Source organism: Paraburkholderia lycopersici, assembly GCF_900096975.1.
In the GTDB taxonomy this organism is placed as follows: Bacteria; Pseudomonadota; Gammaproteobacteria; order Burkholderiales; family Burkholderiaceae; genus Paraburkholderia; species Paraburkholderia lycopersici.
In genome coordinates this window covers 1-57,671 of sequence record NZ_FMYQ01000036.1, presented here as the reverse complement: position 1 = coordinate 57,671, position 57,671 = coordinate 1, and the positions used below count along the sequence as shown (strand labels likewise).

Genomic DNA, 57,671 nt, shown 5'->3' with positions numbered 1-57,671 from the left:
CGCACCAACCTCGCGCGCCGCTTCCCCGCGAAGCAGCAGCAGGCGATTCTCGATGTCTCGCTAGACGAAGCGCGGCTTTGCGCCCTGCCCGTCAACGAGTACGTCGACTTGTACGTAATCTGAGCAATCAGGCAAGCAGCAAACGTGCAGTAAAGCGTTATTTCCGCGATTAAACGAAGGAAAACACCATGGCCCACAATCTCCACAAAACGCTAAAGGAATTCGACAGCGGTTCCGGCAAAGGCAAGTTCTACTCGCTGCCGCAACTCGGCAAGCAGCTCGGCGTGAAGATCAATCGCCTGCCGGTCTCGATCCGTATCGTGCTCGAGTCCGTGCTGCGTAACTATGACGGCAAGAAGATCGCGGAAGAGCACATCGAGCAACTCGCGAACTGGAAGCCGACCGCCGCGCGCGTCGACGAAATTCCGTTCGTCGTTTCGCGCGTCGTGCTGCAGGACTTCACGGGCGTGCCGCTGCTCGCCGACATCGCCGCGATGCGCGGCGTCGCCCAGCACGTCGGCAAGGACCCGAAGGTCATCGAGCCGCTCGTGCCGGTGGATCTCGTCGTCGACCACTCGGTCCAGATCGACTACTTCCGCCAGAAGGACGCGCTCGACCTGAACATGAAGCTGGAGTTCCAGCGCAACAACGAGCGCTACCAGTTCATGAAGTGGGGGATGCAGGCGTTCGACACGTTCAAGGTCGTGCCGCCGGGCATCGGCATCGTCCACCAGGTCAACCTCGAATATCTCGCGCGCGGCGTGCACAAGAAGGCTGAAGGCGGCGACACCGTCTACTATCCGGACACGCTCGTCGGCACGGATTCGCACACGACGATGATCAACGGCATCGGCGTGGTGGGCTGGGGCGTGGGCGGCATCGAAGCGGAAGCGGGCATGCTCGGCCAGCCGGTGTACTTCCTCACGCCGGACGTCGTCGGCGTCGAGCTAAAGGGCAAGCTGCGCGAAGGCTGCACGGCCACCGACCTCGTGCTGACAATCACCGAAATGCTGCGCAAGGAGAAGGTCGTCGGCAAGTTCGTCGAGTTCTTCGGCGAAGGCACGGCCTCGCTGTCGCTGCCGGACCGCGCGACGATCGGCAACATGGCGCCGGAATACGGCGCGACCATGGGCTTCTTCCCCGTCGACGAAAAGACGATCGGCTACTTCAAGGGCACGGGCCGCACGGAAGCCGAAATCGCCGCGTTCGAGAACTACTTCAAGGCGCAGGAGCTGTTCGGCATTCCGAAGGCCGGCGACATCGACTACACGAAGACGCTGACGCTCGACCTCGGCACGGTCACGCCGTCGCTGGCCGGCCCGAAGCGCCCGCAGGACCGCATCGAAATCGGCAACGTGAAGTCGACCTTCACCGACCTGTTCTCGAAGCCGGTCGGCGAAAACGGCTTCAACAAGAAGGCCGACGACCTCGCGGCCGAGTACAAGACGACCGACGGCGTCAAGCTGCACAACGGCGACGTGCTGATCGCCGCGATCACGTCGTGCACGAACACGTCGAACCCGAGCGTGCTGCTGGCCGCCGGCCTGCTGGCGAAAAAGGCCGTGGAAGCGGGCCTCACGGTCGCGCCGCACATCAAGACCTCGCTCGCCCCGGGGTCGCGCATCGTCACGGAATACCTGACGAAGACGGGCCTCCTGCCGTATCTCTCGAAGCTCGGCTTCGAACTCGCGGCCTACGGCTGCACGACCTGCATCGGCAATGCCGGCGACCTCACGCCGGAACTGAACGAAGCCATCACGAAGAACGACGTCGTCGCGGCCGCCGTGCTGTCGGGCAACCGCAACTTCGAAGCGCGCATCCACCCGAACATCCGCGCGAACTTCCTGGCCTCGCCGCCGCTCGTCGTCGCCTACGCGATCGCGGGCAACATCACGCGCGACCTGATGACGGAACCGGTCGGCCAGGGCAAGGGCGGCAAGGACATCTACCTCGGCGACATCTGGCCGACGAGCGAGGAAGTCAACGCGCTGCTCAAGTTTGCGCTCGATGCTGACGTTTACCAGAAGAACTACAGCCAGCTCACGAAGAAGGGCGACCTGTGGAGCAAGATCGAGGGCGAGGAAGGGCAGGTCTACGACTGGCCGAAGTCGACGTACATCGCCGAGCCGCCGTTCTTCGGCAAGGAATTCTCGATGACGCCGTCGTCGGAAGTTGCCGAGATCAAGGGCGCGCGCGCACTGGGCATCTTCGGCGACTCGGTCACGACCGACCACATCAGCCCGGCGGGCTCGATCAAGGAAGATTCGCCCGCAGGCAAGTGGCTGAAGGCGAACGGCGTGCAGAAGGCCGACTTCAACAGCTACGGCTCGCGCCGCGGCAACCACGACGTGATGATGCGCGGCACCTTCGCGAACGTCCGGATCAAGAACCTGATGATCCCGGCGAAGGCCGACGGCACGCGCGTGGAAGGCGGCCTGACGATCCACCAGCCGAGCGGCGAACAGATGTCGATTTACGACGCCGCCATGAAGTACATCGACGCCGGCACGCCGACCATGGTGTTCGCCGGCGAAGAGTACGGCACGGGTTCGTCGCGCGACTGGGCAGCCAAGGGCACGCAGTTGCTGGGCGTGAAGGCCGTGGTCGCACGCAGCTTCGAGCGCATTCACCGCTCGAACCTGGTCGGCATGGGCGTTCTGCCGCTGCAGTTCAAGGGTTCGGACAGCGTTCAGTCGCTCGGCCTGACCGGCGAAGAAACGTACGACATCGAAGGCCTGACGGACGACTTCAAGCCACAACAGGACCTGACGCTCGTCATCCGCCGCAAGGATGGCAAGGAGCAGCGTATTCAGGTGCTGCTGCGCATCGACACGCCGATCGAAGTCGACTACTACAAGCACGGCGGTATTCTGCCGTTCGTGCTGCGCTCGCTGCTGGCTGCTTAAGCCTCGCGACGCAAGCCGTTTTTGCAGGTGCCGCGCCCGGCAACGGGTGCGGTCACACTTGAAGCCCGACGCAAGTCGGGCTTTTTTTTCGGCTGTATTTTTGGCGGGTCATTCGATCAGCTTGTTGAGCGACGCGAACTCGATCAGCGCGGCGAGCGACGACACGCCGAGCTTGTCGAGCACCCGCGTCTTGTAGGTGCTCACAGTCTTGTCAGACAGACCAAGACGCGCCGCAATACCCTTGTTGCTCATACCGCGCGCGAGATATTGCAGCACCTCGACTTCGCGCGGCGAAAGCCCGTTGAGCGCCACGTCGCGGCCGCCGCCGCAACTGGCCGCCGGGAAGCAGTTGTAGCCGAGCAGCACCGCCTTGACGACGCCGCACAACTCCTCGACACCGCGATTCTTGTTGACGTAGGCGCTCGCACCCGCAACGCGCGTGTGATTGGCCATGACGAGCTCGGGCTTGGCCGAGAGCACGAGAATGCGCGCTTCGGGCTGCTTCGCGCGAATTCCCCGGATGACGGAAAGGCCGTCGAGCCCGGGCAACTCGAGGTCGAGGATCACCAGGTCCGGCTGTAGTTCCTGTACGAGGCGCAGACCCTCTTCGCCGTCGCCGCACTCGCCCACCAGCTCGTACTCCGAATGCAGCACGTTGGCGAGCATCTTGAGCACGATCGGGTGATCGTCGATTACCACGATGCGTTTCATTTTTTGTTCCATGGCGGAGTGAGTATGGAGGTCCCTTCAGCGGGAATCTCACAGACTGAACGACACGCCATCCTTTTTGTATAGGAAAGGTCTGAAACGCCTTTCATCCTCCGATACTCGATCAAGGGTTAACCCGCATCGGACGATGTTTGAATTTAACTAACGCGTGAATTAAAGTAGAGCGATGGCAACCCGTTCCCGCCCCTCTTCTTCCACGCCCCGCCAGCGCGGCCGGCGCCGCGCCGACGCCGACCTCGACATGCGCGAGCGGCTGCTCGCCAGCGCCACGCAATTGTTCGGCGAGCAAGGCATCGCGGCCACCACGATGGCGCAGATTGCCGAGGCCGCCGGCGTGACATCGGCGATGGTGCATTACTACTTCACGAACCGCGAAAAGCTGCTCGACGCGGTGGTCGAGGAGCGCATCGCGCGCTCGATCGCGTTCGTATGGGAAAGCGTGGAGAGCGACGTCGCGCAAGACGCGCACGCGCTCGTCGAAGAACTGATCGCGCGGCTTTTCGACGTCACGTCGCGCATGCCCTGGCTGCCGCCGCTCTGGCTGCGCGAAATCGTCAACGAAGGCGGCTTGCTGCGCGAGCGCATGCTCAAACGGCTGCCCGTCGAGCAGTTGCAGCGCTTTGCCGCACGCGTCGGCGAGGCGCAGCGCAACGGCGCCGTCAATGCCGAACTCGAAGCGCCGCTGCTCTTCATCTCGATCCTCGCGCTCGTCATGCTGCCGCTTGCGACTTCGAAGCTCTGGCAAAGCACGCGCGGCTTTCCAAAGATCGAGCGCGAGGCGCTGCAGCGTCATGTGAGCGCGCTGCTGCGCGCCGCACTGCGGCCCGCGCCGCAGGAAAAGCGCGCAGCGAGCAGCAAGGGCGACGCGTCATGAAGCGCACGACCGCCTGCATGTGCGCCGCCGCGTTCGTTCTCGCCGCGTGTTCGAAGCACGGGCCGCCAGGATGGCAGGGTTATGCCGAAGGCGAATATGTCTATCTCGCGTCATCGCAGGCGGGCACGCTCACGCGCCTCGACGTCCAGCGCGGGCAAACCGTGGCCGCGAATGCGCCCGCCTTCGCGCTCGATTCCGTCGAAGAAACCGCCGCACGCGACGAGGCGCAGCATCGGCTCGCCGCGGCGCAACAGCAGCTTGCCGACCTGCAAACGGGCAAGCGTCCGCCCGAGGTTCGCGTAACCGAAGCGCAGCTCGCGCAGGCCGAGGCGAACGCGCACAAGGCCGCGCTCCAGCTCACGCGCGACGAAGCGCAATTGCGCGCGGGCGGCATCGCGCAGGCGCAGCTCGACGACTCGCGCGCGCAGGCCGCCTCCACCGCCGCACAGGTGCGCGAACTGCAAAATCAGGTGCGCGTGGCGAACCTGCCGGGCCGCGCTGCGCAAATCGCCGCACAGGCCGCCGAAGTCGAAGCCTCGCGCGCCTCGCTCGCGCAAGCGCAGTGGCGGCTCGACCAGAAGCGCGTGAACGTGCCGGGCGCGGGCCTCGTCTACGACACGCTCTTTCGCGTCGGCGAATGGGTGCAGGCGGGCAGTCCCGTCGTGCAGATGCTGCCGCCGCAGAACGTGAAAGTGCGCTTCTTCGTGCCCGAAACGATAGTCGGCTCGCTCGCGCCCGGCCGCAAGGTGAACGTGCGCTGCGACGGCTGTGCCGCGCAGGTCCCGGCCACCATCACGTGGATCTCGAATGCCGCCGAATACACGCCGCCCGTCATCTACAGCAACGAGAACCGCGCGAAGCTCGTCTTCATGATCGAGGCGCGGCCTTCCGCGCAAGACGCCGTGAAGCTTCATCCGGGCCAGCCGGTCGAGGTGACGCTGCAATGAGCACGGCTTCCGAGCGCAGCGGCGACTACGCCATCGACGTGCGCAATCTCAACAAGCATTTCGGCAGCAAGCACGTCGTGAACGACGTTTCGCTACGCGTGGCGCGCGGCGAGATCTTCGGCTTTCTCGGGCCGAACGGCAGCGGCAAGACCACGTCGATCCGGCTCATGTGCGGCCTGCTCACACCCGATTCCGGCTCGGGCACCTGCCTCGGCTTCGACATCCTGCGCGAGAGCGCGCAGATCAAGCGTCACGTGGGCTACATGACGCAGCGCTTCTCGTACTGGGAAGACCTGACGATCCGCGAAAATCTCGACTTCGTCGCGCGTATTTACCAGATGCCGAATCGCCGCGAAGCCGTTGACCACGCGCTCGAATCGCTCGGCCTCGCGAGCCGCGCAAACCAGCTCACGGGCGCACTCTCGGGCGGCTGGAAGCAGCGCCTCGCGCTCGCGGCCTGCATGCTGCACGAGCCCGAGCTGCTGCTGCTCGACGAGCCGACCGCGGGCGTCGACCCCACCGCCCGCCGCGACTTCTGGGAGGAGTTGCACCGGCTCGCCGCGCGCGGCATCTCGGTGCTCGTGAGCACGCACTACATGGACGAAGCGGAGCGCTGTCACAAGCTCGCTTATATCGCCTATGGCAAGCTGCTCACGCAGGGCACGGCCAGCGAGGTGATCGCCGAACAGAACCTCGAAACGTGGGCCATTCACGGCGAGCGGCTCTCCGCGCTCGCCGCGCAACTGCGCAGCGCCCCCGGCGTCGAGCAGACCGTGGTGTTCGGCTCCGCGCTGCATGCAAGCGGCCGCGACCACGCGGCGCTCGCCGCCGCCGTCGCGCGCGCCGTGGAAGGCCAGCCATTGCGTGCCGAACGCATCGACACCGGCCTCGAAGATGTCTTCATCTACCTGATGAGCTATGTTAAGGATAACTACGGTAATGCCGACGGGGTGAAGCCGTGAGCGCGGCGTTTCCGTTTTCCATGGCGCGCTGGTGGAGCATCGTGCTCAAGGAGTTCCTGCAGCTCAAGCGCGACCGCATCACGTTTGCGATGATCGTCGGCCTGCCGATCATCCAGCTTACGCTTTTCGGCTATGCGATCAATACCGACCCGAAGCACTTGCCCACGGCCATCGTCGTGCGCGAGGACAGCGTGTTCGCGCGCAGCTTCGTCGCCGGCATGCGCAATTCGGCCTACTTCGACGTGATCGAGACGATGCCCGACGAAGCCTCGGCGCGCCACGCACTCGCTCGCGGCACGGTGCAGTTCGTGTTGAGCATTCCTGTCGATTTTTCTCGCCGCCTGCTACGTGGCGAAAGACCGTCACTGCTCCTCGAAGCCGACGCGAGCGACCCCACCGCCATTACCACCGCGCTCGCGGCGCTGCCGGGACTCGTCGCGCCCGTGGCGGCAAAGGATCTCACCGGCCCGCTCGCGCACCTGAACGGCACGCCCGCCGCGTTCGACGTGCAGGTGCACAGGCTCTACAACCCGGAGGGCATCACGCAGTACAACGTCGTGCCGGGCCTGATGGGCGTGATTCTCACGATGACGATGGTGATGATGACGGGCCTCGCCATCACGCGCGAGCGCGAACGCGGCACGATGGAGAACCTGCTGGCGACGCCCGTGCTGCCCATCGAGGTAATGACCGGCAAGATCGTCCCCTATGTGGCGATCGGGCTGATCCAGGCAACCATCATCGTGCTCGCCGCGCGCTACGTGTTCCATGTGCCGTTCGCAGGCGGGCTCGTTGCGCTTTATCTGTCGGCGCTGCTTTTCATCGCCGCGAACCTTACGGTGGGCATCACGCTCTCGTCGCTCGCGCAGAACCAGTTGCAGGCCATGCAACTGACGATGTTCTACTTCCTGCCAAGCCTCCTGCTCTCGGGCTTCATGTTCCCGTTCGGCGGCATGCCGCGCTGGGCGCAATGGATCGGCAACGTGCTGCCGCTCACGTACTTCAACCGGCTCGTGCGCGGCATCCTGCTCAAGGGCAACGGCTGGACCGACCTGTGGCCCGCCGTGTGGCCGCTCGCGGCGTTCACCGTCGCGGTCATGGCGATCGCCGTGCGCTTCTACCGGCGCACGCTCGACTAGCGCAAGGCACCACGACGATGAAGCGCTTCGCACTTTCCGCCTTCGCCACGCTGCTCACGCTCGCGGGCTGCACCGTAGGCCCCGATTTCCGCACGCCCGAAGCGCCCGCGGCCACAGGCTGGACGCGCGCGGGCACACCTGCGGCAACCGCCGGCGCAGCGGGGCCCGGCGGCGGCGCGCAAACCTTCGCGACGGCCGGACACGCACCGCGCGCGTGGTGGACGCAGTTCGGCAGCGCGGAACTGGACGAACTCGTCGATCAGGCGTTGCGCGCGAGCCCCACGCTCGACTCGGCGCGCGCGAAGCTTCTCGAAGCGCGCGAGAACTACAACGCGCAAGCGGGCGCGGCGAATTTTCCGTCCGTCGATCTCAAGCTGTCCGGCACGCGCCAGAAGGTCGATCTTGCCGCCTTCGGCATCACCCAGGTGGCGAATCCGCCGCCGTTCACGCTCTATAACGCATCGGTCAGCGTGTCTTACGTTTTCGACGTATTTGGCGCGAACCGCCGCGCGCTCGAAGCCACGCTCGCCCAGGTCGACTACGCGACCTACGAACTGGAGGCCGCGCGGCTGTCCGTCGCGGCCAACGTGGTGTCCACGGCGATACGCCGCGCGTCGCTGCAACGGCAAGTCGAGCTCACGCGCAACCTTGCCGATGCGCAGGCACGCCAGCTCGAGATCGTGGAAGCGCGCCTTGCCGCCGGCGGCGTGGCGCAAACCGACGTGCGCAGCCAGCGCACGCTGCTCGCGCAAACGCGCGCGTCGCTGCCGCCGCTCGAAACGCAGCGCGACGCCGCAGAGCATCAGCTCGCTATTTTGCTGGGCGTGGCGCCCTCCAGCACGCGATTCACCGCGCAGCTCGACGCACTTTCGCTCAACACGCTGCGCCTGCCCGACACCGTCACGCTCACCCTGCCTTCCGCACTCGCGCGAGAGCGGCCCGACATACGCGCCGCCGAGGCGCTGCTGCACCAGGCGAGCGCGAACGTGGGCGTGGCGACGGCCAATCTCTATCCACAGATTTCGATTTCGGCGAGCATGGGGTCGGAGCGTACGCACATCGAAGACGTGGTCAACGGGCTGAACATCTGGAACGTGGGGCTCGGGCTGACACAACCGCTGTTTCATGGCGGCGAATTGCGCGCGAAGAAACGCGCTTCGGAAGCGGCCTACGAAGCGGCCTTCGCGGACTATCGGCAAACGGTGCTGCAAGCGTTGCAGCAGGTCGCCGACGCGCTGCGCGCGCTTCAGAACGACGCGACCGAATTGCAGGCGCGCGACGACGCTGCTCGCGAGGCACAAGCCAATGCAACGATTGCGCAAACGCGCCACGAAGCCGGCGGCGTGAGCGAATTCGCACTGATCGACACGCAACGCCAGGCACTCCAGACGATGCTGGACCGCACGCGCGCGCACGCCGACCGGCTCGCCGACACGGCCGCGCTCTATCAGGCGCTCGGCGGCGCTGCCCCGCCCGCGCCATAGCCCACGGTGCCGCGCGGCGACGCGGCAACCACGAGGCGATGGCGGCAACCATTCGTTTCCTTCCGCTTGCGCCGCGGCTGCGCGACAATGACTCTCCCTTGCTTTACCGGCAAACGAGAGACACGTATGAACCAGGCATCGCTGTCCCCCGCACAACTGTTCCCCGACGATCTCGTGGGCGCCGACGCGCTCCAGCTTTCGCAATGGATACGGCTGCGCAAGGTGTCCTGCCGCGAAGTGATGACCGCGTTTCTCGACCATATCGAGCGCGTGAACACCCCTGCCAACGCAATCGTCTCGCTGCGCGAGCGCGCCACGCTGCTCGCCGAGGCCGACGAGCGCGACGCCCGGCTCGCGCGCGGCGAGTACCTTGGCTGGATGCACGGCATGCCGCAAGCGCCGAAGGACCTCGCTGCCACGGCCGGTATTCCGTTCACGCAAGGCTCGCCGCTGTTCCGCAACGAAGTGCCGCAAGCCGACTCGCTGATGGCCGCACGCATGCGCGCGCAAGGCGCAATCTTCATCGGCAAGACCAACACGCCGGAGTTCGGCCTCGGCTCGAACACCTACAACACGGTTTTCGGCACGACACTCAACGCTTACGACCCCACGCGCAGTGCAGGCGGCAGCAGCGGCGGCACCGCCGTCGCGCTCGCGCTGCGTATGCTGCCCGTCGCCGACGGCAGCGACATGATGGGCTCGCTGCGCAATCCCGCTGGCTGGAACAACGTGTTCGGCTTTCGTCCCTCGCAAGGGCGAGTACCCTCGGTGCCCGCACACGATCTGTTCTTTCATCAGCTCGGCTATGCGGGGCCCATGGGCCGCAACGTGCCCGACCTCGCGATGCTGCTTTCCACACAGGCCGGCTACGACGCGCGGGCGCCGCTCTCCATCGCCGAAGGCCCATCACGGTTCGCGGGTTCGCTCGAACGCGACTTGGGTTGCGCGCGCATCGGTTGGCTCGGCGACTACGACGGCTATCTGCCGATGGAAGACGGCGTGCTCGCGCTCTGCGAAACGGCGCTCGATGACCTCGAGTCGATTGGCTGCAGGGTCGAGGCCGCGCGCCCCGGCTTCGCAATGGAACGGCTGTGGCAGACCTGGCTCACGCTGCGCCACTTCTCGTGCGCAGGCACGCTCGGCGCGCTCTACCGCGACCCGGAAAAGCGCGCGCGGCTCAAGCCCGAGGCGCAATGGGAAGTGGAAGGCGGTCTGAAGCTTTCGGGCGAAGATGTCTGGAACGCCACGGTCGCGCGCAGCCAGTGGTACAACGCGCTGCTCGCGCTTTTCGAGCATTACGACTACCTCGCGCTGCCGAGCGCGCAGATCTTCCCGTTCGACGCGAGCGAGCACTGGCCGAAATCGATCGCGGGCCGCACGATGGATACCTATCACCGCTGGATGGAAGTCGTGATCGGCGGCAGTCTCGCGGGCTTGCCCGTGATGAGCGTGCCCGCTGGCTTCAATGCGCAGGGCCTGCCTATGGGTCTGCAGGTGATCGGCAAGCCGCACGCGGATCTTTCCGTGCTGCAACTCGCGCACGCGTACGATCAGGCGACGCAATGGGTCAAGCGCCGTTTGCCGGCGGCGCTCGGCAAGTAAGCCGCGCCCCGCCGCGCACAAAAAGAAAGGCAGCGCCACAGCGCTGCCTTTTTCACATCGGTATCGTCACGCCTTTACCGCGCGCGCCGCATTTCTGCCGCGCAGCCATTCGAGGGCCAGCAGCAAGCCGGTGGAGAAGACGATCAGGATCGTTGCGAGCGCAGCGATGGTCGGGCTGATGTTCTCGCGTATGCCCGTGAACATCTGGCGCGGCAACGTGGTCTGATCGGCGCCCGCGAGGAAGAGCGTCACGACCACTTCGTCGAACGACGTAGCGAACGCGAACAGTGCGCCCGAAATCACGCCGGGCGCGATCACGGGCAACGTGATGCGGAAGAATGTCGTCACCGGATTCGCGCCGAGCGAAAGGCTCGCACGCACGAGGTTGTGATTGAAGCCTTGCAGCGTGGCGGCGACCGTGGTCACGACGAACGGCACGCCAAGCGCCGCGTGCGCGAGGATCAGCCCGAGATACGTATTGGCGAGACCGAGCGGCGCAAAGAACAGATACATGCCCACGCCCACCACGACCACGGGCACGATCATCGGCGAGATGAGCACGGCCATGAGCAGCGCCTTGCCGCGAAAATCGGCCTTCGTGATGCCGATGGCCGCGAGCGTGCCGAGCACGGTCGCCACGAACGTCGCGGCCGGCCCCACGATAAAGCTGTTCTTCGCGGCCATGCGCCATTCGTCGGACATCACGAGATTCTGATACCAGCGCAACGACCAGCCCGGAATCGGATAAACGAGGAACGTGCTCGACGAAAACGAGAGCGGCACGATCGCGAGCACGGGCAGGATCAGATACAGCAGCGTGAGTACGACGAGCGCGCGCAGCGCGAAGTACCACACGCGTTCGGCGGCCGACGTATGCGGCGCAAAAAGCGGCTTGGCGAATTTCATGATCGCGCCTCCCTCAGCCGAGGCTCAATTGTGTGCGCGTGAAGCGCCCGTAGACGAAATACAGCACCGTGGTCGCCGCGAGCAGCAGCGCGCCGAGCGCGCAGGCCATGCCCCAGTTGATCGACACGTTCGTGAAGTACGCCACGTAGTAGCTGACCATCTGGTCGCTCGGGCCGCCGAGCAGCGCCGGCGTAATGTAGTAGCCAATCGAGAGAATGAACACGAGCAGCACACCCGCGCCCACGCCCGGGTAGGTTTGCGGCACGTACACGCGCCAGAAGGCCGCGAACGGATGGCTGCCGAGCGACACCGCCGCGCGCTGATAAGTGGGCGGAATCGACTTCATCACGCTATAGAGCGGCAACACCATGAACGGCAGCAGAATGTGCGTCATGGAGATATAGACACCCACGCGGTTGAACAGCAGCGCGAGCGGGTGCGAGATGAGACCCGTGCCGAGCAGCGCCCTGTTGACGAGGCCCTCGCCCTGCAAGATCACGATCCACGCGGCCACGCGCACGAGAATCGACGTCCAGAACGGAATCAGCACGAGAATCATCGCGAGATTCGCGCGGCGCTCGGAGAGCGTCGAGATCCAGTACGCGAGCGGATAGCCGAGCAACAGGGCGAACACCGTCACGAACACGCTGATGACGAACGTGCGCGCGAACACTTCCAGGTAGATCTGCTGATCCGGATCGGCGGCCACGATGCGGCCGAACGCGTCCTGACGATGATCGAGCGACGCGAGCAGATAGAACGGCGAGTAGCGCGAGCTGTTCTTCGCGATGGCCTGCCAGTAGGCGACGTCGTTCCAGCGATCGTCGAGATCGACGATTTTGGCGCGCGTTTGCGCGGGCGTGAGCGTGAGCGGCTTGCCCTCGTCGTCGGCGAGCGGCATGGCGCGCGCGGTCTTCGCGACGAGCGAGCGAAAGCCCGCGATCTCGACGTTCAGGCGGCGCGCCAGGGCGCCCATGGCATCGCCGTCCTGGACCGCGGTGAGGTCCTGCGCGAGCGCCGCGTAGGCCGCGTCGGGCGGCGCGCTCTTGCGGTCCCAGCCGCGCAGCGCGGCGATCGTGTGCGGCAGCGCCGTCGCCACTTCGGGGTTCTGTACCGCGCGCGTAAGCAGCGCCGCGATCGGCACGACAAAAATCAGCAATAGAAATATCGCGAGCGGCGCGATCAGCATGAGCGCCATCGTGCGCTTCTTCGCCTGCGCCACGCGCAGTTCGCGCTTCAGGCGCGCGGTTTCTTCGCGTGCTGCGCCGCCTACGTTGGTCACGGTTGTCATCGTGGTCACACCAGTCTCCTGTCGACCAGCGTTAGCGCTCCGGCGCTTACCCTGGTCCCATGCCGCATCATCTCCACCATGCTGCGAAACGCTCCGGCGCGTGCGCCGGAGCGTCTGCGTCATGCTTACTTCGCGGCCCAAGAAGCGAAGCGCTGCTCCAGCTCGTCGCCGTGGTCGGTCCAGAACGTGAGGTTCTGCTGCACCGCGTTCTTGCCGTTCGCCGGCGAGTTCGGCAGATTGGAGAGCGTCTTCGCGTCGAGCGCCTTGATCGCGTTCGCGTTCACCGGGCCGTAGGCGATGCGTTGCGCGTATTCCTGCTGCGGCTTCGGCGAAAGCGTGTAGGCGATGTACTGCTCGGCCAGCGCCTTGTTCGGCGCGCCCTTCGGGATCGCCCAGTAGTCGAGGTCATAAATGCTGCCGTTCCACACCACCTTGAGGTTCTTGCCCTCGCGCTGCGCGGCGTCGATACGGCCGTTGTACGCCGTGGACATCACCACGTCGCCGGCCACGAGGAATTGCGGCGGCTGCGCGCCTGCCTCCCACCACTGGATGTTCGGCTTCAGTTCGTCGAGCTTCTTGAACGCGCGATCCTGGCCGGCTTTCGTCGAGAGGACCTTGTAGACGTCCTGCGGCGGCACGCCGTCGGCCATCAGCGCGAACTCCAGGTTGTACTGAGCACCCTTGCGCATGCCGCGCTTGCCCGGGAATTTCTTCACGTCCCAGAAGTCGGCCCAGCTCGTGGGCGCGGTCTTGAGCTTGTCGGCGTTATAGGCGAGCGCCGTGGACCAGACGAAGAAGCCCGCGCCGCAGGGCTGCTGCGCCGCCTTCATGAAGTCGCCCTTGTTGCCGAGCTTGGCCCAGTCGAGCTTCTCGTAGAGGCCTTCGTCGCAGCCGCGCGCGATGTCGCCGGTTTCCACTTCGACCACGTCCCAGTCCACGTGCTTCGCGTCGACCATGGCTTTCACCTTGGCCTGCTCGCCGTTGTATTCGACAGCGGTGATCTTGTTGCCCGTTTGCGTCTGGAACGGCTCGTTGAAGGCCGCCTTCTGCGCGTTGCCGTTGGCGCCGCCGAAGTTCACGACGGTCAGCTCCGCGGCATGCGCCACGCCGAACGAGAGTGCGAGCGCGGCCGCGGCCGCTACAACGCGCATGTTGCCGATCTGCTTCATGGTAGTCCCTTCTCCTTGGTGGTTTGTCTTGCCGGGCCCTTCGATACGAGAGACGTGGCCCGATCGTCGAGACGCCTTGCCGGGCGCGGCGCGCGCGTGCCGTGCGCCGCGCCCGCGCGCCTCATGCGAACACGCGCAGATGCTCCGGCGCGAACTCGAGTGCGACCGGCTGACCGGGCGCGAAGCCTTGGAGCACCTCGGTGCCGAGCGGCACTTTCACGAAGCACTCGTCCTGCTGGGGCAGACCGCAGCGCATGCGCACGTGGTCGCCGAAATAGATGAGGCCGCGCGCCTCGCCCGCCAGCGCATTCGCGCCGTTGCGCGCCGCGCCGTTCGCCGCCAGCTTCATGCGCTCGGGGCGAATGCAGGCGATGGCGCTCGAGCCCGCCTGCGCGCCCGCCACGTTGCGACCCTTGAGACGCGTGCCGTCGGCGAGATGAATTTCGCAGTACTCGCCGTCCACGGCGGCGATGGTGCCGCGCAGCCGGTTGCTGTCGCCGATGAAGTTCGCCACGAACTCGTTGCACGGAGACTCGTAGAGACGATCGACGCTATCGAGCTGCTGCACGATGCCCTTGTCGAACACGGCCACGCGGTCCGACATCGTGAGCGCCTCGCCCTGGTCGTGCGTGACGTAGACGAACGTCACGCCAAGCTTTTCGTGCAGCGATTTCAGTTCGTACTGCATATGTTCGCGCAACTGCTTGTCGAGCGCGCCGAGCGGCTCGTCCATCAGCACGAGTTTCGGCTGGAAAACGAGCGCGCGGGCGAGCGCGATGCGCTGCTGCTGGCCACCCGAAAGCTGCGCGGGATAGCGCTTCGCAAAGCCTTCCATGCGCACCATCTTGAGCGCGTCGTTCACGCGCTGCGCGCGCTCGGCCGTGGGCACCTTGCGCACGCCGAGCGGATACGCCACGTTCTGTTCGACCGTGAGATGCGGAAATAGCGCGTAGTTCTGAAACACCATGCCGATGTCGCGCTTGTGCGGCGGCACGTTGTTGAGCAGCTTGCCTTCCAGGCGAATCTCGCCGCCGGTGGGAAACTCGAAGCCGGCGAGCATCATCAGGCAGGTGGTCTTGCCCGAACCGGACGGGCCGAGCAGTGTCAGGAATTCCCCCTGATAAATATCGAGGTCAAGTTGTTTGACGACCAGCGTTTCGCCGTCATAGGTCTTGCGCACGCCGCGAAAGCTGACGATCACGTCCGAGGTCTTCATCGCCCTGTCTCCTTACCTTTCCCCATCGGGTTTGTGCGGCGGCCCGTTCATGGCGGAAACCGCCAGCGTGCCGCCTGCCGGTTCCGTCTCGATCAAATAAATTCTGACCGAGGCATTAACCGGAACTGACGTGCGAATTACTATAGATGGTCACGGCTCTATCCCATGGAGCCATTTCATTATTCTTGATGGAACCACTTTGGCCATGGTCATCCTGTCCGAATGGCTCGCGGCGCAACTCGACAAGGAAAGCGCCGAACCCGCCTACCGCCAGTTGCTGCAGCTCATGCAGCAGGCCATCCTGACGGGGCGGCTCGCGCCTGGCTCGAAACTACCCAGCTCGCGCACGCTCGCGGGCGACCTCGGCGTGGCGCGCAACACCGTGCTGCACGTCTACGATCAGTTGAGCGCCGAAGGCTACGTGCTCTCGACCACGGGCAGCGGCACCTACGTGGCGGACACGCGCCCCGACTGCGCCGCCGTGAGCACGCCCGCGGCCGCCGACGATTCCGCCGGCGACGAAAACGGCGCAGGCGCCGCCTTCCCGCGCGGCGACATGTCGATTCGCGGCCAACGGCTCATCGACGAAGCGGGCGTTTCGGCGAAGCAGTGGGGCGCGTTCATGCCGGGCGTGCCCGACGTGGCCGAGTTTCCGGCGCGCACGTGGAGCCGCCTGCAGGCGCGGCTATGGAAGTCGGCGAACCATGGTTTGCTTACCTACGCGCCGGGCGGCGGCTACCGGCCGCTGCGGCGCGCGCTTTCCGACTATTTGCGCGTGGCGCGCTCGGTGCGCTGCACGCCGGACCAGATCATCATCACGACCGGCATCCACCAGTCGATCGATCTGGCCGTGCGTCTGCTCGCCGACTACGGCGACATCGCGTGGGTGGAGGAGCCGTGCTACTGGGGCGCGCGCAGTGTGTTGCGAGCGTCGGGGCTGAAGCTCGCGCCCGTTCCCGTCGATGCCGAAGGCCTCAACCCGCGCGAACAGGACCTGCGCGAACCGCCGCGCATCGCGCTCGTCACGCCCTCGCATCAGTATCCGCTCGGCATGGTGATGAGCCTCGCCCGCCGCCGCACGCTGCTCGAATACGCGCGCCAGCACAAGGTGTGGATCATCGAGGACGACTACGACAGCGAGTTCCGCTATGGCAGCCGGCCGCTCGCGTCGCTCCAGGGGCTCGACGACTCGGGCCGCGTGATTTACGTGGGCAGCCTCGGCAAGCTTCTGTTTCCGGGCCTGCGCATTGGCTACATGGTCGTGCCCGAACGGCTCGCGGCCATGTTTCGCACCGGCGTGGCGGAACTTTACCGCGAAGGGCAGCTCATGCAGCAGGCCGTGCTCGCGGAGTTCATCATGGACGGCTATCTCACCTCGCACGTGCGCCGCATGCGCATGCTTTACGGCGAGCGGCGCCAGTTGCTGATCGACGCGGTGACGAGTCATTTCGGCGACGCGCTGCCGGTCATGGGCGACGAGGCGGGCCTCCATTTCGTACTGGGCCTGCCCGACCACGCCGACGATCGCGCCATCGCCGCGGCCGCCTACGACGCAGGTGTGATCGTGCGTCCGCTCGCCGCTTATTACAGCGTGCGCCAGGAGCTCAAAGGATTGCTAACGGGTTATGCGTGCGTGCCGCACGAAGAAATCGAGCCGGCGTTCGCGACGCTCGCCCAGGTGATAGAAACGCACGCGTTCGCCAAACCGCAAAAACAACGGCGCGCCGGATAAACCCGAACGCGCCGCCACGGTGCAGCGCGCCTCTACTTCAGCCCGAAATCCACGCGCGTGGTGGCGCCCTTGTCGTCGATGCCCTTCGCGTCCAGCTTCGGCGCGACGACGAATACGCGGTCCGGATCGACCTTGCCCTCGAAATACTGCTGCACCGCCTGCGCACGCCGCTGCGCGAGGTCGCGCAAGGTCGCGTCGTCCACGCTCGCATGGTCGGCGAGCGCCTGCTTCATGTCGTCCACGGGCAGCGCCTTCGTGAAGCCGATCATGTTGCGCGGCTTCTTGAAGTCCGCGGACTTGTAGACCTTGGTGAGGTACTTCTCATACTCCTTGCCGTCCACCTTGACCTGCGAGGTATCGACGCTCTCGCCGTTGCCCACCGTGTCCTTCACCTTCTCGAGACGCACGAGCTGGTCCACGTACTGCTCGCGCAGCGCGGGCGTGTCCACGGCCGGATCGACGCGGCCGATCAGGTCGATCTTGACGGAGGGCTTGTCGTCGAGCGCCTTCGCGATGGTGTCGAGCTTCTTCTGGTCCGCGTCGGTGAGCGTGGCGGTGCCCGGCGCGAACTCGACGTAGCCCAGCTCCTCGCCGCCGCCGCCGAACGCGTTGGCGAGCAGGGAAAACGGCGCCGTCACCGCCTTCGCGATGAGGTTGAGCACAGCCTTCCAGATCAGGCCGCCCAGGCTGAACTCGGGATTCGAGAGCGAGCCCGACACGGGAATGTTCACATCGATTTCGCCGCGCCGGTTCTTGAGCAGCGAGATCGCGAGACGCACCGGCAGCTTCGTGGCCGTGTCGTTGTCGACGTGGTCGCCGAACGTGAGCTGGTCGATGAATATGTGGTTGTTCGCCGTGAGCTGGTCGTTCGCGAGCTGATAGTGCAGGTCGACGTTGAGCTTGCCCTTCGTGATCGGGTAGCCCGCGTACTTCGCCGAGTACGGCGTGAGGTTCGTGAGCTCGATGTCATGCGCGCTCGCTGTGAGGTCGAGCGAAGGCTTCTCGATGAGCGGATTGACCGAGCCCTTGATCGTGATGGGCCCGTTCGCGGCGAGCTTCGCGGTGACGTCCACCGGCGCCGGCGTGGTCGATTCCGTGCCGAACGCGCCCACCGTGCCCTGGATCTGCACGAGATCGGCCGTGTAGTTCGGCTTGATGAAGTTGTCGGTGTAGTTCACGCGGCCGCCTTGCAGCACCAGTTCGCCGAAATGCAGGCGCACGGGATGCTTCGGCGCCTGCGCGGCCTCCACCGTCGGCGGCGCGGAAGCCGCCGCGGGCGCGGAAGCGGCCACGGCTTGCTGCGGCGCGCTCGCGGCCTGGGGCGAGAGCGGCACGGGCTCGAGGCCGCCGCGGCGCGCCGCGCTCGTGTCCTGCGTGAGCGACTGCGCCTCGCCGCTTTGATGCGCGACCACGTCCTTGAGATTGAGCTTGCCTTGCGCGTCGAGCAGCACGCGACCATAGAAGCCGGCGAAGGTCACACGGCTCGCATCCACGTCGGTGCCACGCGTTTCGTCGTAGGTCGCCTTCAGGTTCGTGAGCGCGAGCGAGCGCCAGCCCGCGAACGGGCCCGAGGTCGCCTTGTCGAGCATGCGCACGTCCACGAGCGCCGCGTTGCCGCGATAGTTCGCCTTGAGCGCCTTGCCCTGCTCCACCGCGAGCTGCCCGTTCATGTTGAGCAGCGCGCTCGCCACCACCGCGTTGAGCTGGTTGCCGAAGTAAGGCTCGAAAGCGGCCGCGTCGAGGCGGTTCGCGTCGATCTTCAGTTGCGCCGCGAGCGGCGTGGGCTTCACCTTGCCGCTCAGCGCCAACGTGCCCTTGCGATTGACGGTCGCCTTCAGGTCGATCGGCAGCGGGTGACCCAGATCGTCGCTGATCTGCTGGATCTTCAGGTCGAGCGGCGCGATGGCGAGCTTCACCGGGCGCGGCGTCGAATTGTCCGTGACGTTGATCGCGCCGTTGCTCAACGTCAGCGCGTCGATCGTGTAGCGCCAGGCAGGCCCTTCCTGCACCGACTTCTGCGCCGCGTGAATCGCCGTGCGCTCAGGCGCCGCACGATGCGTGGAGGCGAGCTGCGCGAGGTCGATCTTGCCGTCCTTCTGGCGCCCGGCGTTCACCACGAGGCCGGTCACGTCCACCGAGGCGATCTGCGCCTTGCGCGCCGCGACATCCACGCCGCTCACCTGCACCGTGCCCTGGGCGAGCGAGATGGCGGGCGCCTTCGTGCCGCGCGTCGCGATCTTGAGCGACTCGAGCCCGAGCGTGCTCTGGCCGACCTGCACGGCGGCGGGCTGCCGGGCCCAGTCGGCCGTGAGCGTGGACGTGAGGTTCAGCTTGCCGTCGACGATCTGCGCGCCGGTGAGATTGTCGATATACGGTTGCACCTGCGGCAGCGCCACGGACTGAAGCGCGATGTTGACCTGCGCATTCTTGCCCGCAAGGCTGAACGTGCCCGACGCCTTGATCGCGCCGCCGTCGCTCGCGCTGGTCGCGAACGTGAAAGGCGCGCCCGCCTTCGCCGTGGTCGAGAAGTTCGCGAGCGTGGTGGAAAGCTGACTCAATTGGACGCTCACCGGTCGCGCCGGCACCGCGTCGTCCACGTGCACCGTGCCGTTCGTGAGCGCGAACTGGCGGATCGAGAGATCGAACGGCGCGTGCTTCGCAACGGCCGGTGCCGCCTGGGCCGTTGCGGCGACCGAAGCGCCCGAAGCCGGCGTGGCGCTCGCGGCCGGGTTCGCGGCCGGCGCGCCCATCAGCTTCTCGATGCTCAGCACGCCTTGCTTGTCGCGCGCGATCCACAGCGCAGGCGCGTCGAGGCGAATGTCGTCGAAGCGATACACGTTGCCGAACGGTTCGAGCGAAGCCGCCGCCACATGCAGGCTGCGCGCGCCGAACAACGGCGCGGCGGCGTTGTCGGTGGTGTCGAGATCGTTCAGGTCGGTCGTGCCCGAAACGCGCAGTGCCGGCTTCTCGCCCGACATCACGAAGTCGAGCTTGAGGTTGGTCGAGAGCTTGCCGCTCTTCACCGTGACCGGCAGCTTCGTGGGCGCGTAGGTGAGGAGCCTCGGCACGTCGAGATCGGTCAGACGCAACTCGACTTCCGACTCGCGCGACGCGGAGAACGGCTTCGTCTTGCCGTCGATCGCCAGCGTGCTCGCGCCGTCGATGCGCGCGCGCAGCATTGGCTGGACGAAAATTTCTGTCTTCGAAGGCAGCGTGGCGATGAACGGAATGCCGAGCGACCAGCGGTCGATCACGTGCTTTTCGTTGAGCAGGCGATCGTCGAAAGTGATCTGGCCGTTTTCGACGCGGATGTTCGAGACCGAGAACGGCGTGGGCTTGCTGTTCGGCCTGGAGGGCGTCGAGAACTTCTCGACGAGGTCGGAGAAGTTGAAGTGCTGCGCGTCGAGCCGCACGATCGTGGCGCGCGGCGAGTCGAGCCGCAGTTCGTCGACGATGGGCGCGGCGCGAAAGATCGACGACCACGAAGCCTGCACGACGGCGCGCGAAACGTCGAGGAATTCCCCCTTGCCGCCGCGCTCGCCGATATGCAGGCGATCCGCTTCGAGGCGCAGCGTATACGGATTGAGCGCGATGCGGCCGATCGTGACAGGCCGGTCGAGCTGCTTGCTCAACTGCTGCTCGGCCACGTGGCGAATGACGGGCGGCGCGGCGAAGAAGCCCAGCAGGCCGAACACGACGAGAAAGATGAGGACGCCCGTGAGGATGCGCCGGGTGCGGGGCGCACGCGCGACGGCGCGCACCGATTGCAAGGAGGAGTTGAGCGACGTTTTGTTGAGGCTTGCCATGCTTGCTTGCGGATGACGCGGCAACAGGCCCGCCGCGGAATGTGGGTCTGGAGTCGGGGATCCGGGGATGCCGACACGCGAAAGTATAGGCCCGATAGAAGGAGGGACGGCGCGAAAACGCCTGTTCGGGCACAGAAATTGGTAACGATCGGAAACCGCGGCGGGGCATGCGTCATGGACGTTGCGCCGTGCATGAAAACTCGCCCTGCGGTCGCTTGCCGGGCGCCCCCCGTGTGGGACGCGCTTTCCGGAGCAGTAAAACGGCGGCGCGACGCGGAATGCGTGCGCGCCGCTTCGTTCTTACTGCCGCTCGACGGCGGGCGGCTGCCAGCTGCCGTCGGTCGCCTGCGGCTTCGGCGCATAGAGCCGCATCACGAGGCGGAAGTCGCCATGCGGCGCGGGTACCCAGTTCGCACCGCCGCGCGGCCGCTGCGCGCTCACGTGCACGTCGAGCGAGCCGTCGCGGTTGCGCCGCGCACCGCTGCGCTCGCCGAACGCCACGCGCACGGGCGCGTCGGCGTCGAGCGCGCCGTCGCTCGTATAGGCCGTGATCGACCAGAAACCGCGCACCGGCGGCAACTGCTTCGCGGTGAAGTGGATCGTGTAGCGGTTCGCACCGTTCAGTTGGTGGCCGTCGCTGTCCTGTCTCACGCGCGCGCGCACTTCGTCGCGGCTCGTCGGCAACCCCGGCGAGGTATAAGCCGCGTAGGCGCGCAGCGCGTAGTCGGGACCGTAGTTGCCCGCGTCGTCGCCCACCCAGAGCCAGCCGTTGCCGGCCAGCAGGTTGGGCGGCGGCGTCGCGATGCGCGCGCGGCCGTCAGCGAGGCCCGCCTTCACGACCGCGGCGTCCTTCGCCCCCGAGGGCAGTTGTGCCGGGTCGCCCGCGCGCACGCCGATGTCGCCGAGAATCTTGAGCGCGTGCGGGTCGTCGGGCGTGGGCGGGTTGTCTTCCAGCGCCTGCGCGAGACGATCGAAAAAGCCGTTCGCGTCGAGCGTCGCGACTTGCGCCGCCGGCGTGCCCGGCGCGGCTGGGTCGCCGCTCTGCGTGGCGCCGCCCGGCTCGTCGCCGCGCGCGCCGCGGGCGCCGCCTTTGCCGTGTGCGGCGCGATCGTCCCAGGCGGAGAGCGGCGTGACCTGCAGGCCGTGCTGCAGCCGGCGCACGGCCGCGAGGTCGCCGCCGCCGCGCGTCTGGATGCGCGCGAGGAACCACACGTAGCGCGTCGTCACCTCCACGCTCTTCACGCGCGCAGGCAGCGCGCCCTTCCAGCCGACCGGGACGAATGCAATCGTTTGCGTCTTCATGCCGCCGACACGCTCGCCGGTTTGCGCAGCGCCCGTTGACCAGACGACGTTCGTCCACATGTCGAGCGCGCGCGCGTCCATGTAGCGCCCATGCGTGTCGGGCAGCGTGACGAGCACCGGCTCGCGTGAAACGTCGAGCCAGCCGCTCGAAGCAAGCGCGTCGAGATTGGGTTCGGGCGGACTCGATGCCCCGACGGGCGGCAGCGACTGCGCGTGGCGCAGCGTGTTCGTCGCGGCCTGGCCGGGCCCGTTGCCGGTGGCGGCCTCGCGCGACACGTCCATGAGCACGAGCGGATAGCCGAAAACGTAAGAGTCGGAGACTTCGTCCTTCATCCAGCCGTTGCTCTTCGGCGCCGCGCCCTCGGGCGCCGAGGCGCATCCGGCGATCAGTGCGAGGCATGCAAGCGCGGAACAGCTACGGTACAAAGAGAACTCTCGATGTATTGTTGTCATTTGTTGATTGTGTGCGATGCAGGCGGTCCATGAAGTGACGTCGACCGGCCACCGACGCCGCGCGCGGGCCCCCCCAGGGCCGTGATGAACTGCGCACAGCATGGCGCCAATGCCGCCGGATGGTATCGTATCGCTCGCGCCTGGGCCTGAGAAGACTGCGGTGCGCAATAAATATTGCCTTACGCCTGCATCGTTTGCTCGCAGGACTCCAGGCTCTCACGAGAAGGCCACAATGTCGCACCCCTTGACCTTCCCATGATGGCAACGTAGATACTGCGAACATCGATGACAGCCAGTGTTCGCACCCCCATCATGAACGAACCCCTCGTGGCAGACCGCACCGAAGCCGCCGTGACCGAACTCGAGATCCACGGCATGACGTGCGCCTCGTGCGCCACGCGCGTGGAGAAGGCGCTCGCCAGGGTGCCGGGCGTCGCGCGCGCCTCGGTCAACCTCGCCACGGAAAAAGCCACCGTCGAGGCCAATGACGGCGTTGTGCCCGCCACGCTCGTCGCCGCCGTCGAAAAGGCCGGTTACGAAGCCGTGCCCGTCGCGACCGAAACCGCCACGTTCGCCATCGGCGGGATGACCTGCGCGTCGTGCGCGAATCGCGTCGAGAAAGCGCTTGCGCGCGTGCCCGGCGTGGCCGGCGCGAGCGTGAACCTCGCCACCGGGCAAGCCACCGTCAACCTGCGCGCGCCGCTCACGGGCGAGCTGCAGGACCGGCTCGTCGCCGCGGTGAAGAAGGCCGGCTACGAAGCGACGCCCCTCGCCGCAGACGAAGACGCCTCGGCGTCCGCAAAAAACGCCGCCGCCAGCGACGAAGCGCGCCGCGAATGGCGCGCCGTGCTGATTTCGGCCGTGCTGACCGCACCGCTCGTGCTGCCAATGTTCGGCCACTGGATCGGCCTCGGCTGGATGCTCCCCGCCGCAGTGCAACTCGCGCTCGCGACCGCCGTGCAGTTCGTGTTCGGCGCGCGCTTTTACCGCGCCGCCTGGCGGGCCGTGCGCGCGGGCGCGGGCAACATGGACCTGCTGGTCGCGCTCGGCACCTCGGCGGCGTATGGCGTGAGCGTCTACGCGATGCTCGCGCATCCCGGCGACGTCGCGCATCTGTACTTCGAAGCGTCGGCGGTCGTCATCACGCTCGTGCGCTTCGGGAAGTGGCTCGAAGCCCGCGCGAAACGCCAGACCACCGACGCGATCCGCGCCCTCAACGCATTGCGGCCCGAACGCGCGCGTATTCGCGTGGACGCCGCCGCAAACGGAACAGGCGACGCAGCCGCCGGCGAACGCGAAGTCCCGCTCTCCCAGGTGCGCGTGGGCACCGTCGTGCTCGTGCGCCCCGGCGAGCGGCTGCCCGTGGACGGCGTCGTGCTGGAAGGGCGCAGCCACGTGGACGAATCGCTCATCACGGGCGAAAGCCTGCCGGTGCCGAAAGCGCCCGGCGACTCCGTCACGGGCGGCTCGATCAACGGCGAAGGCGCGATGGCCGTGCGCACCACGGCCATCGGCGCGGAAACCACGCTCGCGCGCATCATCCGCCTCGTGGAGAGCGCGCAGGCCGAAAAAGCGCCGATCCAGCGCCTCGTCGACCGCGTGAGCGCCGTATTCGTGCCCGCGATCCTCGTGATCGCGGCCATTGCGCTGGCAGGCTGGCTGTTCGCGGGCGCGAGCGCCGAAACGGCGATCCTCAATGCCGTCGCCGTGCTCGTGATCGCCTGCCCGTGCGCGCTCGGGCTCGCCACGCCGGCCGCGATCATGGCCGGCACGGGCGTGGCAGCGCGCCAAGGCGTACTCATCAAGGATGCCGAAGCGTTGGAGACCGCCCACAACGTGAGCGTGGTCGCCTTCGACAAGACCGGCACGCTCACGCTCGGCCAGCCGTCGCTGACGGCGTTCGAAGCGGCCGAGGGCCTCGCGCGCGACGAAGCACTCGCGCTCGCGGCCGCCGTGCAGCGCCAAAGCGATCACCCGCTCGCGAAGGCCGTCGTGCAGGCCTGCGACGCTCAGGCGCCCGGCACGCCACGACCCGCCGCTGCCCATGCGCGCGCGGTGCCGGGGCGCGGCGTCGAGGCCGAGGTGAACGGCCGGCGCCTCGCGATCGGCAGCGGCCGCTGGCTCGACGAACTGGCGCTGACCGTGCCGCCCGCGCTCGCGGCGCGCGCGCGTTCGCTCGAAGAAGCCGGCAACACGGTGTCGTGGCTCTTCGCGCTGGGCAGCGATATGTACGGAGCATCGCGCGGTGAATCGCACGATGGCGTGCTGGCGTTGCTCGCGTTCGGCGACACGGTGAAGCCCACGGCCCGCGAGGCGGTCGCGAGCCTCAAGTCGATGGGCATACGCAGCGTGCTCGTGACCGGCGACAATGCGGGAAGCGCGGCGGCCGTGGCCGCGCAGCTCGGAATCGACGAAGTCCACGCGCAAGTGCTTCCCGACGACAAGGCGCGCACGATCCGCGACCTCAAGATGCGCAGCGGCGGCATCGTCGCGATGGCGGGCGACGGCATCAACGACGCCCCCGCGCTCGCCGCCGCCGACATCGGCATCGCCATGGCAACCGGCACCGACGTCGCCATGCATGCCGCCGGCATCACGCTGATGCGTGGCGACCCGGCGCTCGTTGCGTCCGCAATCGATATCTCGCGGCGCACCTGGCGCAAGATCCAGCAGAACCTGTTCTGGGCGTTCGTCTACAACCTGATCGGGATTCCGCTCGCGGCGTTCGGTTTGCTCAATCCCATGCTCGCGGGCGCGGCAATGGCGTTTTCCAGCGTAAGCGTCGTGACCAACGCGCTGCTGCTCGGAACCTGGCGGGCGCGGCGCTAGAAACGCCGGGCGGCTCGCGAGTCAGCTGGCAAAACCCGCCGGAAGGGCGCGTTTCGCGCCCTTTTTCTTCTTTTGGAACCCCAACTATCTCACCGGCCGTGGCGCAAGATCAGCAGTATCGTCGCGCGCATGGACGAGGTGCACTCGATCGTCGGCGAAATTGACGCGGCGAGGCAGCGGAACGCGGCGCTCGTGGGCGAACCCGCGCGGGTTCCGCGAGCGCCGCCCGCAAGCCCTCGCGTGCAACCCGAGGCGAACGGCCTTCATTGCCCCTGCGGCTGCGCCACGGGCGGCGTGTAGCTGGCGCTCGCGCCCGAAGTGTCGGGTTCGGCGACGTCGGGCGTCGGCGTCGGCGCGAGCGCGGGCTCCTGCGCGGGGTAAGAGGGCTGCGGCGCTTGCGGCGGCGCGCCCGACGGGCCGATGATCGGCGGCTCGCCGAGTTCTCGCGTGCCCGACGCCGCGGACGCCGCGGATGCTTCGGCAGGCGCCGACGCTCCACCCGCCTCCGATGCCGCCGACGCCGCCGATGCAGGCGCCGGCGCGCTCACGCGCGGCGGCGGCGCATGCCGCACCGGCGCGTTTTGCGGCGGCGGCGCCTCGCGCGCGCCGAACAGCTTGTCCATCCACGCGCGCAGTTTCTCGCGGAAGGTCTCGAAGGCGCCCGGCGTCACCTCGGTATCGAAGCGCGCGCGCGGATCGACGAGGCGCGAACGAAATGCCCGCTGGAAGACGTCGCCGACGATCGGCAGCGCGCTGTGCGCCCCCTGTCCCCAGTAGTCGTCGAGCGTCACGCGGCCGTCGTCGAAACCCACCCATGCGCCGCCGACGAGCTGCGGGGACATCAGGATGAACCAGCCGTCCGTATTGCCCTGGGTCGTGCCGGTCTTGCCCGCCACGTCGCCGCGAATGCCGAAGCGCGAGCGGATCGCCGCGCCCGTGCCGCGGTTCACGACGTCGCGCATCGTGTCGAGCAGCGTGCGGTCCGCTTCGGCGGAAAGCGCGCGCTCGGGCGAGGCGTTCGCGAACTGCGCCAGCACGTTGCCCTTGCGGTCCTCGATGCTCGTGACCATGCGCGGTTCGAGATACACGCCGTCGTTGGCGATGGTGCTGTACGCGGAGACCATCTCCTTGAGCGTGACCGGGCTCGTGCCGAGCGCGAGCGACGGCACCGGATCGAGCTGGCTGTCGCGCACGCCCATCGCGCGCGCGAGGCGCGCGACCTTGTCCGGCCCCACCGTCTGCATCAGTTGCGCCGTGATGCGGTTGCGCGAGAACGCGATCGCGTCGCGCAAGGTCATCGGGCGGTTGCTCGGCGGCACGTCGTCGGTCGGTTTCCAGATCTCGCCGCCCGCCAGCGGAATCTCCACCGGCTGGTCGATGAACGTATCGCCCGGCTTCGCGCCCGCCGCATAAGCCGCGCCGTACACGAACGGTTTGAAGGTCGAGCCCGGTTGCCGGCGCGCCTGCTGCACGTGGTCGAACGGTTCGTCGGTGAAATCGCGGCTGCCCACCCACGCCCTGATCTGACCATTGCGCGGGTCGATGGCGAGGAAGCCCGCCTGCACCTCGGTCTTGTCCTTGCAAAGGTTGCGCATGAAGTCCCGGTCGGCGGCGAGATGCTTGAGCGCGTCGGCGTCGCTCGCGCCCGCGTCGCGCGCGCTCTTGTAGTCCGGTGTTTCGCGCATGAACGTCGCGAACAGGTCGTTGCTCGCCGTGCAGCCGTTGCGGCCGCTCCATGTGCTGTTCGCGATGCCCTGGAGCTGGTTCGCGTGCTGGCGCAGCGCGGTGGTCGCCATCTGCTGGAGGCGCGAGTCGATCGTGGTGCGCACCACGAGGCCATCGGAGTAGATGTTGTAGTCGTTACGATCGGCCCATGCGATCAGCCACTTGCGCAGTTGCAGCGCGAAGTGCGGCGCGGGACCCGGCGGCTCGGTCTGGCGCTCGAAGTCCAGACGCAGCGGCTTCTTCGAGAGCGCCGCGTACTGCGCGGGGCTCAGCTTGCCGTATTTCACCATCTGGCCGAGCACGGTGTTGCGCCGCGCGAGCGCGCGCTCGGGGTTGATCACGGGGTTGTAGTAGGCGTTGCCCTTGAGCATGCCCGTGAGCGTCGCGGCCTGCAGGATGTCGAGCTGATCGGCCGAAACGCCGAAGTAAGTGCGCGCCGCCATCTCGATGCCGTAGGCGTTGTAGAGAAACGGCACCGTGTTCAGATAGGTCTCGAGAATCTGCTGCTTGCTATATACGGCCTCGATCTTGAACGCCGTGATCGCTTCCTTGATCTTGCGCGTGAGCGTGGGCGCGCGGCCGATCTCGTCGGGATAGAGATTGCGCGCGAGCTGCTGCGTGATGGTCGAGCCGCCCTGGCGGCCGCCCGAGAACGTATGCAGCGCGGCGCCCGCCGTGCGCTTGAAGTCGATCCCGTGGTGCTCGTAGAAGCGGTGGTCCTCGGTCGAGATCAGCGCGTCGACCATATGCGGCGATATCTGCGAGAGCGGCACCCATTCGCGGTTCGAGGGCTTGAATTCGGCGAGCAGCTTGCCGTCGGCGGAAAGGATCTGCGCCGGCTCGTCCACGCGCGCCTTGCGGATGTCGCCGATGCTGGGCGTGAACGGAATCAGCACGAGCACGTAGAGCAAGACGAGCGCCGGCAGCGCGCCGATGGCAATGAATACGCCGCGCCGCGTGGGATGCCGCAGATGACGGAGCGCACGCGCGCCCAACGGGCGGGCAACGGCGCCGAGCCGCATGGCGGCGGGCTTCAGGCGGGAAAAGAGCATCGCGATTCGATCGCGGATCAACGGCACGTAACGCTTCACGCGGGCAGGTAGGGTCGGCTGGCAAAGCGTGCATCGTACCAAACTCGCGGACGGCTTCCTTCTTCCCGGCGAGCCCAACCCCGCATCGCCGGAAGCTGGTCACGAAGCGAACGGCAAATATCGGATGAGCCCGGCGCCAAGCCCCGGTCCCGCCCGCGCCTCATCGGCGCTCACGTGAGCGACACGATGACCGACGGCGCGGACCCGATGCGGCATCGGGCGGACGCGCAGGTCGTGGATCGCCTGTCGAAGCGCGCCGACCTCGACGGCGAATCAGATGGCAAGCATGGTGGCGATGCGCGCCCGGCTTCCGAGACACGTGTCAGAGCACCAGCGATAACGCGATCGACAACCACACCGCCGCCGCGCCGCAAAGAAACGCGCGGCGCGCCAGCAAGAAGCGCGATTCGTCGTTGGGCTGCGCGGGCGACGTCGCGAGCCAGGGCACGCTGCCGAGGCACGCGAAGCCCGCGAGCGCGATGCCGACGACCACGCGGTCGCCGATGCGCCAGGCCGAAGGCTCGTGCAGCCCCCAGTAACCGAGGGCGATCATGCCGATCGAAAACATCGTCGAGGCGGCCGAACTGAGCGCCACCACCGATCCCGTCGGAGATTGCATGGGTTGCCTCCCTGCGCGCCTCGCGCTGTCGGGCCATTATCGGCGTGCGCACGGGGCGCGGCAACGCCGCGGGCCGCCCGCGCCAGACGAGGCTTACGCGCCCGGCCGCACCATCTGGAACATCTCGCCGATCTGCGCGTAGTCGGCGCGATAGCCCGCCCGCATCACGGGCTGGGCGGCGTGCGTGTCGAAGAGGCCGTCCTTCAGATATTCCTCGCGAATGTGCACGCCCACCACCTGGCCGAGCGCGAGCCAGTTGTCCATCGGCGCGCCGTCGAGCGATTTGAGCTGCACGATCTGCAGCAGCTTGCATTCGAGCGCAGCCGGCGACTCGGCTACGTGCGGCACGGCAACGCTGCGGCCCGGTGCGGCCGTGAGGCCCGCGAGAGCGAATTCATCCACGTCGGCCGCGACCGGCGCGGAGGTTCGGTTCATCTGTGCGGCCAGCGCCTTCGACGTGAGGTTCCAGACGAACTCGCCGGTTTCTTCGACGTTGCTGATGCTGTCCTTACGGCCTTCGCTGCAGAACCCGATAATCGGCGGAAACGTGGCGAACGCGCCAAAGAAGCTGTAGGGCGCGAGGTTGAGCACGCCGCTCTTCGCGCGGCTGGAGATCCAGCCGATCACGCGCGGCGCGACGATCGCCTTGAATGGGTCGTGCGGCAGGCCGTGGCCGCGGGCGGGGTCGTAGAAATAGGTATCGGGCATGGTGTGAGGCATAGCGTTGCCGGGTTGCGGATCGGGCGGCGCGGGTTCGCCGCACGACGCCATGAGCGCCTTGAAGCGGCACCACTATGACACGTGCCGCGCGTGGCTGCCGTCGCGCGCAGCGAAGCGGCGCTGCCTCAAACTGCCCCAGACGCAACGAGGCCGGCTCCCGAAAGAGAGCCGGCCTCGCTAAAAAGACCAGGCGGTCCGACCGGAGAAACGCTTCGATCAGTCACGCGGCATGCCGAACGGCATGTAGTGCGAGCGGCGAACGCGCTCGGCTTCGCGGTGACGCGCTTCGTACGAGTACTCCGAATCCATCGGCAGATACGGCGACGCGAAGAGGTCGCTCACCCTTTCGAACAGTGCGAGGATAAAGCTCATGGCGACTCCCAGTTAAGCTGCGATTAAGGGTTTTCCCTAGGACAGAAGCGATTATAGGGTTTTCCCTTAGTCGACGCTAGTGCATCGCAGCAAAAAATGCGCGACGCGCGGCCGCACGGTGGCGTGCATTAACGATGCGTTGCAGCAAAGCAACGCATCGAGGTTTTCCGGTATGGGGATGGATCGCGGAACGAAGCCGCGCTTAGCGGGCCGGTTAGCGGGCCGCTTTTTGGCCCGGTCTCTGTGCGTGATGCGCGTGCGCGGCCCCGTGCGCCGGATGCGCCAACGCGCGATGCGCGGGTGCCGGTGCGCTCCCGGGTGCCGGCGGCGCAGCGGCGGCGGACGGCGCCACTGCCGCAACCGGCGTGGCGAGCCGCTGCGTTAGCTGGTCGAGCGTGGACTGCTGCTTCAGGATGAACTGTTCGAGGCGCGCCTGCTCCGCGCGGGCCTCGTTCGCCATGCTATCGAGCCGCACCGATTGCGCGATGCCAAAACCCACCGAAGCAAGCACAGCCGCCGACGCTGCGGCGAGCACCCACTTGAGCTGCCGCGACGACGCGGCGGCCATGACGCGCTGCCCGGCGAGCGCCCCCTGGAGCGCACCGTGTAGTGCGTCGAGACGCTGCGTCAGCGCGTCGGGCTGAACGGCTTCGACGCGTTCGGGATTGTCCGCGGCGAACGATGGCTCGGAGGCGATCGCGGCGCCAGGCGCTGCCGGCGCATCCTGAGCAGCCTCGACGGCCGGCGGCCCCGCTTCGTCCACGGCGGGAGCAGCCGGCCGTTTCGCCCGCGTTGCGCGGCGCGCGGCCGTTGCCCCCGCAACCGGGCTCGCGACGCTCCCCTCGTCGCCGGGCGTTGCGCTCGTCTGGGCAGGCTCGGGCGTTTCGAAGCCGCTCAGCGTGCCTTGGCGCAAGCCGCCATCCGCGGGCAAGCCCGGTTCGCGCGCAGGTTCGCCCTCGGGCGCGTGCGGACCAGGGGAGTCGAGTGCGACGGGGGATTCGGAAGCGTCGAACGAAGGAGACGATGCGCTGTGCTTCGACGGCGCGCCGGAAAATGCGGTATCTGCGTAATCAGCCATGGGTCAGCGTGCGGTTCGCGTCGCGCGCCGGCCGGTCACGGCCACTGCGCGACGTCCTGGTGTTCTGGTTCGAGCGGCCATTGTCGCATGCTCGAACGCCCCGCCAGGCACTCTCGTCTGACTTAACCAACAGGCATCGCGCGAACACGCCGCGCCGATCAACGCTGCGGGCCGTCCTCGCGAAACTCCTTCACGCAGGCCAGGCGGCGCAACGTCGCGCAGATCGCCTCGTATTCCATCGACGACACGCGGTGCAGCGTAATCATCACCTCGTCCAGGTCGGGCGAGTCGTCGTTCTGCTGCACGATGAACTGCTTCACACGCGGGCTCGACGTGCCGAGCGCGTCGTGCAGCGAATGAAACGTGAGCGCGCCGCGCGTGACGAGCAGCGTGAGCTGGCGGCGCTGCCGGAACGTGATGAAGCGCCGTTCCAGCGGCTTGATGCCCGCGAGGATGATGAGAATGATGGCCGTCGCCGCGATCGCGCCCGTGTAGAGCCCGCCGCCCACCGCGAGGCCCACGGCCGCGACCGACCAGAGGCTCGCCGCCGTCGTGAGTCCGCGCACGATCTCGCCGCGCAAAAGGATCGAGCCCGCGCCGAGAAAGCCGATGCCCGAGACGACCTGCGCGGCCATCCGCGAAGGGTCGAGCACGACATGGTCGTCCTTGAGCACTTCGGCGAAACCGTACGCCGAGACGAGCATGATGAGCGCCGAGCCCACGGAGACGAGCATATGGGTACGCAGCCCCGCCGCCCACGAAAGACGCTCGCGCTCGAAACCGATCACGCTGCCAAGGACCGCGGCGAGCACCAGCCGCGAAATGAGTTCCCAGTTTCCGATCATGGCCGTCAGCCTCCTTGTTGTCATCGGCATGCCCCGCCGCGCGGGACGCCTGTCATCGACATATCGAAAGCGGCGCAGCCGGCTGCGACAAACCCGCTACGAAGCCAGCCTGACTGGGCCGCGCAGTTTGCGAATGCGTACAATCGCCGAACCTGCTCCTTCGACGCGACGCGGCCCGCCGCGCCCTCTCATCCATGAACAGCCTTACGAGCGCAGCCAGCCTGCGCGAGCATTTCGACCGCATCGTCCTGCCCTTGTGGCGCGGCCCAGGCTTCAACGCCGAACTGCGCCTGCCCTACGAGGCGCTCGACGCGGCCGGTGCAAAGCCGCTGCCCGTCACGCGCTACCGCGCGATGGCGTGCGCGCGCCAGCTCTTCGTATTCTCCGAGGCCGGCGACGCCGCCCACGCCCACACGCTGTTCGAAACGCTGCGCCACACTTATCAGGACCGGGCCCACGGCGGATGGTTCTACAGCGTCGACGCCACGGGCGCGCCGCTCGACACCACCAAGGACCTCTACACCCATGCCTTCGTGGTATTCGCGAGCGCGGCCTACGGCCAGCGCTTCGGCGCGACCGAGGCGCTCGAGCTCGCGCGCGCAACGTCTTCGCTGATCGTCGAGCGTTTCGCGGCCCGCGACGGCCTGTTCAACGCGGCGCTCGACGCCCCCTTCGCAAGCGTCACCGCCGGGCCGCTGCAGAATCCGCTCATGCACCTCACCGAAGCCTGGCTCGCCGCAAGCGAGGCGACCGGCGACAGCGCATTCGACACGGCCATCACCCGCCTCGTCGAAGCGCTCGCACGCGGCTTCCTGCACGAGCCGACGGGCTGCATCGCCGAACTGCCGATCGGCGCGGCGGATAACCGCCTCGAGCCCGGACATCAGTTCGAATGGTTCTGGCTGGCGTCGCGCGCGGGAGCGCGGCTCGGCGGATCGGGCCTCGACGCGGCGCTCGCTCGCGCCTTCACCTTTGCGGTGAAGCACGGCGTGGACCCGGAGAATGGAGGCGTGGCGGCCGCGCTCGACGAGCACGGCCGTGTGATCGATGCGACGCAGCGCATCTGGGCGCAAACGGAGTACTTGCGCGCGCTCGCCACGCACGGCGACGCGGCGGTGCGCGCGGCGCTGGAGCCGCAGATCGGCCGCTTCGCGCCGCGCTTTCTCACGCCGCAAGGCTGGGTGGAATGCCGCGGCGCCAACGGCGAAGTGACGCGTGCCGACATGCCGTCGACCACGCCCTATCATCTCTTGACCGCCTACAAGGGCATGGGCATATAAGGCGCCCCAAGGCGCAGAAGCCCGGCCGCCGCGACGTTTCGGCGGCCTCGGACGCTTACGCCGCCAGCACGGCCGGCGAAATCTCGAACGCGGCAACGGCCTCGGAAAGCTGGCGCGTCTGCCGGTGCAGCGACGACGACGCCGCAGCGGCCTCCTCGACGAGCGCCGCGTTCTGCTGGGTCATCTGGTCCATCTGCGAGACGGCCTGATTCACCTGGTCAATGCCCGTGCTCTGCTCGAGCGACGACGCGCTGATCCCCGCCATCATCTGCGTGACGCGCGAGATCGAGTTCGACACCTCGCGCATCGCGTCGCCCGCGCGCTCCACGAGTTCCGAACCGCCGCGAATCTGCGAAACCGACTCGCTGATGAGCGTCTTGATCTCCTTGGCCGACTGCGCGCTGCGCTGCGCGAGACCGCGCACCTCGCCCGCCACGACCGCGAAGCCGCGGCCCTGCTCGCCCGCGCGCGCCGCTTCCACGGCCGCGTTGAGCGCGAGAATGTTGGTCTGGAACGCGATGCCGTCGATCACGCCGATGATCTCCGCGATCTTGTCCGAGCTTTGCGCAATGCCGTGCATGCGCTCCACCACCTCGCCCACCACGGCGCTGCCGCGCGCGGTCGCGTCGAGCGCCGCCTCGGCGAGCGCGTTCGCCTCGCGCGCGTTCTCGGCCGTGTTGCGCACGGTGCCCGTGAGCTCCTCCATGCTGGCAGCCGTTTGTTCCAGCGACGCCGCCTGCGATTCGGTGCGCGCCGAAAGGTCGGCGTTGCCGGTGGCGATCTCGTCCGCGCCCACGTGGATCGAGCCCGCCGTTTCGCGCACGGTGTGAACCGTGCGCGCGAGACTCGACTGCATCATCGCGAGGTCGCGAAAGAGCCGGCCGATCTCGTTGTCGCCGCGCGCGGCCACGCGCTCGTTCAAATGTCCGCGCGCAATGCGGTCGAAATGGCGGCCGGCTTCTTCTAGCGGCTCCACCACGCCGCGCCGCAACGCGAAGTGCACGCCGGTCGCAAGCGCGATCAGCACGACCAGAATGAAAATACCGACGCCCCGGAACAGCGCGAGGCGCGAGTCGATCGAATCCAGCGACGCACGGCTCGCCGCGGCGCTGAACTGCGCGAAGCCGTGCAGTTCGGCGAGATAGGCGTCCTGGTACGACTGCGTTGGCTGGTCGAGGAAGGCCTGCAGATTATTGCCGTTGAGATCGTCGATCAGTTCGCCGAGCGCCTTTCGATAAACCTGGTAGCGCTGCGCGAGCGCGGCGACGCGCGCGCGGTCGTCGTCGTTGATCGGCGGCACTTCCATGAGCGCCGCGAACGTGGTGTCGGCGGCCGCGAGCTGGTCGCGCGCGTGATTGACTATGTCGGTGGGAACGGAGCCGCCGCGCACCATGCGCGTGCCCGCGCGCGAGAGATTGATGCGGGCATCCATCAACTGCTGGGTGATGACGTTGGCGGCGCTCGCCTGGCGCAGCGCCACCTTCGAAAGGTCGGCTACGTCGTCATGCGTGCGCGTGAGCGACCAGTAGCCAAGTCCTGCGGTCACGAGCTGCAGTACGCAGAACGCGGCGAGGACGCACAACAGGCCGGATGCGACCTTGATCTTGCTGAACATCGGAACACCTGGGGTAGCAGTGAAAGAGTGAGGCAAGAGCATGTGATCGCTCGTACCCGCACTGCGTTTACGGCCGCGTAAACGTTGTTTTTGAGGCTCGGCGCGTGAATAAACCGTGAAAAAGCACCATGGAATGCGCAATGGATCATTTCCGAAATGATTTATTGGTTATTGCATACATTCCCCGCAACAATGAAGCGCGCCCGCAACCCGATTCACCTTGACGCGGCCCGAACGCGCTTCCTACAGTGGTTAGGAAACCACACGGGGATAGACCCAGGGAATGCGACGATGACAGATCTGGTGGATCGCGCGCGCGGCGCGTTGCACGCCCAGCCCTTCAGCGTGCTGCTCGGCACCGAGCTGATGCATGTGGGTACCGACGAATTGACCCTGCGCCTGCCGGTACGCGACGAGCTCAGGCAGCAGCATGGGTTCGTCCACGGCGGCGTGATCGGCTACCTCGCCGACAACGCGCTCACCTTCGCTGGCGCGCTCGCGCTCGGGCCGCGGGTGGTGACGGCGGAATACAAGATCAACTATTTGCGGCCGGCGCTCAAGGGCACGCTGGTAGCGCGGGCGCGCGTGGTGCACGCGGCGCGCCATCAGGCCACCTGCCAGTGCAGCGTCTACGTAATGGAGAACGGCGACGAACGGCTCGTGGCGCTGGCGCAGGGAACGGTCAGCCGGATGTCGGAGGGCGGGCCGCCGGAAGAGAAAATCCAGGCGGACTGAACCGTCCAGCCCACAAACGAGGCGCGCGAGGCGAAGCGGGGGTCCCCGCCGCGCCTCGCGCGTTTTCGTGCGCCGGCCGAGCGGCGTTATTCGGCCGCGCGCGTCTTCTGCTGCTGTTCGCCCAGGCCCTCGATGCCAAGGCGCACCGTCTGGCCCGGCTTCAGGAACACCGGGTTCGGCTTCACGCCCATGCCCACGCCCGGTGGCGTGCCCGTCGAGATCACGTCGCCGGGCTGCAGGCTCATGCATTGCGAAAGATACGAAACGAGCTTCGCGACCGTAAAGATCATCGTGCGCGTGCTGCCGTTCTGGTAGCGATGTCCGTCCACTTCGAGCCACATGCCGAGGTTCTGCGGATCGGCCACCTCGTCGCGCGTGACGAGCCACGGGCCGGTCGGGCCGAACGTGTCGAAGCCCTTGCCCTTGTCCCACTGGCCGCCGCGCTCGATCTGCCATTCGCGCTCGGACACGTCGTTGACCACGCAATAGCCCGCGACGTAATCGAGCGCATCGGCCTCGCTCACGTTCTTCGCGTGCTTGCCGATCACCACGCCAAGCTCGACTTCCCAGTCGGTCTTCTTCGAGCCGCGCGGAATTTCGATGTCGTCGTTCGGACCGACGATCGCGCTCGTCCACTTGTTGAAGACCACCGGCTCGACCGGCACCGGCATGCCCGACTCGGCGGCGTGGTCGGCATAGTTCAGGCCGATGCACACCATCTTGCCGATGTGGCCCACGCATGGCCCGATGCGCGGATTGCCTTCGACGAGCGGCAGCGTTTCGGGATCGATCGCGCGTAGCTGCGCGAGACCGGCGTCCGAGAGCACGTCGCCGGCGATGTCGGTCACGTTGCCCGAGAGCGCGCGAATGCGGCCTTCGGCATCGAGCAGGCCCGGTTTTTCGTGACCCTTCGGGCCATAGCGAAGCAGTTTCATCGTCTGTGTTCCTTGTGTGTCTGTGCGAAAGGTGCGCGAGAATGCGTCGTGTTGCTTCCTGCCGGTCAGTGCGGCGTGGGGCGAACTAGTTAGACCACCCTCCGTCGATCACATGCGCCTGGCCGGTGGTGAATCCCGATTCGTCCGAGGCGAGGTAAAGCGCGAGCGCCGCGATTTCCTCGGGTTTGCCCACGCGCCCCATCGGCTGGCGCGCGACGAACGCGGCGCGCGCCGCGTCGACGCTCGTGCCTTGCGCCGCCGCCTGTGCCGCGATGCGCTCTTCGAGCGAGGGCGACGCCACCGTGCCCGGGCAGATCGCATTGCAGCGAATGCCGCGCGTCACGAAATCGGCGGCCACCGCCTTCGTCAACCCTATCACAGCCGCCTTCGACGCACCGTACACGAAACGGTTGGGCACGCCCTTCACGCTCGACGCCGCCGACGACATGTTGATGATCGACCCGCCGCCCGCCGCCAGCATGCCCGGCAGAAAGGCGCGGATGGTCCGGTACATCGCTTTCGCGTTCAGATCGAATGCGAAGTCCCAATCTTCCTCGCTCGCTTCGAGTATCGAGCCCGCGTGCACGAAACCCGCGCAGTTGAACAGCACGTCGATCGCGCCGAGTTCCTTCGCCAGCGCGGCGATTGCCGCGCCGTCGAGCACGTCGAGCTTGCGCGCCTCGACCGGCAACGCCGAGAGCGCGTCGATGCGGATGTCCGTGGCGATCACGCGCGCGCCTTCGCGCGCGAACCGTTCGGCGGCCGCGTAGCCGATGCCCTGACCCGCCGCGGTGATCAAGGCCGTCTTGCCGGCCAGTCTTTGTACCATCTGCCACTCCGGTTGGAAGCGCGGCACGGCGATACCCGGTATTGCAGTAAGCGCCCCATGCCGCGTTCGAGCGATGAAATCGCGGAAAGAAGTCGGGACGACGCAAACGGCCATTATGGCGACGCCCGTGCGCCTCGCGGCGTTCAGCGGACGCTTTCTAACCGGCGGAATCGGGCCGCAGCCGATAAAAGGCGGCCGCGTTGCCGCCGAACACGGCGGCGCGTTCGTCTTCGGAAAGCCCGGCGAGCAGCCGTTGCGCGCTGGCGTGCCAGCGCCGGTAGTCGCCGTTCAGGTTCAATACCGGCCAGTCGCTGCCCCACATGAGGCGTTTCGCGCCGAACGCCGCCAGCAGACGCGCAACCCACGGCGCCAGCGTGGCGTCGTCCCAGCCCGGCGCCGATTCGGTCGCGAGGCCCGAAAGCTTGCAATGCACTTGCGGAAACTGCGCAAAACGCCCGATGGCCCGCGACCACGCGGCAAAGCCGCTTTCACCGCCGGCGGCGATGGGCGGCTTCGCGCCGTGGTCGATCACCACGCGCAACATGGGATGGCGCGCGAGAAATGTGGCGAGCGCATTCGCGTGGCGCGTGAAGACGAGCGCATCGAACGCGAGGTCATGCGCGATGAGCGCGTCGACGGCGCTTGCGGTGTCGGCGTTCGCGATCCAGTCGTCGTCGGGCAGGTCCTGGAGCATGGGCCGCACGCCGCGCAGCTTCGGCTCGCGCGCGAGTTCGGCGATCAGCGTGCCGGCGGCCGGATCGTCGAGCGGCACCCAGCCCACCACGCCCGCAATCGAAGGCGCGTGGCGCGCGAGATCGAGCAGCCAGCGCGTTTCCTCGACGCTCGGCGCGGCCTGCACGACCACCGTGCGCGCGACGCCGCACGACGCACGCAACGGCGCGAGATCGGCGGGACCGTATGCGCGATACAGCACGGTCATGTCTGGCCTGAGCCAGCCGTAGTCGCCGCGCGCGGGATCCCAGTAGTGCTGGTGCGCATCGACGGTCCCGGGCGTAGACATGGCTCAGTCCAGAGGAAGCGGCGCACGCGGATCGACAAGCCCCTTGTCGCGCAACGCGAGCCACAGTTCGCGCGGCAACGGCGTCTCGAACGAAGCGACGTTCTCGCGCACCTCGTTCGCGCTGCGCGCGCCGTTGAGCACCGTCGCCACGGCCGGGTGCGCATAGGGAAACTGCAGCGCCGCCGCGGCGAGCGGCGCGTCGCAGGTCCGGCAGATCGCATCGAGCCGCGCCACGCGCTCGACCACGTCGCGCGGCGCATCGCCATAGTTGAACTTGAGATCGCCGAGCAACCCGCGCGCGAGGATCCCCGAATTGAACGCGCCGCCAAGCAGAATGCTCACGCCCTTCCTTTCGCATTCGGGCAGCAGGTCGTCGAGCGGCGCCTGTTCGAGCAGCGTGTAGCGACCTGCGAGCAAGGCGCAGTCGATGTCGAATTCGCGCATCGCCTCGAGTATCGCCTCGCGCTCGTTCACGCCAAAACCGACCGCTTTGATCGCGCCCGCCTTGCGCAGTTCGTCGAGCGCCTTGAAGCCGCTTTCGCCCAGTTGCCGCCAGTAATGGGCGTTGCGGTCTCCGTGCGTGTAGCGGCCGATGTCGTGCACGAGCAGGATGTCGATATCGACAACGCCGAGCCGCTGCTGGCTATCCTCGAACGAGCGCAGGATGCCGTCGCGCGTGTAGTCGTAGATCGCCTCGAAAGGCAGCGGGTTTTGCCAGCCCTCGCTACCGTCATAGGTGTGCGTGCGCGGCACGAAATGGCGGCCCACTTTGGTGGAAAGCACGTACGCCTCGCGCGGGTAGCGCCGCAACGCGGCGCCCAGCCTGTGCTCGGCCTTGGTGTGACCATAGTGGGGAGCCGTGTCGAAAAAACGGATGCCGGCTTGCCACGCGGCATCGACCGTGGCCAGCGCCTCCTCGTCGGACAGATCGCGATACAGGCCGCCGAGCGGCGCGGTGCCGAGACCCAGCGCAGTCACCTCGAGCGCGGTGCGTCCGATCCGGCGCCTGCGCGCCACCTTGGGGGGATGTTCCTGCGGCATAGCCTGCAATCTCCTTGGGATGGCTGTCTCCACAACGATTGCGTTTTGGTGCGCGGCTTCGAGAATCGGCACGCGCAGGCGCGGCCCGGCACGCCGGACGGCCGCCCAGAAGATCTTGTACGTGAAGATAAACACCTGGTGCCCGCGCGCTTCCGGCTTCGAGCTCGCACCACCGGCATTGTCGCGGATAACGGGAAAGCCGATGCGCGGTTCGCCCCGTCTCGAAACCGGACGGGATCGTGCTGCGCGTGCCGCCCGCTTCCTGAATCGTCAGGACTTCTACCGGGTGTCCATCCGGTCAGATGACGCTGGCACACGTTCACCAATGAACGCATTATTCATATACGCACGGCCGTGGGTCAAGGAATGTGCGGTGCAGCATGGGTCCGTGATTTCCCTGGGGACGATCGAATGGAAAACAACGCGAAAAAAGGCCAGATGGACAACGTGCCCGAAGAAGCCGATGAGAAAGACGACGGCGACCGCTATCGCGCGCCCGCGCTCGACAAGGGGCTCGACATCCTCGAACTGCTCGCGGAGCAGCGCGGCGGTCTCACGCGCGCCGAAATCACGAAGGCGCTCGGGCGCAACGCGAGCGAGATCTACCGCATGCTCGAGCGGCTCGTGGCGCGGCAGTACGCCGTGCGCTCGGAAGCCGGCGACCGTTACGCCCTGAGCCTGAAGCTCTTCGCGCTCGCGCACCGCCATCCGCCGATAGAGCGCCTGATCGGCGAAGCGCTGCCGCTCATGCAGCGCTTCGCCGACGATGCCGAGCAGTCCTGCCATCTCACGGTGTACGACCGCGGCAACCTGCTCGTGATCGCACAAGTGGACGGTCCCGGTACGTGGGGCATCGCCGTGCGGCCGGGTTCGCGCGTCGGTCTCGTCGATACGAGCTCGGGCCGCACGCTCCTCGCCTGGCAAACGCCGGAGCAGCGCGCCCACATGCTCGCGGAGCATACGAAGGTGAAGGGCGAGGTAACGATCGACCGCGCGGCGCTGGAGGCCGCGTGCGCGCAGGTGCGCGAGGCGGGCTACTCGCGCAAGGACAGCCAGCAGATCTTCGGCGTGACCGACGTGACGTTTCCGGTGCTCGGGCCTTCGGGACAGGCGATCGCCGCGCTCACCTGTCCGTTTCTCAAGCGCATCGACCAATACATCGCGCCCTCGCTCGACGAAGCGACGCATATGCTGCGCGCGAGCGTGCAGAGCTTGTCGATGTTCCGGGAGCAAGGCGCGGCGTAGGGCGCGATACGAGCAACCCGGGCAGGCCGGCTTCGGCGCGACGGGCGCCTCCCGCTCCGACGCCTGCGATCGACGCCGCTCGCGCGGACAGGCCGGATCGCACCCCAGTGCGCGGGACGCACATGCGTCCCCTTGCGAGCGCCCTCGCGCGAGGTGGAAACCGCGCGCAAAACGGTTAGAATGGCGGCCCTCCCAAAAAACCGGCCCGTCGCCCTTGCTCGCAAACAGCGGGCGCGCGGCGGCCGCGCATTCGAAATCCATGGCGAAACTTCTGACCGATCAAGAATTCCAGCGCTTTTCCGAGCTTCAGCAGAAACAGGCGAGCTTCACGATCACAGCCGATGAAGCCGACGAGCTGCGCGACATCGTCGCGCGCGCGCAGAAAAAGCGCGATGACCGCGCCGATGCGATGAAGACCGTCGAAACCGCCATCGCCCGGTTCGAGATCGCTCCCGAGGAGCTTTTCACGGCCGGGCAGATCGCCGAGGCCGCGCGCAACTTCGGCCTGATTCCGGCCACGCGCAAGGAGCGCGTGCTGCCGCCTTCGCTGACCTTCAACGGCAAGACGCATCAGTGGACCACGCGCGCGCTGCCCGAGGAAATCCGCACGCCGCTGTTCGAGGCGTTCCAGGGCGGCCAGTCGATCAAGGCGTTCATCGCCACGCCGAAGGACGCCGCGCGCTGCGCCGCGACGATCGCGCGCCTCGAAAAGGAAACCGGCGCGCAGTATGGCGACGCCTGGCTCGAAGAGCTGTCGCTCACGCGCGGCCAGATCGACGACGCGCTCGCGAAGCTCGCGGCGTAAGCGGCAAACGCCGGCTTCGACTCAGTCGAGCGGCATGCGAAAACCGACCACGCCCGGATCTTCCGTCGGCGTGACGGTGAAGCCGCAGGCGCGCGCGAGGCCGATCATCGGCGCGTTTTCGCGCAGCGCTTCGCCGAGCAGCCAGTGCGTGCCGCGCGAGCGCGCGTACTCGATGATGCGCGACATCAGCAGGTGCCCGAGGCCGCGCCCCTTGAGATTCGAAAGAATAGCGACCGCGAACTCGGCGGTCTCGTTGTCCGGGTCGGCCACGGCGCGCGCCACGCCCAGCGTGCGCGGCTGGCCGTCCTCGCCCTCGACGATCGCGAGAAGCGCCATTTCGCGGTCGTAGTCGATCTGCGTCATGCGCGCGAGCTGCGTATGGTCGAAGCTGCGCACCGCCGAAAAGAAACGCATGCGCAAATCGTCGGGCGTCATCGATTCGACGAACGTGCGGTGCATCGCTTCGTCCTCGGGGCGGATCGGCCGGATCGTGAGGCGTTCGCCGTGCCAGTCGAGCGTTTCTTCGAGGCGGCGCGGATACGGCATGATCGCAAAGCGGCTGCGATTTTCCGCGAGCTTCAGGCGCGGCGCCACGACCACGGTCGCCCCGTGCAGGACGCGCAACGTCAAATTCAAGCCCACGATCTCCCTCACCTCGCACACCACTTGCGAAAGCTCGGTGAGCGCGGCCAGCGTCGGCTCGGGCGCCACGTAGCGCACATAGGGCGAGCGCGCCACGATATCGCGCGACAGCACGGGATTGAGCGGCGGCAGGCTGTAGACGCGCAGCGGCGGCGAAATCTCGTCCGGCGACGGCGCGACGAAGCGGAACACCGGGCCGAAGTTCTCGTCGTCGCGGAATTCCACCGTCACGTCGACCACGGGCTTGACGCCCGGCTCGTCCTGCGCCTGCGTGACGAGCCCGAATCGCGCCAGCAGCCTCGCGGCCTCCTCGCCTTCGAGCTCCGTGCGCCCGGTCGCCAGCGCCGCGCGCGCCTCGCCCTGCGCGGCCTCGATCGCGGCCGGGCCTTGCGCGGGCATCGTTTCGGGCGTCTGCATCAACAGCTCGCGGCCCAGCCGGTAATCGACGAGACGCGCGAACGCGCGCGCGAGCCGCCGCGGCGTGGTGTGCACGGGAATGCCGTGCGCGTGCAGCTCGTCGCGCGTTTTCTCCTCCACGCCGCCGAAGAAGCACGCCAGCATGCCGCGATACGCGAAGCGCTGATGCTCGATCAGCGTGCGCGCCACGTCGTCCACCGGCGCGCTGTGCGTGGGCGCGTGCACGATGAACGCCGTGCCGCTAGAGCGTTGCGTGGCGAGCGTTTGCAGCGCGAGGCCGAAGTGCTCGGGCTTCGCCGTTTCGCCGAGCACGAGCGGATTGTCCGACTGCGCGTGCGGCAGCGCGGCATGGATGGCCGCGAGCGCCGAGTCGTCCCAGCGCGCGAGCGTGTCGCCGGCTTTCGTGAAGGCGTCGCGCGCGAGCGTCGCCACGCCGCGGTCGCTCGTGATGAGCGTGGCCGTGTCGCTCGCGGCCACGCGGCCCACGCCGAGCGTTTCGATTTCATCGAGCAGGTCGTCGAGCGTATCGACGCGCACGAGTCCCGCGCGCCGGAACGCCGCCGTGTAGAGGGCGTCGCCCTTGTCGTCGCGGCCGCTCCTCAGCGCGAGCACGGGCTTGTTGCGCGCCGCCGCGCGCGCCGCCGACATGAACTTGCGCGCCGCGCGGATCGTGTCCACTTCGAGCAGGATGGCGCGCGTGCCCGGGTCGCTCGCGAGGTAGTCGAGCACGTCGCCCACGTCGACGTCGGCTTCGTCGCCGAGCGCGATCACGTGCGAAAAGCCGAGGCCGCGCGGGGCGGCCCAGCGCAGCACGGCATTGGTGAGCGCGTTGGACTGCGAGACCCAGGCCACGCCGCCCTTGCGCGCAATCGAAGCCGCCGCGCCCAGTTGCGCGTTGAGCGCGGGCGTGAGCGCGCCGAGACTGCCCGGCCCCACGATGCGCAGCAGGTGCGGGCGCGCCGCCGCCAGCGCGTGGCGCAAGTCGGCGTGATCGGCCTCGTCGCGCGCCTCGCCCACGATGATGGCCGCGCGCGTGCCCATGCCGCCCAGCCGGTGTACGAGCGCGGGCCACGTGGCGGGCCGCGTGCAGATGATCGCGATGCCGGGGGCTTCGGGCAGGTCGCCCGCGTCGGCCAGAACGGGACGGCCGTCGAACGCCTCGACGTCGCCCGCATGGCGCGGATTCACGGCCCACAGCGGGCTCGTGAAGCCGCCTTCGATCAGCCGCTGCCACACCATGTTGCCGATGCTGCCGGGACGCCGCGAGGCGCCGATCACGGCCACGGATTTCGGCTGGAACACCGCGTCGAGATTGCGTACGGTCACAGGGACTCCTCGTTGTCTGCCAGGCGCGCGCACAGAGGGCGGACGCCGGTTTTTCGGGTTTTACCGCTACGAGGAGAGGATAGGGCAAGCGCGCAGGCGATGCGCGTTTTTCGCCCGGCGCGAGTGCGCGCAGTCGCGGCGGCATGAGGTCGCACGCCGCGTCGACCGCGCATTCACCGCCGTGTGCGAGAAGAAAGGCGGTTCGAGAATGCGGCGCGAGCGCGCCGCATGTTTTACATCGACTTGCGGAACGGCGCGCCCGAGTGCTCGCGCAGTTCGTTGAAGACGATCTTCGGCCAGGCCTTTTGCGCGACCTCGATTTCCGATACGTGCGAAGCGAGATACGTCGGCGCGTTCGACGCGTCGTAAGCCATGCGGGCGGCGTACGAGTCGGTGAAGCGGCGCAGCTCGGCGGGATCGTCGCAGGTGACCCAGCGCGAAAGACGATAGCGCGCCGGCATGATGCGCACGTCCACCTTGTACTCGGCCGAGAGACGGTGCGAAACCACTTCGAACTGGAGCTGGCCCACGGCGCCGAGGATCGTCGAACCGCCGTGCAGCGGACGGAACACCTGGATCGCGCCTTCCTCGCCAAGCTGCTTGAGCGCTTCGCCAAGCTGCTTGGCGCGCATGGGGTCGACCACTTCGATGGTCTGGAAGATTTCCGGCGCGAAGAACGGCAGGCCCGTGAACTGGAGGTCTTCGCCTTCGGTGAGCGTATCGCCGAGGCTCAGCGTGCCATGGTTAGGAATACCGATGATATCGCCAGGATAGGCCTCGGCCACGGTCTCGCGGCGCTGCGAAAGAAAGCTCACCACGTTGTTCGCGCGGAAGGTCTTGTTGTTGCGCGTGACCTTGAGCTGCATGCCGCGCTCGAAGCGGCCCGAACACACGCGGATGAACGCCACGCGGTCGCGGTGCGCGAGGTCCATGTTGGCCTGCACCTTGAACACGACGCCCGTGAACCTGGGCTCGTCGGGCGACACCGGACGCTGCACGGTCATGCGGGGCGAGGGCGGCGGCGCGAGATCGACGAGCGCGTCGAGAATTTCCTTCACGCCGAAGTTGTTGATCGCCGAGCCGAACAGCACCGGCGACTGCTCGCCGGCCAGGAACGCGTCGCGGTCGAATGCGGGCGTCGCGCCGGTAATCAGCTCGACTTCTTCCTTCGTGCGCTTCCAGTGATAGCCAAAGCGCGCTTCGCCTTCTTCGTCGCTAATGCCCTGCAGCGTTTCCACCGCGCCGCCGAGCGTTTCCTGTCCCGCGCGAAACACGCGCACCTGGTCGCGCTGGATGTCGTAGACACCCTGAAACTCCTTGCCCATGCCGATGGGCCAGGTGAACGGCACGGCGGCCACGCCGAGGTGCTGCTCGATTTCGTCGAGCAGGTCGAGCGGCTCGCGCACCTCGCGGTCGAGCTTGTTGATGAACGTGAGAATCGGCGTCTTGCGGCTGCGGCAGACTTCGAGCAGCTTGAGCGTTTGCGCTTCCACGCCGTTCGCGCCGTCGATCACCATCACGGCCGCGTCGACGGCTGTCAGCACGCGGTAGGTGTCTTCCGAGAAGTCCTCGTGGCCCGGCGTGTCGAGCAGGTTGATGACGGCGTCGCCGTACTCGAACTGCATGACCGAACTCGCGACCGAAATGCCGCGCTGCTTTTCGATCTCCATCCAGTCGGAGGTCGCGAAGCGGCCGCTCTTCTTGCCCTTCACGGTGCCGGCGATCTGGATCGCGCCCGAAAACAGCAGCAGCTTTTCGGTGAGCGTGGTCTTGCCCGCGTCCGGGTGAGAAATGACCGCGAACGTGCGGCGGCGTCTGAGTTCGGCTACTGACATGGATAGGGCGGGTATCACTGATGAATTCGGGCAACCGCGCCGCGCGGCGGGGGTTGCGGCGAGCGCGGCGGCGCTTGCGAGCGGGTTTCTGTGGCAACTGCGGCAAATGCGGGTGCATATGCGGCAAGTGCGCGGACCGCGCCAGGCGCGGAAAATAGCACGAGCGATCGGAAAAATCCTGGGATGCCCGCGCGGAACGGCGCCGGGACCGAATGATACACGGCATTCGAGCCGTCGACTAAAGGTTTGATGCGTGCATGGGCAAGCCGGCTCAGGGGCGGCCGGCCGCGGCTCGCGCTAGCTGCCGAACGGTGAGCTTTTACAGGACGAGGCGACGCGCGCCCCGGCGGCCCGCATCCGGATTCACGGAGCGCACCCCACCTTCACGAAAATTCCCTTTCGCGCCAGACAGTTGTACGCCAGGCGGCTGCCCTGCTCGTCCGCGCCGCCCCTTGCTGGCCCGCGAAGCGCGGCCTCTGAGGTGAGCTTTTTCGGGACAAACGAATGCCGGCAGCAAACAGCCTGCGCACCCCCGACGGGGCGCGCGGCCGGATCGGGCGGGTTATTCCTTGATGAGGAAGCGTTCGCGGTTCTTGCCCGCCAGCCAGCCCGGGGTACGGCCGCGGCCGCTCCATGTCTCGCCGGTTTTCGGGTTCATGTAGCGGGCAGGCAGCGCCTTCTTGCGTGCCGGCCCCGCACGGCGGCTCGCGAAACCCAGTTCTTCAGCGGTGATGTCGTACTCCGCGATCTTTTCCTTGATCTCGGCGATCGCCTCGGCAATCTCCTTTTCACGCGCCGCAGCGACTTCCTTATGGAGCTTCTCCAGTTGGGCGGTCAATTGCTTGTAGCTCGGCATGAAACATCATCTCCAGTTCAGTCACGAGAGTGCCATTGTGACCGGTTTGGAGTCCGAGCGTCCCGGGCAGCGCGCTTTTTTTCAACCCGCGCCAAGCGTTGGCGCTAGCGATCGGGTTGGCGCAGCGAATCGTGTTCCAGACGGCTTTCGAGCGCACGCAACGCTTCGTTGAGCCGCTTTACGCGCAACATCTGCGATGGAACCAGATTCGCGGTCGATACCGAATCGAGACGGCCGCGCCAATAAGAAAGCGGAATACGATCGCGACCTGAAAGCCGCCCGATGATGTGTTCGAGGTGCTCAATATCCTTTTCGAGTTGATGGTGATTCATCGCTGCCCCCGGTAATGACAAGTTTTATCGAGCGGCACAAAATAGCGCGCGCTCACTTTCGTCACGTCGCCGCTTTTCCGCACGCAGCGGATAATCGACGGTTTCCTGCTGCCGGATTTACCGCGCGCAATGCGCGTTGCGGCAAATTTTGCGTCTCACTGGTAACGTCAGATCAGAATAAGACTTGCGCTCCCGCCTATCCGTTGGATACCGCACGGAATTCCGGATGCCGCTCATCCACGCTGACGTTAAATCCGCATCCATACCGGAACGCAGATTAACGGGGGCTATTGCGTCTGTATATTCCTCAATTGTGGAACGCTATGCGGGGTGCATTATGCGCCGGATTACGCGTCCGCAATATGAACAATGAGAACGGCGTGAAAACAAACGAAACACAATACGATCGCCTGCTGCATGCTATTTACGAAACGATCGAGAATCCTTGCGCCTGGAAGGATTTTTGCGCGCAATTGCGCGAAACGATGGGCGTGGCGTCGATTCATCTGTTCGCCTTCGACAGGCAGCGCGATCTGTTTTCCTGGAGCGACGGTTTCGCGCTCGCGAGCGCGGAACCGCTTGAACGCATTCGCCCGCTCTACCGCGACGACGCGCGTTTTGCGTGGCTGCGCGCTTTTCCGGCGGGCAAGTGGCTGCACTGCGGCGTCGGGCCGGACCGTGCGGACGCCGATGGCGCCACCATCGGCTTCGAGCTCTGCCCGCCCGACAACGGCCATCGCTGCGTGGCGCTGTGCAAGCTCGTCGAGCAACACGAGCTCGCGGTCATGCTCGCATGCAGCGCCCGCGCCGAAGCAGGACCGCTCCCAGGCGAGCACCGCGAAATGCTCGAACGGATCACGCCGCATCTCATCCGCGCGGTGCGGCTCTATGCGCGCCGCTTCACGTTGAACGCCGACACGCTCGCCAACCGCTCACGCCCCCCGGCCATGCTCGTCAGCGCGCTGGGCGAGGTGCTCCACAGCAACGAGCCCGCGCAGCGGCTCCTGAAGGCGACCACGCTCGTACGGATGCGCGGGCGGCGGCTCACGCTCGCTCCGCCTCACCACGCGCGCCTGCTCGAGGATATCGCCGTGAGCGAGGCCCGGCTGCGCAGCCGGGCGACCGGCGCGCGCGCGGCGGCGGCGCGCTTCCGGGCGCTGCGCATCGTCGGCCGCGATATCGGCTCCATCGCGCCCGATGCCGCCAACGCCGCTTTTGCAACGCGGCCGCACGGCGAAACCGGCGCCGGGCAGCCGGCGCCGCTCGGCGAGCGAGCGTCAACGAAGCTCGCGGCGGGCCAGCAGGAAGTGCTCTACGCGTTCTACAACGTGGTCACGGCCGAAGACGCCTCGGCCGCCGAATTGCGCGCCTTCGCGGCGCTCACGTTTTATCATCCGCGGTCCGCGCCGCTCGTCGACGAGCAGGTGCTCGCCACGGCGTTCGATCTCTCGCCGGCCGAATGCCGGATCGCGCTGCTGCTCGCGGAAGGTCTCACGCAAAAGGAAATCGCCGCACATGTGGGCGTGCAGCACGACACCGTGCGCAAACAGTTGCAATCGATCTTTCAGAAGACGGCAACGCGGCGTCAACCCGATCTGCTGCGCCTCTTGCTGAATCTGCCGGCGCGCGGCGCAAGCGCCGCCGCCGAAAACTGAGCGTCGAGGTCAGTAGCGCGCCACGCGCTCATTGCGCCTTGCGGCAGGCGAACACGAACGTGTAGTTGGCGCCCTCGGTGGACTGGGCGACGGTGTCGTAGCCCGCGCCGTCGCAGCGGGCGCGGGCCTGCTGCGCGCACGAATCGCGATCGCCCGAGGCCGGGCATTGCACCTGGACCGTCGGGCGGCCGTCCGAAAGAAACAGCGGCGGCCCGCTGCTGCACGCGGCAAGCGCCCCGATCAGGATCAAAGCGCACGCGGCGAACGGCAGTTTGCGCAAACGGAACAACGACGAACCAGGACGAGTCATTGGAGCACCCCGACGGGCTTTCTAGTTTTTCGACGATGCGATTGTGCCACGCCGCGAGCCGCCTGCGCGCCATCGCAGCGAGCGCCGCGCCTGCCCGCTCAGGGCGCCGGCGCGAGGGCTTTGTAAGGCAGCGTGCCGTGCGGATCCGAAGTCAGCCGCACGAAGACCTGCTCCACGTCGGCAACCGCGGAAAGCCTGCGCTCCAGCTCGGCCTCGTCGAAACCCGCGCCCACGCAGCCTTCCGCATAGACGAAGCGGCGCTGTACCGTGATCCAGATGCTCGTGCCCGCGAACATGGCGTCGCCTTGCAGGTGTCGGCGAATTGCCGCTGCAATGTCGGCGTCGTAAAGATACGAATTCGGCTTCGAGCACTTGTGCGCGAGCCAGCAGGTCGTGCCGCGCTCCACGCGATAGTGGGCGTCGTCGTCGGCTTCGGCTTTCGTCATCAACGGACCGAGCGGCTGCGGACAGGCGGTTATCGCGTCCGAAAGCGCGAAGAACGGATCGTTGTACCAGTTCTTGCGCCCGGCGTCCGGCGCTTCGGCCACCGCGCCGCGCGCCGCGAAGGCCATCAATACGCTGACGCAAACGGACGCCAGCCGCGCCGCCCGCGCGTGCCGCACGCCGCGCCCGTCCGTACCGACTACGCTCATTGACTGTTTCCTCGCCGTCCGATACCCGCTTTCCCTCTCGCAACGATAGGAGCGCGCGGCCACGCTCGCAATAACGAGACACATCGTTTCGCTACAATCGCTGCGACGCACCACGGCCACGCCGCATCAAACGCCGCACGAAGGCCGCACGAAAGGCCGCATCAAAAGCCTGGATCCCGCAAGCAGCCATACCGCGCAACACGATCGATCCGCAGGAGACCTCATGTCGTTTGTTATCGTTCTCGCCGCTCTCGCGTTCCTCATGCTCGCCGCGTACCGCGGTTACAGCGTGATTCTCTTCGCGCCCGTCGCCGCGCTCGCCGCGGTCCTCTTTACCGATCCCACGGCTGTCGCGCCGGTCTTTTCCGGCATCTTCATGGAAAAGATGGTCGGATTCGTGAAGCTCTACTTCCCCGTATTCCTGCTCGGCGCGGTATTCGGTAAGGTGATCGAACTATCGGGCTTCTCCGAAGCCATCGTGGCCGCCGCGATCCGCTATATCGGCCGCTCGCGTGCGAATGCCGTGATCGTGGCCGTATGCGCGCTGCTCACCTACGGCGGCGTTTCGCTCTTCGTGGTGGTCTTCGCGGTCTATCCGTTCGCCGCCGAACTCTATCGCCAGAGCGGCATTCCCAAGCGCCTCATGCCCGGCGCCATCGCGCTTGGCGCGTTCTCGTTCACCATGGATTCGCTGCCCGGCACGCCCCAAATCCAGAACATCATTCCGACCACCTTCTTCAAGACCACGGCGTGGGCCGCGCCCGCGCTCGGCGTGATCGGCTCGCTCTTCATCATCGTGGTGGGGCTCACGTACCTCGAATGGCGCCGCCGCAGCGCGATGGCGAAAGGCGAAGGCTACGGCACCTCGCTCGTGAACGAACCGGAGCACGTGAAGACCGAGCATCTGCCGAACCCGGTCCTCGCCGTCGCGCCGCTCGTGCTGGTCGGCGTGGCGAACTTCCTGCTCACGCACTGGATTCCGGTCTGGTACGGCGATACCGTAACGGTTCCGCCCGAAGTGCTGCCCGGCATCCATGCGCCGGTCACGGCCACCGTCAAGCAGGTCGTGGCGATCTGGGCGGTTCAGGGCGCGCTGCTCGCCGGCATCGTACTCGTGATCGTGACGGCCTTTGGCCGCGTGAAGGAGCGTTTCGCGAACGGCACGAAAGCGGCGGTGGCAGGCGCGCTGCTCGCCTCGATGAACACCGCTTCGGAATACGGCTTCGGCGGCGTGATCGCGGCGCTGCCGGGCTTCATCGTCGTGAGCGACGCGCTCAAGAGCATTCCGAATCCGCTCGTGAACGCCGCGGTTTCGGTGAGCGCGCTCGCCGGCATTACCGGGTCGGCTTCGGGCGGCATGAGCATTGCGCTCGCGGCAATGTCCGATCTCTTCATCAAGAGCGCTCAGGCCGCGAATATCCCGCTGGAGGTGCTGCACCGCGTGGTCGCGATGGCGAGCGGCGGCATGGATACGCTGCCGCACAACGGCGCGGTCATCACCCTGCTCGCCGTGACGGGGCTCACGCACCGCGAATCGTATCGGGATATCTTTGCGGTCACGGTGATCAAGACGCTGGCCGTGTTCTTCGTCATCGCCGTCTATTACTCGACCGGGATCGTCTGAACATCGTCAGGCATCCGGATCATCGATACATCTCCAGCAACACCTGAACCGGATGCCGCAACTGCCGCCCGCGCAACCGCTTCACCTGGCAACGGCACGAATAACCCGTGGCGAGCAATTCGGCTTGGGGATGCGCGCCCGTGCATGCCGCGTCGACATGCCGTGCCCAGGACTGGCCGAAGATCTTCGCAGACGTCTCGCGATTGCGCGCCTCGTGACCATACGTGCCCGACATGCCGCAACAGCCGCTAGCGGGCATGGCGAGCGCAAGACCTGCCGCTGCGAATACGTCCTTCCATAAGCCAGCGGCAACGCCGGCGTTGCTGCGCTCGGTGCAATGCGGCAGCAGGCGAAACGACGCGGCACGTCCCGCAGCGGCCCCTCGCGCGTGCAGCGCGCCGAGCAGCCATTCCTGCGGCAACTGGACATCGGGCGTGCCGTCGATTCCCGCAACCTTCCGGTACTCCTGCCGATACACGAGCGTCATGGCCGGGTCCACGCCGACCAAAGGCACGCCAGTCTGAGCGAGCGCGACCAGTTGCGCCGCGTTGTGGCGCGCGGCGCGACGAAACTGCGGCAGAAAACCCTGCACGTGCAGCGGCTTGCCGTTCGGCAGATAGGGCGCAACGAACACCTTGAAGTCAAGACGCGCGGCAAGCTCCAGAAACGCCGCCGCAACCGGCATCTCGAAGTAGCGCGTGAAGGCGTCCTGAACCACGATCACGCTGCGCCGACGCTCGGCGCTGCCGAGCATGGCGATCCGCCCCGGCGTCGCCGGCTCCGCGCCCGATCTGCGCAGCACATCGCGCCACGGCCCCGTACTCAGCAACGGGCTATCGACAATCCCAAGGCCGCGCGCGAGCAGCGATTTGACGGGACGCGCGTTCATCAGCGCGTTGTATATGCTCCGGGCGCCAGGCACCGCCGCGACGCGCGGCACGGCGAATTCGAGGCCGCCGATCAGATAGTCCCGCAACGGCCGCAAATAGCGCGTGTGATAAAGCTCCAGAAAGCGCGCGCGAAACTCGGGCACACTGACCTTGACTGGACACTGTCCCGCGCACGACTTGCACGCGAGGCACCCCGCCATCGCGTCATAGACCTCGTGCGAAAAGTCGTGGTCGCCTGCCAGTTTGCGCATGCTGTTGACGATACGCACCGGCAGCGCCTCCGCGACCGCCGGCGCGGCGAGATCCGCCCCCGCGCCCTGTTGCATCCGCAACCATTCGCGCATCAGGGAGGCGCGACCCTTCGGCGAATGCACGCGCGAGCGCGTCGCCTTCCACGAAGGGCACATGGCATCGTCCGGGTCGAAGTTGTAGCAGGCGCCGTTGCCGTTGCAGTGAACCGCGTCGGCGTTCGCCTGCCAGACGCGCTCGTCGATGCGACGGTCCAGTTCGCCGCGCAGCGGCGTTGCGTCGATCTTCAGCAGCGTCGCGCCAATCCCAGCCGGCGTGGCGATCTTGCCGGGATTGAGCTGGTTGTACGGATCGAAGGCCGCCTTCAGCCGCTGAAGCGCCGGATACAAGGGCCCGAAATACGCAGGCACGTATTCGGAGCGCACGCCCTTGCCATGTTCGCCCCACAGCAGCCCGCCGTACTTCAGCGTCAACGCGGTCACCGCGTCCGAGATCGGACGCACGAGCGCGGCCTCGTCAGAATTGCGCATGTCGAGCGCGGGACGCACATGCAGCACCCCCGCATCCACGTGGCCGAACATGCCGTAGCGCAGGCCGAACCCGTCGAGCAACGCGCGAAACTCGGCGATGTAGTCGGCGAGATTCTCGGGCGGCACCACCGTATCTTCCACAAAAGGCTGCGGGCGGCTCGCTCCGCGCGCGTTGCCGAGCAAGCCCACGGCGCGCTTGCGCATGGCATAGACGCGCTTGATCGCCGCCTCGCCGTCCGCGATCGTGTGGCCGAGGCGCTTCACGCTCGCGTCCGCGCGCAGGTGCTCGACGAACGCCGCGATACGCGCGCGCAACGCGTTTGCGTCGTCGCCGCTGAATTCGACCAGGTTGATGCCGTTCGCGCCGCCATCAATGTCGTCGTCGGGAAAATACGCGGCCACGCTTTGCCAGACCATGTCTTCCCGCGCAAGCCGCAGCACCGTCGAATCGACGGTTTCGATCGAGAGCGGACGATGCGCCATCAATGCGCGCGCGTCGCGCAGCGCGTCCATGAAGCCCTCGTAGCGGATGTTGACCAACGCCGCATGCTTCGGAACCGGCAGCACGTTCAGCGTCGCTTCGACAATGAAGCCGAGCGTGCCTTCCGAGCCGCACAACACGCTGTTGATGTCGAAGCGTCCCGCGGAATCCCGCAGGTGCGCCAGATCGTAACCCGTCAAGCAGCGGTTCAAATCGGGAAAGCGCTCGCGTATCAAGTCCGCTTCGCGTTCGCTGATATCGCGCGCGGTTCGAAAGATTTCACCGACCTTGTCCTCGCGCGCGCATAGCGCCGCGAGCGCGGCGCGATCGACGGGCGCGCTCGACAAAGACTCCCCGCCTGCCAGTATCGTTTCGAGCGCCAGCACGTGGTCGCGCGTTTTCCCGTACGTGCAGCTGCCCTGCCCGCTCGCGTCCGTGCTGATCATGCCGCCAATGGTCGCGCGATTCGAAGTCGAAAGTTCCGGCGCGAAAAAAAGTCCATGCCGCCGCAATTCGGCATTGAGCTGGTCTTTGACGACGCCGGCTTCCACCCTGGCCGTACGCGCGACAGGATCGATTTCGAGAATCCTGTTCATATGCCTCGACATATCGACCACGATGCCTTCGGTCAGCGATTGCCCGTTCGTCCCCGTACCGCCGCCGCGCGCGGCCACGGCCACGCCGCGGAACGCCTCGCGCCCCAGCAGGCTCGCAATACGCTGGACGTCTTTCGCATGCCGCGGAAACACGACGGCGCGAGGATAACGCTGATAGATGGAATTATCCGTGGCGAGCACCGTGCGCGTGGCATGGCTCGTGTCCACGTCGCCATCGAAACCCGATACCCGCAATTCATGCAAAAATTGACGGATCAGCGGGTTGCCGTATTCGCCTACGGCAAGCCTGGCAATGGCCATGTCGACTCTCCTGGTCTCCCGGCGAGGCATAATGTGCCCCGTTCTTGCAAGGCATTGTCGTGCCTGGACCCGCGCCAGGCAAACGTATGTTAGTTGGGTAGATCATGAGGTTTATGAATGAATTACCGCAAGCTCACGCCTTCGATGTCGCTGCTGCTCGCGTTCGAGGCGTCGGCGCGCCATGAGAGCTTCACACGTGCGGCCGAAGAGCTTTCGCTCACGCAAAGCGCGGTGAGCCGCCAGGTACAGGCGCTCGAAGCCATGCTCGACCTGGCGCTCTTCGCGCGCGAGGGCAAGCGCATCGTGCCGACCGACATTGGCCGCGCCTATATGGCCGAAATTTCCCAAGCGCTCACGTCGATCCGCAGCGCGACGCTGCGGGCCCTCACCGCCAACGCGCCGAAAACGCAGTTACGCGTCGCAACCTTGCCGACGTTCGGCGCCAAGTGGCTGCTGCCACGCCTGCACCGCTTCTATCAGGCGCACCCGGACTTGCAGATCGATCTCGATTCACGCATCGAAGCCGCCGATTTTTCGACTCCGGACCTCGACGCCGCCATCGTGGTGGGCGACGGGCGCTGGCCGGGCGTGACGGCGCACAGGCTCTACGCGGAAGAACTGGTGCTGGTCGGCAATGCCGCAACGTTGCCGGTCGTGCGAAAGTCACGGCGGCGGCCCGTTGCGCCGACGATCGCTGGCCTCGAAGGCCTCACGCTGCTGCGCGTGCGCAGCTTTCCCGACGCTTGGCGCGAATGGTGCGCGCATTTTGGCTTGCCGCACGATGCGCTGCTGCCGGGGCCGAGTTTCGAGCTGACCTCGCACCTGATTCAGGCGGTCGTGGCCGGCATCGGCGTGGGCCTGGTCCCGCGCATGCTGGTGGAGGACGAACTGAAGGAAGGCAGGCTCCATAGTCCTTTCGAAGCCGTGGCCAGCTCGCGTTCGTACTATCTGGTCTATCCGGAGCGCGCGCAGCGCCATCCCGTGCTCGTCGCGTTTCGGGACTGGCTGCTGCAGGAGCTTGCCGATCCGGTTCGATCTCCGCAGTCGCGGCGAGCGATGCCGAAATCGTAGCAACCGCACGCGCCATCCCTCTCGCGACCGGTCGACCATCGACCGGCACGAACGACGCCATTGCGACCGTTCAGCAGACGCTCAATCCGTGGGCTCAAAAAAAGGCGTACCGTGATGCACGCCGTATCGTCGCGCACGCAGTGAAGCAGCGCGCGGCCGCTTCCCTGGCGTTCGCGCCTTAGTGCTTCAGGAAATCGATCACCATGCGGTTGAATGCTTCCGCATGCTCCCATTGCGCCCAGTGACCGCAACGGTTGAACACGTGCAGTTGCGCGTTCTGCATGCCTGCCAGCAGACGCAGGCCGACATCCATCGGCACGAAACGGTCGTCGCGGCCCCAGATCACGAGCGTGGGCGCGGCGATTTCGCCAAGGCGCGGGCCGTAGTCGCTGAACTGCTTCGGAAATGCGGCAAGGCTCTTCACGAAGTTTTCGAGGTGATCGCGGCGCGCGAGCATGTTTTCGAGGCGAGTCTGCATCAGCTCGTCGGTGAGCGCGCTCGCGTCGTAGACGAACACGTTCATCATGCGCTTGAGGTTCTCGATCGTCGGGTCGCGATAGAGGCCTTGCAGCAGCTTGATGCCTTCGGTCGGCATGGGCACGAAGCTGCTCGGGCCGCCGGTGCCGCCGCCCATCAGCACGAGCTTGCCCACGTGCCGCGGGTTGGCGAGCGCGAACGCCACCGCGCTGTGGCCGCCCATCGAATTGCCGAGAATATGCACGCGCTCGATGCCGAGCACGTCCAGCAAGCCCTTCAGCACACGGCCGTTCAGGTCGGAGCGCGAGCTCGTGCAGACGACAGGATCGCTCTTGCTCCAGCCCGGACAGTCCATCAGGATCACGCGGTAGCCGGCCGCGACGAGCGGCTCCACGTTGCGGTTGAAGTTGGCCCAGCCGCTCGCGCCCGGACCCGAGCCGTGCAGCATCACGATCGTTTCAGCGCCTTCGCCCGCATCGTTGTAGTGAATCTGGAATTCGACTTCGCCGTCTTTCACGCGGGCGAACTTGCTCGTCGAGGCTTCCGTGATTGCCTGTGCCGTAACAGTCATGTTGACCATCCTCTAAAACGTAATAACTCATGCCGGAGAAGGCGTGCGCCCTCTCCTCCTCGATTTCATGCGCCTTGCGCGCCGAGCGCGCCGCGCCGCCGGGACGCGCCCACCACGCTAAGCGCAGCGAGCGCCGCGACCACGACGAGCGGAATGCTCGACCCCACCAGCATCGACGGGCTCTGGCCAAGCGCGAACAACTGGCCCGCCACGAGCGGCCCGAGAATCGAGCCGAGGCGCCCCACGGCCACGGCCGCGCCCACGCCCGTGCCGCGCACTTCCGTGGGGTAAGCATGGCCGGCGAGGGCGTAGAGCACCGACTGGCCGCCCACGATGAAGAAGCCGCACAGCAGACCGCCCACGGCCGTCGAGCTTGCGCCGCCCGCGCCCGCGAGCACCGTGAGGGCGATCACGATGCCCACATACATACCGATCACCGTGCCGCGGCGTCCGAAGCGATCCATGATCGTTGCGATCGCAACGGCACCGATGCCGCCGCCGATGTTGAACATCATCAGCACGAGGTTCGACTGCACGCGCGAGAGGCCGCGCGCCAGCACCATGGAGGGCAGCCAGTTCATCAGGAAATACAGCACGATCAGCGTACCGAGGTAGCTGATCCACAGCGCAATGGTCGTACGCGCGCGGCCGTTACGCCAGAGCGCTTCGGCCACGCCCGGCGTGCCTTCTTTCGCCGCCTTCGATGCCCTCGCCGCCACGAACTGCTGCGACTCTCGCAGGAACAGGCCCAGCAGCGGCACCATCACGATCGGGCCGAGACCGCCGACATAAAACACGTGGCGCCAGCTCGCGTCGCCCGTGCCGAGCATGCCGATCACGGCCGCAATGGCCGCGCCGAAAGGCATGCCGCAGTACATCGCACCCACCGCCGTACTGCGCTGCTGCGGCCCCGCCGCTTCCGAGCACAGAGCGATCAGGTTCGGCATGGCGGCGCCGAGACCGAGACCGGTGAGCAGACGCGCGACGAGCAGGCTCTCGAAGTTCCACACCATCGTCGTGGCGAGCGAGAACAGCCCGAACAGCGTCACCGACCACATGAGCACGCGCTTGCGGCCCAGGCGGTCGGCCAGCCGCCCGCCCAGCGCCGCGCCCGGCAACAAGCCGATGGCGCCCGCGCTGAACGCCCAGCCCATTTGCGCCACGGCGAGATGAAACTCCTTCGCCATGCGCGGTCCGGCTACGCCCGCCGATTGCAGGTCCAGCCCTTCGAGCAGCGCAATCGCCAGGCACAGGGCGATCGTTGCCTTGCTGCTCGTTCCGTTTCCTCCGGCACTCCCGTTTCGCGACGTCATCAAAGTCTCCAATATCGATATGCGAGCCGCTCTTTCCGGCGGCTATCTGTGGCTACGCCGCGCATCGCGTGAAAGCGACGCGCGGCGCGCTTGCTCAGGACTGCAGTGCTTCCTGGCGCTTTTTCAGATCAAGCGCCACATCGACGATCATGTCTTCCTGGCCGCCTACCATGCGGCGCCTGCCGAGCTCGACGAGGATATCGACGGTCTTCAGGTCGT

The 57,671-nt window shown here is 66.9% G+C and carries 44 protein-coding genes and 1 pseudogene (1 of these 45 running past the window's edge); 17 read left to right on the top strand and 28 right to left on the bottom strand.

Translation table 11 applies throughout. The annotated features are described in order from the left end of the window. Both BLU17_RS28445 and acnA read left to right on the top strand, forming a co-directional pair. On the top strand, positions 1-123 hold the 3' end of the coding sequence (locus BLU17_RS28445; protein WP_092004788.1) for a bifunctional 2-methylcitrate dehydratase/aconitate hydratase. The gene continues 1,329 nt to the left of window position 1, outside the view; only the last 123 of its 1,452 coding nucleotides appear in the window; the start codon falls outside the window, past its left edge; its stop codon occupies positions 121-123. Positions 124-188: 65 nt separating this feature from the next. After that, positions 189-2,906 (top strand): aconitate hydratase AcnA, encoded by a 2,718-nt coding sequence (gene acnA / locus BLU17_RS28440; protein WP_092004785.1) that lies wholly within the window; start codon positions 189-191, stop codon positions 2,904-2,906. Positions 2,907-3,014: 108 nt separating this feature from the next. Here acnA and BLU17_RS28435 read toward each other — a convergent pair whose 3' ends face one another. After that, the gene (locus tag BLU17_RS28435; protein ID WP_092004782.1) at positions 3,015-3,617 is read right to left on the bottom strand and encodes a response regulator transcription factor; all 603 of its coding nucleotides are present in this window, start codon (positions 3,615-3,617) and stop codon (positions 3,015-3,017) included. 184 nt (positions 3,618-3,801) lie between these two features. On the opposite strand from BLU17_RS28435, the gene BLU17_RS28430 reads away from it, so the two are divergent. From BLU17_RS28430 to BLU17_RS28405, 6 genes are all read left to right on the top strand, one after another. Then, positions 3,802-4,509: a TetR/AcrR family transcriptional regulator gene (locus BLU17_RS28430; protein ID WP_092004778.1), complete on the top strand. Its 708-nt coding sequence runs from the start codon at positions 3,802-3,804 to the stop codon at positions 4,507-4,509. Next, positions 4,506-5,456, top strand: a complete 951-nt coding sequence (locus tag BLU17_RS28425) for an HlyD family secretion protein (protein ID WP_092004776.1) — start codon at positions 4,506-4,508, stop codon at positions 5,454-5,456. Before BLU17_RS28430 ends, BLU17_RS28425 begins: the two co-directional genes overlap by 4 nt. Next, complete coding sequence (locus BLU17_RS28420; protein WP_092004773.1) at positions 5,453-6,418, top strand: ABC transporter ATP-binding protein; 966 nt, start codon at positions 5,453-5,455, stop codon at positions 6,416-6,418. The genes BLU17_RS28425 and BLU17_RS28420 overlap by 4 nt, the downstream gene beginning before the upstream one ends. A 20-nt stretch (positions 6,419-6,438) precedes the next feature. Next, positions 6,439-7,557 (top strand): ABC transporter permease, encoded by a 1,119-nt coding sequence (locus BLU17_RS28415; RefSeq protein WP_092004822.1) that lies wholly within the window; start codon positions 6,439-6,441, stop codon positions 7,555-7,557. Positions 7,558-7,574: 17 nt separating this feature from the next. Next, positions 7,575-9,041: an efflux transporter outer membrane subunit gene (locus BLU17_RS28410; RefSeq protein WP_092004770.1), complete on the top strand. Its 1,467-nt coding sequence runs from the start codon at positions 7,575-7,577 to the stop codon at positions 9,039-9,041. Positions 9,042-9,167: 126 nt separating this feature from the next. Then, positions 9,168-10,643 carry an amidase gene (locus BLU17_RS28405; protein WP_092004767.1) on the top strand — a complete coding sequence of 492 codons (1,476 nt, stop codon included), beginning with the start codon at positions 9,168-9,170 and terminating at the stop codon, positions 10,641-10,643. A gap of 66 nt (positions 10,644-10,709) precedes the next feature. Here BLU17_RS28405 and BLU17_RS28400 read toward each other — a convergent pair whose 3' ends face one another. The 4 genes from BLU17_RS28400 to BLU17_RS28385 all read right to left on the bottom strand — a co-directional run bounded on the left by BLU17_RS28400 (position 10,710) and on the right by BLU17_RS28385 (position 15,225). After that, on the bottom strand, positions 10,710-11,549 hold the full coding sequence (locus BLU17_RS28400) for an ABC transporter permease (protein ID WP_092004764.1): 840 nt from the start codon (positions 11,547-11,549) through the stop codon (positions 10,710-10,712). 13 nt (positions 11,550-11,562) lie between these two features. After that, a complete protein-coding gene (locus tag BLU17_RS28395; protein WP_092004819.1) occupies positions 11,563-12,840 on the bottom strand; it encodes an ABC transporter permease in 1,278 nt (425 codons plus the stop codon). 125 nt (positions 12,841-12,965) lie between these two features. After that, a complete protein-coding gene (locus BLU17_RS28390) occupies positions 12,966-14,009 on the bottom strand; it encodes an ABC transporter substrate-binding protein (protein ID WP_092004761.1) in 1,044 nt (347 codons plus the stop codon). 121 nt (positions 14,010-14,130) lie between these two features. Next, on the bottom strand, positions 14,131-15,225 hold the full coding sequence (locus BLU17_RS28385; RefSeq protein ID WP_092004758.1) for an ABC transporter ATP-binding protein: 1,095 nt from the start codon (positions 15,223-15,225) through the stop codon (positions 14,131-14,133). A 199-nt stretch (positions 15,226-15,424) separates the two neighbouring features. Here BLU17_RS28385 and pdxR point away from each other — a divergent pair, with 199 nt between their 5' ends. After that, complete coding sequence (pdxR, locus tag BLU17_RS28380) at positions 15,425-16,957, top strand: MocR-like pyridoxine biosynthesis transcription factor PdxR (protein ID WP_092004755.1); 1,533 nt, start codon at positions 15,425-15,427, stop codon at positions 16,955-16,957. Between the two features lie 32 nt (positions 16,958-16,989). Here the strand turns inward: pdxR and BLU17_RS28375 are convergent, their stop codons facing one another. Continuing rightward, a complete protein-coding gene (locus BLU17_RS28375; protein ID WP_092004752.1) occupies positions 16,990-20,763 on the bottom strand; it encodes a DUF748 domain-containing protein in 3,774 nt (1,257 codons plus the stop codon). A gap of 300 nt (positions 20,764-21,063) precedes the next feature. Next, positions 21,064-22,518, bottom strand: a complete 1,455-nt coding sequence (locus tag BLU17_RS28370) for a DUF1254 domain-containing protein (RefSeq protein ID WP_092004749.1) — start codon at positions 22,516-22,518, stop codon at positions 21,064-21,066. A gap of 312 nt (positions 22,519-22,830) precedes the next feature. Between BLU17_RS28370 and BLU17_RS28365 the strand changes: the two genes are divergently transcribed. Continuing rightward, positions 22,831-25,347, top strand: coding sequence for a heavy metal translocating P-type ATPase (locus BLU17_RS28365; RefSeq protein ID WP_092004746.1), 2,517 nt, complete (start codon positions 22,831-22,833; stop codon positions 25,345-25,347). A gap of 263 nt (positions 25,348-25,610) precedes the next feature. Here BLU17_RS28365 and BLU17_RS28360 read toward each other — a convergent pair whose 3' ends face one another. The 6 genes from BLU17_RS28360 to BLU17_RS28340 form a co-directional block, all read right to left on the bottom strand. Next, positions 25,611-28,205, bottom strand: coding sequence for a penicillin-binding protein 1A (locus BLU17_RS28360; protein WP_425434152.1), 2,595 nt, complete (start codon positions 28,203-28,205; stop codon positions 25,611-25,613). A 280-nt stretch (positions 28,206-28,485) separates the two neighbouring features. Further along, complete coding sequence (locus BLU17_RS28355) at positions 28,486-28,782, bottom strand: hypothetical protein (RefSeq protein ID WP_092004743.1); 297 nt, start codon at positions 28,780-28,782, stop codon at positions 28,486-28,488. 93 nt (positions 28,783-28,875) lie between these two features. Further along, complete coding sequence (locus BLU17_RS28350; RefSeq protein WP_092004813.1) at positions 28,876-29,490, bottom strand: flavin reductase family protein; 615 nt, start codon at positions 29,488-29,490, stop codon at positions 28,876-28,878. 228 nt (positions 29,491-29,718) lie between these two features. Then, positions 29,719-29,874 (bottom strand): hypothetical protein, encoded by a 156-nt coding sequence (locus tag BLU17_RS33385; RefSeq protein ID WP_176929221.1) that lies wholly within the window; start codon positions 29,872-29,874, stop codon positions 29,719-29,721. 214 nt (positions 29,875-30,088) lie between these two features. Then, on the bottom strand, positions 30,089-30,952 hold the full coding sequence (locus tag BLU17_RS28345; protein ID WP_092004740.1) for a hypothetical protein: 864 nt from the start codon (positions 30,950-30,952) through the stop codon (positions 30,089-30,091). A gap of 158 nt (positions 30,953-31,110) precedes the next feature. Next, entirely contained in the window at positions 31,111-31,797 is a 687-nt protein-coding gene (locus BLU17_RS28340; RefSeq protein WP_092004737.1) for an MgtC/SapB family protein, read from the bottom strand. 194 nt (positions 31,798-31,991) lie between these two features. On the opposite strand from BLU17_RS28340, the gene BLU17_RS28335 reads away from it, so the two are divergent. Then, positions 31,992-33,077, top strand: a complete 1,086-nt coding sequence (locus BLU17_RS28335) for an AGE family epimerase/isomerase (RefSeq protein WP_092004734.1) — start codon at positions 31,992-31,994, stop codon at positions 33,075-33,077. 55 nt (positions 33,078-33,132) lie between these two features. Here the strand turns inward: BLU17_RS28335 and BLU17_RS28330 are convergent, their stop codons facing one another. After that, the gene (locus tag BLU17_RS28330; protein ID WP_092004731.1) at positions 33,133-34,692 is read right to left on the bottom strand and encodes a methyl-accepting chemotaxis protein; all 1,560 of its coding nucleotides are present in this window, start codon (positions 34,690-34,692) and stop codon (positions 33,133-33,135) included. Between the two features lie 291 nt (positions 34,693-34,983). Here BLU17_RS28330 and BLU17_RS28325 point away from each other — a divergent pair, with 291 nt between their 5' ends. Then, positions 34,984-35,427: a PaaI family thioesterase gene (locus BLU17_RS28325; RefSeq protein WP_092004728.1), complete on the top strand. Its 444-nt coding sequence runs from the start codon at positions 34,984-34,986 to the stop codon at positions 35,425-35,427. Between the two features lie 86 nt (positions 35,428-35,513). Here the strand turns inward: BLU17_RS28325 and BLU17_RS28320 are convergent, their stop codons facing one another. The 4 genes from BLU17_RS28320 to BLU17_RS28305 form a co-directional block, all read right to left on the bottom strand. Then, on the bottom strand, positions 35,514-36,362 hold the full coding sequence (locus tag BLU17_RS28320; protein WP_092004725.1) for an ureidoglycolate lyase: 849 nt from the start codon (positions 36,360-36,362) through the stop codon (positions 35,514-35,516). An 85-nt stretch (positions 36,363-36,447) separates the two neighbouring features. Then, positions 36,448-37,191 (bottom strand): SDR family oxidoreductase, encoded by a 744-nt coding sequence (locus BLU17_RS28315; RefSeq protein WP_092004722.1) that lies wholly within the window; start codon positions 37,189-37,191, stop codon positions 36,448-36,450. Between the two features lie 157 nt (positions 37,192-37,348). Next, positions 37,349-38,212, bottom strand: a complete 864-nt coding sequence (locus BLU17_RS28310) for an amidohydrolase family protein (RefSeq protein WP_092004719.1) — start codon at positions 38,210-38,212, stop codon at positions 37,349-37,351. Between the two features lie 3 nt (positions 38,213-38,215). Next, positions 38,216-39,253 (bottom strand): aldo/keto reductase, encoded by a 1,038-nt coding sequence (locus tag BLU17_RS28305; RefSeq protein WP_092004716.1) that lies wholly within the window; start codon positions 39,251-39,253, stop codon positions 38,216-38,218. A gap of 411 nt (positions 39,254-39,664) precedes the next feature. Between BLU17_RS28305 and BLU17_RS28300 the strand changes: the two genes are divergently transcribed. Next, positions 39,665-40,498 carry an IclR family transcriptional regulator gene (locus tag BLU17_RS28300; RefSeq protein WP_245747052.1) on the top strand — a complete coding sequence of 278 codons (834 nt, stop codon included), beginning with the start codon at positions 39,665-39,667 and terminating at the stop codon, positions 40,496-40,498. Between the two features lie 259 nt (positions 40,499-40,757). Next, positions 40,758-41,303 carry a hypothetical protein gene (locus BLU17_RS28295; protein WP_092004806.1) on the top strand — a complete coding sequence of 182 codons (546 nt, stop codon included), beginning with the start codon at positions 40,758-40,760 and terminating at the stop codon, positions 41,301-41,303. A 21-nt stretch (positions 41,304-41,324) separates the two neighbouring features. On the opposite strand, the gene BLU17_RS28290 is transcribed toward BLU17_RS28295, so the two are convergent. From BLU17_RS28290 to BLU17_RS28275, 4 genes are all read right to left on the bottom strand, one after another. After that, the gene (locus BLU17_RS28290) at positions 41,325-43,688 is read right to left on the bottom strand and encodes a bifunctional acetate--CoA ligase family protein/GNAT family N-acetyltransferase (RefSeq protein ID WP_092004713.1); all 2,364 of its coding nucleotides are present in this window, start codon (positions 43,686-43,688) and stop codon (positions 41,325-41,327) included. 233 nt (positions 43,689-43,921) lie between these two features. Then, positions 43,922-45,523, bottom strand: coding sequence for a peptide chain release factor 3 (locus tag BLU17_RS28285; RefSeq protein WP_092004710.1), 1,602 nt, complete (start codon positions 45,521-45,523; stop codon positions 43,922-43,924). A gap of 562 nt (positions 45,524-46,085) precedes the next feature. Then, positions 46,086-46,379, bottom strand: a complete 294-nt coding sequence (locus tag BLU17_RS28280; RefSeq protein WP_092004708.1) for an H-NS histone family protein — start codon at positions 46,377-46,379, stop codon at positions 46,086-46,088. Between the two features lie 104 nt (positions 46,380-46,483). After that, positions 46,484-46,711 carry a hypothetical protein gene (locus BLU17_RS28275; RefSeq protein ID WP_092004706.1) on the bottom strand — a complete coding sequence of 76 codons (228 nt, stop codon included), beginning with the start codon at positions 46,709-46,711 and terminating at the stop codon, positions 46,484-46,486. A gap of 380 nt (positions 46,712-47,091) precedes the next feature. Between BLU17_RS28275 and BLU17_RS28270 the strand changes: the two genes are divergently transcribed. Then, positions 47,092-48,366, top strand: coding sequence for a helix-turn-helix transcriptional regulator (locus BLU17_RS28270; RefSeq protein WP_143189365.1), 1,275 nt, complete (start codon positions 47,092-47,094; stop codon positions 48,364-48,366). Between the two features lie 28 nt (positions 48,367-48,394). Here BLU17_RS28270 and BLU17_RS28265 read toward each other — a convergent pair whose 3' ends face one another. Both BLU17_RS28265 and BLU17_RS28260 read right to left on the bottom strand, forming a co-directional pair. Beyond that, complete coding sequence (locus BLU17_RS28265; RefSeq protein WP_245747051.1) at positions 48,395-48,646, bottom strand: hypothetical protein; 252 nt, start codon at positions 48,644-48,646, stop codon at positions 48,395-48,397. 128 nt (positions 48,647-48,774) lie between these two features. Then, a complete protein-coding gene (locus tag BLU17_RS28260) occupies positions 48,775-49,248 on the bottom strand; it encodes a BON domain-containing protein (protein ID WP_245747053.1) in 474 nt (157 codons plus the stop codon). 304 nt (positions 49,249-49,552) lie between these two features. On the opposite strand from BLU17_RS28260, the gene BLU17_RS28255 reads away from it, so the two are divergent. Continuing rightward, positions 49,553-50,953, top strand: a complete 1,401-nt coding sequence (locus BLU17_RS28255; protein WP_092004698.1) for a GntP family permease — start codon at positions 49,553-49,555, stop codon at positions 50,951-50,953. A 19-nt stretch (positions 50,954-50,972) separates the two neighbouring features. Here BLU17_RS28255 and ydiJ read toward each other — a convergent pair whose 3' ends face one another. Beyond that, entirely contained in the window at positions 50,973-54,020 is a 3,048-nt protein-coding gene (gene ydiJ / locus BLU17_RS28250) for a D-2-hydroxyglutarate dehydrogenase YdiJ (protein ID WP_092004695.1), read from the bottom strand. A 117-nt stretch (positions 54,021-54,137) separates the two neighbouring features. Here ydiJ and BLU17_RS28245 point away from each other — a divergent pair, with 117 nt between their 5' ends. Further along, the gene (locus tag BLU17_RS28245) at positions 54,138-55,091 is read left to right on the top strand and encodes a LysR substrate-binding domain-containing protein (protein WP_092004692.1); all 954 of its coding nucleotides are present in this window, start codon (positions 54,138-54,140) and stop codon (positions 55,089-55,091) included. 178 nt (positions 55,092-55,269) lie between these two features. Here BLU17_RS28245 and BLU17_RS28240 read toward each other — a convergent pair whose 3' ends face one another. The 3 genes and pseudogenes from BLU17_RS28240 to BLU17_RS28230 all read right to left on the bottom strand — a co-directional run. Then, positions 55,270-56,139 (bottom strand): alpha/beta fold hydrolase, encoded by an 870-nt coding sequence (locus BLU17_RS28240; RefSeq protein WP_092004800.1) that lies wholly within the window; start codon positions 56,137-56,139, stop codon positions 55,270-55,272. A gap of 65 nt (positions 56,140-56,204) precedes the next feature. Further along, positions 56,205-57,452 carry a 3-(3-hydroxy-phenyl)propionate transporter MhpT gene (gene mhpT / locus BLU17_RS28235; RefSeq protein ID WP_092004689.1) on the bottom strand — a complete coding sequence of 416 codons (1,248 nt, stop codon included), beginning with the start codon at positions 57,450-57,452 and terminating at the stop codon, positions 56,205-56,207. Positions 57,453-57,546: 94 nt separating this feature from the next. After that, positions 57,547-57,671 (bottom strand): annotated as a pseudogene (locus BLU17_RS28230) (4-hydroxy-2-oxovalerate aldolase); the annotation flags it as partial.

Coding starts and splice junctions, on each gene's coding strand:
- acnA (WP_092004785.1), top strand. CDS start 189: ATGGCCCACAATCTCCACAAAACGCTAAAGGAATTCGACAGCGGTTCC.
- BLU17_RS28435 (WP_092004782.1), bottom strand. CDS start 3,617: ATGAAACGCATCGTGGTAATCGACGATCACCCGATCGTGCTCAAGATG.
- BLU17_RS28430 (WP_092004778.1), top strand. CDS start 3,802: ATGGCAACCCGTTCCCGCCCCTCTTCTTCCACGCCCCGCCAGCGCGGC.
- BLU17_RS28425 (WP_092004776.1), top strand. CDS start 4,506: ATGAAGCGCACGACCGCCTGCATGTGCGCCGCCGCGTTCGTTCTCGCC.
- BLU17_RS28420 (WP_092004773.1), top strand. CDS start 5,453: ATGAGCACGGCTTCCGAGCGCAGCGGCGACTACGCCATCGACGTGCGC.
- BLU17_RS28415 (WP_092004822.1), top strand. CDS start 6,439: ATGGCGCGCTGGTGGAGCATCGTGCTCAAGGAGTTCCTGCAGCTCAAG.
- BLU17_RS28410 (WP_092004770.1), top strand. CDS start 7,575: ATGAAGCGCTTCGCACTTTCCGCCTTCGCCACGCTGCTCACGCTCGCG.
- BLU17_RS28405 (WP_092004767.1), top strand. CDS start 9,168: ATGAACCAGGCATCGCTGTCCCCCGCACAACTGTTCCCCGACGATCTC.
- BLU17_RS28400 (WP_092004764.1), bottom strand. CDS start 11,549: ATGAAATTCGCCAAGCCGCTTTTTGCGCCGCATACGTCGGCCGCCGAA.
- BLU17_RS28395 (WP_092004819.1), bottom strand. CDS start 12,840: ATGACAACCGTGACCAACGTAGGCGGCGCAGCACGCGAAGAAACCGCG.
- BLU17_RS28390 (WP_092004761.1), bottom strand. CDS start 14,009: ATGAAGCAGATCGGCAACATGCGCGTTGTAGCGGCCGCGGCCGCGCTC.
- BLU17_RS28385 (WP_092004758.1), bottom strand. CDS start 15,225: ATGAAGACCTCGGACGTGATCGTCAGCTTTCGCGGCGTGCGCAAGACC.
- BLU17_RS28375 (WP_092004752.1), bottom strand. CDS start 20,763: ATGGCAAGCCTCAACAAAACGTCGCTCAACTCCTCCTTGCAATCGGTG.
- BLU17_RS28370 (WP_092004749.1), bottom strand. CDS start 22,518: ATGACAACAATACATCGAGAGTTCTCTTTGTACCGTAGCTGTTCCGCG.
- BLU17_RS28365 (WP_092004746.1), top strand. CDS start 22,831: ATGAACGAACCCCTCGTGGCAGACCGCACCGAAGCCGCCGTGACCGAA.
- BLU17_RS28355 (WP_092004743.1), bottom strand. CDS start 28,782: ATGCAATCTCCGACGGGATCGGTGGTGGCGCTCAGTTCGGCCGCCTCG.
- BLU17_RS28350 (WP_092004813.1), bottom strand. CDS start 29,490: ATGCCCGATACCTATTTCTACGACCCCGCCCGCGGCCACGGCCTGCCG.
- BLU17_RS33385 (WP_176929221.1), bottom strand. CDS start 29,874: ATGAGCTTTATCCTCGCACTGTTCGAAAGGGTGAGCGACCTCTTCGCG.
- BLU17_RS28345 (WP_092004740.1), bottom strand. CDS start 30,952: ATGGCTGATTACGCAGATACCGCATTTTCCGGCGCGCCGTCGAAGCAC.
- BLU17_RS28340 (WP_092004737.1), bottom strand. CDS start 31,797: ATGATCGGAAACTGGGAACTCATTTCGCGGCTGGTGCTCGCCGCGGTC.
- BLU17_RS28335 (WP_092004734.1), top strand. CDS start 31,992: ATGAACAGCCTTACGAGCGCAGCCAGCCTGCGCGAGCATTTCGACCGC.
- BLU17_RS28330 (WP_092004731.1), bottom strand. CDS start 34,692: ATGTTCAGCAAGATCAAGGTCGCATCCGGCCTGTTGTGCGTCCTCGCC.
- BLU17_RS28325 (WP_092004728.1), top strand. CDS start 34,984: ATGACAGATCTGGTGGATCGCGCGCGCGGCGCGTTGCACGCCCAGCCC.
- BLU17_RS28320 (WP_092004725.1), bottom strand. CDS start 36,362: ATGAAACTGCTTCGCTATGGCCCGAAGGGTCACGAAAAACCGGGCCTG.
- BLU17_RS28315 (WP_092004722.1), bottom strand. CDS start 37,191: ATGGTACAAAGACTGGCCGGCAAGACGGCCTTGATCACCGCGGCGGGT.
- BLU17_RS28310 (WP_092004719.1), bottom strand. CDS start 38,212: ATGTCTACGCCCGGGACCGTCGATGCGCACCAGCACTACTGGGATCCC.
- BLU17_RS28305 (WP_092004716.1), bottom strand. CDS start 39,253: ATGCCGCAGGAACATCCCCCCAAGGTGGCGCGCAGGCGCCGGATCGGA.
- BLU17_RS28300 (WP_245747052.1), top strand. CDS start 39,665: ATGGAAAACAACGCGAAAAAAGGCCAGATGGACAACGTGCCCGAAGAA.
- BLU17_RS28295 (WP_092004806.1), top strand. CDS start 40,758: ATGGCGAAACTTCTGACCGATCAAGAATTCCAGCGCTTTTCCGAGCTT.
- BLU17_RS28285 (WP_092004710.1), bottom strand. CDS start 45,523: ATGTCAGTAGCCGAACTCAGACGCCGCCGCACGTTCGCGGTCATTTCT.
- BLU17_RS28280 (WP_092004708.1), bottom strand. CDS start 46,379: ATGCCGAGCTACAAGCAATTGACCGCCCAACTGGAGAAGCTCCATAAG.
- BLU17_RS28275 (WP_092004706.1), bottom strand. CDS start 46,711: ATGAATCACCATCAACTCGAAAAGGATATTGAGCACCTCGAACACATC.
- BLU17_RS28260 (WP_245747053.1), bottom strand. CDS start 49,248: ATGGCCTTCGCGGCGCGCGGCGCGGTGGCCGAAGCGCCGGACGCCGGG.
- BLU17_RS28255 (WP_092004698.1), top strand. CDS start 49,553: ATGTCGTTTGTTATCGTTCTCGCCGCTCTCGCGTTCCTCATGCTCGCC.
- ydiJ (WP_092004695.1), bottom strand. CDS start 54,020: ATGGCCATTGCCAGGCTTGCCGTAGGCGAATACGGCAACCCGCTGATC.
- BLU17_RS28245 (WP_092004692.1), top strand. CDS start 54,138: ATGAATTACCGCAAGCTCACGCCTTCGATGTCGCTGCTGCTCGCGTTC.
- BLU17_RS28240 (WP_092004800.1), bottom strand. CDS start 56,139: ATGACTGTTACGGCACAGGCAATCACGGAAGCCTCGACGAGCAAGTTC.
- mhpT (WP_092004689.1), bottom strand. CDS start 57,452: ATGACGTCGCGAAACGGGAGTGCCGGAGGAAACGGAACGAGCAGCAAG.